We start from the raw sequence: 54,955 nt of genomic DNA, 5'->3' as shown, positions 1-54,955 counted from the left end.
GAGGGAATACTCCCCGCGCCTACATGCGAGGTTCGACTCCTCGCCCGGCCCCCTGGCGATCGGCACCCACATTCTCACTGGACCGATCTGTGTGGTGGTCTGCCTGGTCGCTTTCTTCTTATCGGCTGCTGGATGTCCGGTTGGGAACGCGGTGCCGAGCGGCCATGACGGCACCGTCCGCGGGACTCGTGGCCCTACCCGGCGCAGCCGGCGCCGGGTGACGATGGGAGTGGAAAGGTGGTCGGTGATGTACGGACGGATCTCGGTCGGCGTCATCGGCGCGGCACCAGCGGAGGCCGCGCTGCGATTGGGCTTCACCGAGGCGGAGCGGCGCGGCGCGACGTTGACCGTGATCGCGGCCGGACCCGCGCAGGCTTCCGGTGACGCGCCGGTGCGTGATCTGCTGCGGCAAGGGGCGCGGCGGCATCCGGGCGTCGAGGTGACGTTCTCCGTACGGCGGGCCGTGGACGCGGTCGTGACGCTTGCCGCGGTGAGCCGGTCCTGCGACCTGATGATCGTGCCGCAAGGCGGCGATGCCGCGTCCGTCGCAGCGGCGTCGGTGCTGACCCGGCGGGCGCACAGTCCGCTGGTCGTGATCAGCGGGTCAGCGGGGCAAGGCGAGGCCGGAACGGGCACGGATGAGCTCCGACTCCGTCGGGAACGGCATCGTGATCGGCGTTCCCGGCGGCGAGGCGTCGTCCGTTCGGCTGCGAGTCCGAGACAAGACAGAGGGCCTACCGTCCGTAGCCGTCTGCACCCCGTGGCGTAAGACCGCGGAGCTGCCGGGCGACCGACGCAAGGGTATTTTGGGCATCGATGTGGACCGCTCGGCCCGAGGCGGATGCCATTGGCCATCGCTAGGCTGAGCCAATCTGCGGGCCCGAGGAGGCATCATGCCACCGGAGACGCACGAAGGACTGCCGCCGCCTACGATCGTCAGTGCACCGGCTCTGACTGAGTTGTTCGACGCGCTGCACGCGCGCGGCTACACGATCGTCGGGCCAACGGCCCGCGACGGGGCGATCATGCTCGCCGAGCTGTCCTCCGCCGCCGAGCTGCCGTACGGCTGGGGTGTCGAAACCGAAGCCGGCCGCTACCGGCTGCGCGCTCGCGGCGATCCGGCGGCGTTCGGTCATTCGGCCGGACCGCAATCCTGGAAGGACGTGCTGCACCCGCCGCGCGCCAAGCTCTGGGAGGCGGACCGCACGCCCGACGGCGGCGTGGTGGTGACCGAAGCGGTGGAGCGGCACCGGTACGCGTTGCTCGGCGTCCGGCCGTGCGACATAGCCGCGATCCGGATCCTGGACCGGGTGCTGACCGGCGGCCGGCACGTGGACTCGCGGTACGCCGGGCGCCGGGACGGCAACTTCGTGATCGCCGTCGAGTGCACCGAACCGGGCGCGACCTGCTTCTGCACCTCGATGGGGACCGGCCCGCACGCGGACGCCGGCTTCGACCTCGCCATGACCGAGCTGGTCGACGGCGGCGACCACCGGTTCCTCGTACGTGCCGGAACCCTCGCGGGGGCCGAGGTGCTGTCCGCGTTGCCCGGGCGGCCGGCCGACGACGCGACGGTGTCGTACGCCGCCGGTGCGGTGGCGCAGGCCGCGACGATGATGGGCCGGTCGATGCCGGGCGAGGGCCTGCCGGATCTGCTGGCCGCCAGCCGCGAGTCGCCGCATTGGGACGATGTGGCTTCGCGTTGTCTCACCTGTGGCAACTGCACCATGGTCTGCCCCACCTGCTTCTGCAGCACCACCGAGGACGTCACCGATCTCACCGGCGACCACTCGGAACGGTGGCGCCGCTCGGACTCCTGCTTCGACCTGGATTTCTCGTACCTGCACGGGGGCAGCGTGCGCACCAGCGGCCAGTCGCGGTACCGGCAGTGGATCACCCACAAGCTCGGCACCTGGCACGAGCAGTTCGGCTCGTCGGGCTGCGTCGGCTGCGGCCGGTGCATCGCCTGGTGCCCGACCGGGATCGACATCACCCAGGAGGTGGCCGCGTTGTCCGCCCTGCAGGTGGCGGCGTCCCCGCCGGAGGAGGCGCCATGAGCACGGACCTCACCGATCGGGTGGCGGCCCTGCCGTTCTTCGCCGGGCTACCGCCGCGACTGCTGCATGGACTCTGCGCCGATGGCAGCGCCGTTTCGTACCCGGCGGGAGAGCGGATCTTCGCCGAGGGCGGCGACGCGGACCGGTTCTGGCTGATCGAGGACGGCAGTGTGGCCCTGGACCTGCGTGTGCCGGGGCGCGGTGATCAGGTGATCGAGACGCTGGCGGCGGGGACCGTGCTGGGCTGGTCCTGGCTGTATCCGCCGTACCGCTGGAACTTCGGCGCGGTCGCCCGGTCACCGGTGCAGGCAGTGGTCTTCGACGCTGTCGCGGTGCGCCGCCGTTGTGACGCGGATTCGAGGTTCGGTTACGCGATGCTGCGCCGGTTCACGCCGGTCATCACCGAGCGCCTGCACGCCACCCGGTTGCGGTTGCTCGACCTGTACGCCACCGCGGCACAGGTGAGGCAGCCGTGAGCGCACCGGCCCTGGTCGCCGAGGTCGGCGCGGCGGTTCCCCGGCCGTACCGGGTGATCTCCCGGCGCGTCGACACCGCTGACACGGTCACGCTCACCCTCGAGCACGACGGCAGCCCGCTGGCGGAGTTCGTGCCGGGACAGTTCGCGATGCTCACGGCGTACGGGATCGGTGAGGTCCCGATCTCGGTGAGCGGGATCGGCGGGCCCGGGGAGGGCCGGGCCCGGCGGCTGGTGCACACGCTGCGCGCGGTCGGCGCGGTGACCAGAGCCTTGCACGCCACCCGGCCCGGCGGCGTGATCGGCGTGCGCGGACCGTTCGGTACCACCTGGGACGAGGCTTCGGCGGCCGGCCAAGACGTGCTGATCGTCGCCGGCGGGATCGGGCTGGCCCCGTTGCGCCCGGTCGTGGAGGCGGTGCTAGCGGCCCGGTCCCGATACGGGCGGGTGGCGCTGCTGATCGGCGGCCGCACGCCGGCCGATCTGCTCTACCGCGACGAGCTGGCGAAGTGGATTGCCGGCGGTGTGGAGGTGGCAGTGACCGTCGACCGGCCGGCCGAGGGCTGGACAGGTCATGTCGGCGTGGTCACCACCCTGATCCCCACAGTTCGCTTCGATCCAGCCCTGACCGTGGCGTTTCTCTGCGGACCGGAGGTCATGATGCGGTTCGCCGCTCAGGCGCTGATCGCCCAGGGTGTCCCGGCCGGGCAGGTGCGGGTGTCGCTGGAGCGCAACATGCGCTGTGGGGTGGGCTGGTGCGGGCACTGTCAGCTGGGCCCGTTGCTGGTCTGCCGGGACGGTCCGGTGGTCGACTACGCGCGGGCCGAGCCGCTGATCTCAGTGCGGGAGTTGTGATGGCCGCCGACCGGCCGACCCTGGCCGTGTGGAAGTTCGCGTCCTGCGACGGCTGCCAGCTGACCCTGCTCGACTGCGAGGACGAACTGCTGGCCGTCGCCGACCGGGTGCACATCGCCCACTTCCTGGAGGCGACCCGCACCGTCGAACCCGGCCCCTACGACGTGTCCCTGGTGGAGGGCTCGATCACGACGCAAGCCGACGTGGAACGCATCCACCGGGTCCGCGAGATGTCCGGCACCGTGGTGACGATCGGCGCCTGCGCCACCGCCGGCGGCGTCCAGGCGCTGCGCAACTTCGCCGACGTCGACGAGTTCACGGCGCTGGTCTACGCCCGGCCTGACTACATCTCCACCCTGGCCACCTCCACCCCGATCGCCGCGCACATCGACGTCGACTACGAACTGCACGGCTGTCCGATCGACCGCCGACAGCTCCTGGAGGTCATCACCGCGCTGCTGGCCGGCCGCAAGCCGAACATCCCCGCACACAGCGTCTGCTTCGAATGCAAGCAGCGGCACAACGTCTGCGTCGTCGTCGCCCACGGCACCCCCTGCCTCGGGCCGGTGACGCACGCCGGCTGCGGCGCATTGTGCCCGGCACACCACCGCGGCTGCTACGGCTGCTTCGGCCCGATGGAAAGCCCCAACGCCGCCGCGCAAGCGGGCCTGCTGCGCGCCACCGGCATGTCCGAGGACGACGTGGTACGCGCCTACCGCACGTTCAACACCTCAGCGTTCATCGAATTGTCCCGGGTGACCGTCGGGCCGCCACCCGCGACCGGCCCGCGTGATGTCCCGCGGGAGCCGACATGACCCATCGGTCCGATCGCACGCTCGACGTCCGCGCCCTGGCCCGGGTGGAGGGCGAAGGCGCGATGCACATCCGGGTCCGCGACGGTGCGGTCGACGACGTGCGCCTGGAGATCTACGAGCCGCCCCGGTTCTTCGAGGCGTTCCTGCGGGGCCGCCGGTACACCGAACCTCCCGACATCACCGCCCGCATCTGCGGTATCTGCCCGGTGGCGTACCAGATGAGCGCCTGCGCGGCGATCGAGGATGCCTGCGGCGTGCAGGTAGGCGGGTCGATCGCGGCGCTGCGCCGGCTGCTCTACTGCGGCGAATGGATCGAGAGTCACACCCTGCACATCTATCTGCTGCACGCACCCGACTTCCTCGGCTACCCGAGCGCGCTGGACATGGCCAAGGACCGGCGTGACCTGGTCGAACGCGGCCTGGCGCTGAAGAAGGCCGGCAACGACATCCTGGAACTGCTGGGTGGGCGGGCCATCCACCCGGTCAACGTGCGGGTCGGCGGCTTCTACCGCGTGCCGCTGCCGCGCGAGCTCATACCGTTGCGCGACACCCTGCGCGCAGCCCTGCGCCAGGCCCTGGACACAGTGCAATGGGTGGCCGGATTCGACTTCCCGGACTTCCACCACGATCACGAGCTCCTCGCCCTGACCACCCCGGGCCGATACGCCATCGAGTCCGGCACCGTCGCCACCACGGGCGGGCGCGGCTTCCCCCCGCAGCAGTTCGAGGACCACGTGATCGAGGAGCACGTGCCGCACTCCACCGCGCTGCACGCCCACCTGGCCGGTCGCGGCGCCTACCTGACCGGGCCGGCCGCCCGCTACACCCTGAACCGACGATGGCTGTCCCCGCTGGCCACCCAGGCGGCCACCGCCGCCGGGATGGGCGCCGACTGCCGCAACCCGTACCGCAGCGTCGTAGTGCGGGCGGTCGAGACGGTGTACGCCGTGGAGGAGGCGCTGCGGCTCATCGACGAGTACGAGCCGCCGGTCCGCCCGTACCTGGACGTGCCGGGGCGTGCCGCCGTCGGCTACGGCGCCACCGAGGCACCGCGCGGCATCCTCTTCCACCGGTACGGCCTGGACGCCGACGGCCTGGTCACCTCGGCACGCATCGTCCCGCCCACGTCCCAGAACCAGGCCGCCATCGAGGACGATCTGCGCCGGTTCGTCGCAGCCCGGCTGGACCTCGACGACGAGCGACTCACCCGCGAGTGCGAACAGGCGATCCGCAACTACGACCCGTGCATCTCATGCGCCACCCACTTCCTCGACCTCACCGTGGACCGGGAATGACCACCGCATCCTCGGGCCGCCGGGTGGTGATCGGGGTCGGCAACGAGTACCGGCGTGACGACGGGTTCGGCCCCCTCGTCGTCGCAGCGCTCGCCGACCGGCGCACCCGCGAACCCGGACTGGCCGCCGTCGAACTGCGCACCAGCGACGGCGAACCGGCCCGGCTGCTGGATCTGTGGGCCGGCGCCGACCTGGCGGTGGTGGTCGACGCCGTCCGCGACGGCGGTGACGCCCCGGGCCGCAGATACGAGCTGGTCCTCGACGAGTTGGACGGCCTGGGCGGGGACGCCTCGGCCAGCTCCCACGGAATCGGGCTGGGCAGCACCGTGGCGCTGGCCCGGGTACTCGACCGGCTACCCCGGCGGCTGGTGGTACTCGCCGTGTCCGGCCACGAATTCGGCTTCGGCGTCGAGCTCACCCCACAGGTGGCCGCCATGGTGCAGCCGGTGGCCCGGCGAGCCGCCGAACTGTTGGACCTCCGAGATCCCTGAAACGCCGATCTCTTCTCGGGGGACTGCCGACAGCCGGATGTGGAGGTGCCACCCTTGCGGGTCTGCCGGTCCGGTCGCCCGGCGAGGACGCGGCGCATCAGCCGCTGGGTCCGCGTGGCGGTGCCGTCGTGTCGAGCACGTGCCGACGCCGCGTGTACTCCTCTTCATCGATATCTCCGCGGGCGAACCGTTCGGCGAGCATCTGTTGCGGTGTCGGGCCATAGGTCACGGGCCCGGCACGCCGCGCGTCGCGGCCTGTGTAGCGAACCATCGCGACGATGCCGGCAATCACCAATGCCCAGAACAGCAGGCTGCTCACGGTCATGAGCACCATGGCCCAACCGCCTATTCCGTTGCCGTAGTACATCATGGTGATCTCCTTTCGGTACGCACCGGCAGTTGCCGCCCGGCGACGGGCTCGCGGGTATCTGCCCCCACCCTGCTACCTGCCACTCGGGCCGGGTACCGGCCAACGACACGCCGTCGGGGCCGAACGTCCCATCCCGGCGGGTAGGGGAACCAGGTTGGGAGGAGCCCGGAGCTGCTCCACGGTGAGTGGAAAGGGCAGGTAGCCGGACGGAGGTTCCGCAGGGCATGTTGACTCTCCTTTGATGGTGGGGCGGCGAACCGCCCCACCACTGGGATCACCGGGTCGACCAGCGGGTGAAGGCGGCCAGGTGCCGCTCCGAGGCCGACAGCAGGCGCGCGTAGACCTGTTTGACGTCGGCGGCGGTCAGCCCGTTGGCGGCGGCCTTCAGGTCGGCGATGTCGGCACGTTCGACCTGCTGCCCGGCGCTCAGGGCCGCGGACAGGCTCTTCTCACCCTGCGCGAGCAGCTTGTCGTACGTGGCCTGGACTGCGGGGTCCGTGAACTTGCCGGCCGCCTGGTTCAAGGTCGGGTCGCTCAGGTCGTAACGCTCCAGCAGCGTGCGTACGGCGGTCAGGTGATGGGTCTCGGCCGCAGCGATGTGGTCGAAGACGGCCGCGTCGTAGCGGGCGGCGAACGCCGCGTACAGGTCGCGGGCGAGCTTCTCCTCCTCTGCCATCGACGCCAGCGTCGCCTTCTGGGCCTCGGTGAGCGTGCCCTGCTCGGCCGTGACAGACAGCCCCATGCAGGTTCCGTCCCCGTAGCCGGAACCGTGCCCGGCTCCCATGCCGTTACCGTATCCGGGTCCCATGCCGTGGCCGTAGCCGTCGCGGTCCGCGGTGGCCGCGCTGGTCGGGGCCGGCCCTGCGAACGGGCCGTGACCGGCCAGCGCCGGAGCCGCCACCGCCAGCCCACCCAGGCCGAGCACGCCGGCCGCCACGAAAGTTGCCGCGCGGCGAGTGGTGGTCTTCATGACTTCTCCCTTCCTTCACCCCTACCGTGGCTCGCCGTCGTGGCAGCGGCGTGGAGTCGGTATGCAGGCGGTGTGGAGAACTTGCCGGGGATGACTTACCGGGCACTGGCCAGTTCGCCGACGACCTTGTCGATGTCGCAGCTCGAACCGCGGTTGAACGGCAGGCGTGACAGCAGCGCGCCCATGACACAGCTGTTGGTCAGGGCCGCCAGAACCAGTCCGGCACCGATGGCGGCCGCGAACCATTGAGCTCCGGGAAGTACCAGGCCGGCGGCCACGCCGAGCAGCACCAGTGCGCCGGCGACCAGCCGGACCTGCCGCTCGATGTCCCAGCGGCGGCGGCCACGCTTGACCGGCCCGCCCGCCGCTTCCCAGGCGAGCACGCCGCCGTCGAGCACGTGCACGTTGGTCATGCCGATCTCGGTCAGCAGCTTTTCGGCCTGTCCGGCCCGTATCCCGGACCGGCAGACCAGCACGACCTCGTCGAGGTGGGCTCGCAGTTCGCCGCGGTGCTCGCGCAGCAGGTGCAGCGGCACGTTGTACGCGCCGGGAATGTGCATGGCCTCGAACTCGGCGGGCTCCCGCACATCCAGCAGCCGCGGTCCGTCACCGGCGGCGAGCCACTCGCGCAGGATCGCGCTGTCGATCCGCACCGGGTGCGCCGGTTTGTCGAAGGTACTCACAACTCAGTCACTCCTCGTTTGAGCGATCAGGCAGGAACGGCGGAGGTTGCGCGGCATCCGGGCGCGCTAAGACTTATTCGGACGAACCGGAGCCTGCATACCCCTGGGGGTATGCTCGACTTTAGCCGGGGCGCTGGTCGACGCCAAGTCATGGCGATGGCGTGAGCTAACGGACGGGACGGCCCGCCGCCCACCGGCGTCGTACCATCTCGTCGCGGTCCTCCTCGTCCAAACGCTGGGCGATCTCCTGGAGGGCCTGCTCGCAGGTGGGGATCCAGCGTTCGGTGAGGGCGTGCAGCCGGCGGCGAGTCCGGGAGATCTCCGTTTCGACAGTTCGCCGGGCCGCTGCGGAGCACGCCACACGTACCGCTGCCCGCAGGCTCTCGCCCGCGGCGGCGGCAGCGGCGGCGGTGACCGGTCCACAGGGGTCCGGCCGGACCACGTCGATCGTCGCCGAGCTGGGAAACCGGGTGCCCATGATCTCGAGCCAACTGAGCGTGACCGTGGCCGCGCCGGGTGGTGCCGCGAGCCGCAGGCCGCGCCGGCCGCCGAGGATCGCCGCGCGTGTCACGGCCCGGTCGAGTGCGCTGGTGGCGGCCTGCCAGGCGCGGATGTCCTCGTCGGCCTCCCGCCGGATGCGCGCCTGCTCTGCGCGCAGGATGCGCAGCTTGCGATCCAGCAGGTCGACGGCCCGCTGCGCACTGCTGAGGCGGCGCAGCAGCAGCAACCGTCCGGCGCGCCCGGTCACGCGTCGGTCAGCCATCGCGATCTCCCAGGTGGGCGGCAACCTGTGCGGCCGGCAGCATGGTCAATTCCCGCCGAGGGAGCTCCGCTAACGACCGCCAGGCCCGGTCCAGCGTGTCGTCCATGCTGCGGGTCTCGTCGCGGCGCTGATTCAAGAACACATCGGTGAAGGTGTGTTCGAACCTCAGGTAGCTGCGGTCGGTGTCGGAGAGCGCGTCGGCGCCCACGAGTTCGGCGAGTTCCCGGGCCTGCCGGGCCCGGTCAAGTGCGGCGAGGACCTGCGCGGCCAGGTCGAGGTGGTCGGCGCGGGTGTGGCCGGGACCGGCGCCGCGGCGCATGAGCCGCGACAGCGACGCCAGTGGGTCTACGGGTGGGTAGACCTCGCGGGCGGCGACGTCGGGGGAGAGCAGCACCTGGCCTTCGGTGATGTACCCGGTGAGGTCCGGCACCGGATGGGTGATGTCACCGGCGGGCATCGTGAGGATCGGTAGCAGGGTCACCGAGCCCGGTCGTCCGCGGATCCGGCCGCACCGTTCGTAGAGTGAGGCCAGGTCGCTGTAGAGATAGCCGGGGTAGGCGCGCCGGGCGGGTATCTCGCCGCGAGCGGCGGACACTTCGCGCAGGGCCTCGCAGTAGCTGGTCATGTCGGCCATCACGACGAGCAGGTGCCTGCCCAGATCGTGTGCGAGGTGCTCGGCGATGGTCAGTGCCAGCCGTGGCGTGAGCAGCCGTTCGACGACCGGGTCGTCGGCCAGGTTGAGCAGCAGCGTCAGCTCGCCGGCCGCGGAGCGTCGTTCGAGGGCGTCCCGTGCGGCGTCGGCGTCGGCCGCCGTGAGCCCCATCGCCGCGAAGACCACGCTGAACGGCTCGTCCTGGACGTTCGCCTGCGCCGCGATTTGGGTCGCGAGCTCCAGGTGTGGCATGCCGGCGACCGAGAACACCGGTAGCTTCTGACCGCGTACCAGGGTAGTCAGTCCGTCGATGACCGAGACTCCGGTGAGAACGGCCTGCTCAGGTGGGTCGCGCCAGGTGGGATTGAGCGGGTTGCCGGCGACTGCCGCCCGCTCGGCGGCGAGGATCGGCGGACCACCGTCGAGCGGCTCGCCGCGGCCGTTGCAGATGCGCCCGAGCCAGCCGGGGCCGACCGGGATGTGCAGCGGCTCGCCGTCGAAGCCGATCCGGGTGGACTCCAGATCGAGGCTCTCACTGCCCTCCAACAGCTGGACGACGGCCAGGTCCCGGTCGACCTCGAGGACGAGCCCGTGCCGGGTTCCGGTCCCGGTGCGGATTCGCGCGTACTCGTCCCAGCCGACGCCCTGCACGCCGCGGACGACCAGCAGGGGGCCGCGTAGTTCCTCGACCGTCTCGTACTCGACCGGTGGCACGGTCATGTCAGCTCACCTCTCTCAACCGGGCAAGCAGGACGTGCGCGCGTTGCCGTACGCCTTCGGCGTCGGCCGGACCGGTTTCCTCCCGCGCCCGCAGAAGGACGGATAAGTCGCTGTTCTCCAATACGGCGGCCGGTACGCCGGAGGCCACCGCCTGATCGGCCGCCTCGGCGACGGCCAGCACGGCGTCGATGAGGGCGGCGGTCTTGGCCGGCGTGCTGTAGCCGTCGTTGCCCGATGACGCGTTCTGTTGCAGAACCGCCTCCCGGATCAGCCGGCCGGCCAGCATCGTCATGCGCTCGTGCCCGGGAAGCGCACCGGTGCCGACCAGCTGGGCGAGATCGGCCAGCCGGTCCGCCTCGGCGAGCAGCGACACGGTCCGGGCCCGGCGTGGCGCCCAGCCGGCGTCGCCGTTGCGGGCCTGCCAGGCACCGACGATCTCGACGTCACGACAGTAGGAGCCACGCCAGGCGACGGCCGGGTAGTGCCGCGCGTAGGCCAGCTCCCGGTCGAGCATCCACACCGACCGGACGAACCGCTGGGTGTGCGCGGTGACCGGTTCGGTCATGTCACCACCAGGCGGCGACACCGCTCCGATGATGCTCACCGAGCCAGTGCCGCCGCCCAGCGGCGTAACCAGGGACGCGCGTTCGTAGAACGCCGCCAGGGCGGAGGCGAGCCCGGCCGGATAGCCCTCCTCGGCGGGCAGTGCTCCGCTGCGCGAGGCGAACTCCCGCAGGGCCTCCGCCCACCGTGACGTGGAGTCGGCGATGACGACCGCGTCGTAACCCATGTCCCGGTAGTACTCGGCAACGGTCACACCCGTGTGGATGCTCGCCTCACGCGCCATGATCGGCATGTTCGAGGTGTTGGCGATGATCACCGTACGGTCGGCGAGCGCGCCCCCGCTGCGTGGATCGATCAGGGCCGCCAGATCGGTGAGCACGTCGGCCAGCTCGTTGCCCCGTTCGCCGCAGCCGACGTAGACGAGCACGTCGGCGGTGCACCACTTGGCGATCTGCTGCAGCAGCACCGTTTTTCCGGTGCCGAACCCACCGGGGACGGCGGCCGTGCCCCCCTTGCACAGGGGGAAGACGGCGTCGACGATCCGCTGTCCGGTCAGCAGCGGTGGGGCGTCGCTGTGGCGCTGCTGGTACGGGCGCGGCAGGCGGACCGGCCACCAATCCGCGAGGGGTACGGCGGTTTCGCCCACCCGGGCTACCGGTTCGTCGTCGCGGTAGCGGCCGTCCTCGGCCAGAGCGGTCAGCGCGCCATGGACACCGGGCGGCACCAGCACACGATGCGGCACCGGACCGGCATCGTCGACGGTGCCCAGCAGTTTTCCGGGGCCGAGAACGTCACCGATCTTCGCTTCGGCCGGGGTGAAGCGCCACCGCCGGATCTGGTTACCAGGCACGGTGCCGGGAGCCAGCCAGATGGGAGCGGGCTTCAGCGGCCGCAGCAGGCCGTCGTAGACGCCGCCGAGCAGCCCGGGGCCGAGGCGGGCGGCGAGTGGCCGCCCGAGCGGGTGTACGGGCTGGCCGGGCCGCAGGCCACCGGTGTACTCATAAGCCTGGACCACGGCGGTGGCCCGGCCGTTCCCGGCTGATCGCAACGAGACGACCTCCGCCAGCAGGCGTTGCGGGCCGAGTTCGACGAGTTCGGCCATGGCCACGGCGGTGAGCTCGTCGACCTCGATGAGCGGCCCGTTGACGCGTCGTATCCGTCCGGGGTTCATGGTTGGTTCCACCTTGCGGCGCTTTGCTCCGCCGCGCGTTCCGCGAAGCCGGCGAGAGAGAGGTCAAGCCGGCGTCCGCCGGCGCGAGCGATGATTCCGCCGTCCGGGGCGTCGCGGATCTCAAGCGACGGGCCGAGTTCCGCGCGCGCCATCTGCTCCAGCCGTTGTCGCACCTGCGGGTCGCCGACGAAGCCGGTGACGGCTTCCCGGGCGCAGGCGCGCATCCGGTCGTACGCCTGCTTGCCGGCGGCCAGGACGACCGCACGGGCGGCGCGACGTTGCCGGGCCCGTTCGGCGGCGAGCGCGGTGGTGGCGTCCGCAGCGCCGCGACTCTGCGCCTCGGCCACGATCTGTGCGGCCTGCCGGCGGGCGTCGGCCAGGATCCGCGCAGCGTGTGCGTCGGCCCGTGCCAACTCGGCTGTGGCGTCCTGCTCGGCGGCCGCCAGCAGGGCGGAACGGACCGGCGTCAGGGCCTCAGTCAGCGGTTGCACGGCAGGATCACTGTCAGCGGCAGGCTCGGTGGTGCGGCGACGGCGTTCACGGCAGCGGCAGCCGTGGGAGTCAGGATCACCACTGCCACGTCGGCGGGCAGGGATCGCCAGGCGGCACGTACCTGGTCCGGCTGCTCGGCCACGATGACGAGCGCGCCGGCGAGTGCGTAGCCGCGTACCTGCGTCTCCTCGCCCAGGGCGGCGATGCGACTCATGGTCAAGCCCTGCCGATCAGGATGATCGCGACGATCAGGCCGTAGATGGCGATGCCCTCGGCCAGGCCGACGATCACCATGGCGCGGCCGAACAGCTCGGGACGCTCGCTCATCGCGGCCAGGGCCGCGGCTCCCGTGTACGCGACGGCGATCGCGGCCCCGATCGAGGAGCCGACGACCGCGATCGCCGCGGCCAGCAGAGCCATGCCTCCGCCGCCGCTCTCCGCGGCCGCTGCGACCAGCATCGGTGACGCGATCAGCCAGGCGTTCATCTCTCACTCCTCGGTGGCGGTGGGTACGAGGTGCTCCGTGGCCGGCAGATGCCAGGGCCGGAAGGGGCGCCCCTCGAGTTGGAAGATCTTGGAGAACAGCTCGTAGTACTCCAGGCGAAGGGCCTGCACACCGGCCACCAGCGCCTCCAGCCCGAAGGCGAGCGCGTTGCCGATGACGAAGACCAGCACGGCACCGGCCACGGCGAGAGCACCTCGGCCAGTCAGCGCCGCCGTTGCCGTCCAGACGATCCACCCCAACGCGGCATGGGTGATGCCGAACGCGGCGAGGCGGGCGAACGACAGCAGGTTCGCGCCGAGCCGGATCACCATGTCGAACAGCTCGACAGCGGCCTGGGTGGCGCCGGCGGCTTTGCCTCCTGCACTGACCAGCAGGCCGATGTACGCGAGTATCAGAGCCACCGTGGCCAGTGCGGCCGCCGTGGCGCCGACCCAGGGCCAATGCTGCCACCAGCTCAACCCGGCCAGCGCGGTTGCGAGGAACAGCAGGCAGCCGGCGAGCCCGGAGGGTGCGTACAGGGCGAGGGCCCAGCCGCCCTCGCGGACGCGGTTGACCGTGCCGAGCGCGTACGCGCCGGCAAGCAGCACCGCGCCCAGCGCCATCCCGGCGGTGAGCAGTACGACCGGCTGCTCCATGGGGGCCAGCCACAGAGTGGGAACCAGCCCGGTGGGGCCGAACGCCTCCCCGTAAAGCAGGCCGAAGACCGTGGCGGCGGCTCCGGCACTGGCGACGAACAGCCAATGCGGCCGCAGCCCGGCCAGGCGGCGTGGCCGGCCACGCCGGATCAGCAGTGCGATGGCCACGAGCAGCAATCCGTGCCCGACGTCGCCGAACATCGCACCGAACAACACGACGTACGCCAGGCCGGCCAGCAGCGTGGGGTCGATGTCGGCGTACGGGACTGTGGTGTACGTGTCGATCAACGGCGCGAAAGCGGTGTGCCGGGGTGTAGCTGGAAGCATGGTCGGCGGGTCGATGCCGCGTGGCCTCGGTAGTGCGACCGCCGTCGCGCCCAACGGCCGCAGCAGGTCCTGCAGCACCGGCAGCTGCGCCTGTGGGGTCCACCCGGCGATCGCGGCGATCTCTCCCTCGATGCTGGCGACGGCGGTGTGCCGGGCCAGTTGGACCTCACCGGCGAGCAGGCCGGCGCGACCGTCGCGTTCCCATGCCGCCAGGTCAGGGGTACCGGTGAACAGCAGCGCGGCCGGCTTTCCCGCCGTGCTCAGACGCCGCAGGCGGTGACCCGCCTCGCCGTTGCCGTTGCCGTCGGGTGTGTCGAACTCGACGCAGCCGGCATCGGCCAGACGGATCAGGGCAGCGCGCAGTGCGCCGCGCGGGGCGACCACGGCGATGCGGGTCATTGGCACCGGTTTCAGTAGCTCACGCCAGGACATCGAACACCTCCGAGACCGAGCCGCGTGCCGCCGTCTCCAGCGCCGCTCGCAGCTGCCAGGCATCGACGGCGAGCAGCGAGGCCGCACCGATCGGCCGCTGTTCGTCGAAGGTGGTGGCGGCCAGCAACCTGTCACCGTCGCTGCGCACCCTCCGCCACCAGCTGATCTGCGCCTGCCACGGATCTAGGGCACTCGCGTCGGTCACAGCCCATCGCGCGTCCGGGCGCAGGCTGGCCCGGAATTGGGACAACGACTCGGCGTGCAGACAACGGGTACCGAGGACCCGGCCTGCGGCGGTCAGCGCGGCCGGGGGCAGTGTGCGGCGGTCGGTAAAAAGCTCATCAGCCACCAGCAAGGCGACGCCGCCGGCCACCCACGGGTGCGTTTGCGGCGCGTGGGCCGCGAGCCGTTCGCCCCAGGACAGCCGCATCCCGCGGACGATGTCTGCCGGATCGCTGCTGCCCGGATCACCCCATGGCGAGGCCGCGAGCACGGCACGGATCTGCTCGCCGGTGTGCGCCTCGGAAAGCCGGGCTCCTGCTGTGGCCAGCGAGCCCGGGCGGAAGACGGCGCCGCCGTCGCCGTGCAGGCGCTCCTCGACATTGGCGATCTCGAACCAGCCGGCGAGCAGACGCAGGGTCTGTGCGCCGCGTGGAGGCAGCCAGCCGGCCAGCACGCGTAGATGCCACAGCAGCGTCTCGGCCAGGCCGCGCTCGGCTTCGGCCAGGCTCTGACCTGGGTGGGTGTGCCGCCTGTACGGGCCGCCGGCGAGCATGCTGAGCGCATGCGGCAGGTCAGTGCAGGCGGCCACGGCTGTCACGGTGTCGCGGCCGAGACGACGCCGCGCGAGGGCGGTGGCGCGGGCTCCCGCGGCTACCCACCCGGCGCTCATCGCAGGTCCGTTCGTAGCTGAGCGGTGACGATCTCGCGCCAGGCGGGCAGCCGAGCCTCGGCCCGGTCACGCAGGGCCGCCGCGGATCTTTCCGCCTCGCTGTGCAGCTCGGCGAGCTCCTGTTGCGCGGCCTGCCACACCTCAGTGGCTGCTCGGGCGCGTGCTGTTTCGCTGGCGGCATGTGCCTGATCGACGATGTACCGCGTCTGGCTCCGGGCCGCCTCGACGCGGGCGGCGGCACGTTCGTGCGCATGCTGGCGAATCGCGGCGGCATCACCCTGCGTGCCGGTCAGCGCCGCGAATACGGATGTCAGCTCGGCCCGGGCAGCTGCACGACGGTCTGCAGGTACCCCAGCGGGGCTGGGCCTTCCCGGCGCTCCGGCGGGCCGGAAGCGGGTGAGGATGTCGCGAATCCCAGGCATGCCGGCCTCGGATCATCCATGCGCGGGGCGGTAGCTACCTGCGTAGTCAGCCAGGTTGGCGTTCGCCCGTTCGGTCGGGTCCTCACGAATGGAAGCCCAGGTTCGCATGATGGCCGTCCTCGAGTGGCGCCCGCCCGGCGCGGACACGCCGAGCGATCCTCTTCCACCATCTGCCGGCAGGGTTGTAGAAGGCAGTGCCGGAGGTCCGGCGTGCCCGGGGCCGAAGGACCTTGTCGGCTGGCTTGGATGTGGCGCCATGGTGCGCTGCCGATGACGCCCGGATCTGCGGGTCCCGCTACTAGAGTCCTTGGACTCTCATCGTCGCTGACCGATGTCTCTAGGCTCGGCAGAGAGTGTCGCCCGGGAAGGGGTCGTCGTGAAGATCTGGTGTGTCGGAGATGTGATGATCACTGATGTGGTGTCGGCAAGGAGGTCGACCACCTACCGTGAACTCGTCGACATGGTCATCGAGCGGCGTGTCGGCGCTTTGCCGGTTATCGATGACGATCAGCGCGTGGTGGGTGTGGTCTCGGAAACCGACCTTCTGCGTAAGATCGAGTACGCGGGCGCGGCGGAGCCACGTCTGTTCGAGAGCCGGCGACACCACGGTGAGCGAGTCAAGGCTTCCGCCCGAGCCGCCGGTGACCTGATGACCGCGCCGGCGGTTGCGGTGTCACCGAGGATGTCGATCGCGGCCGCTGCGCGTCTGATGGATCGGGAGAACATCAAGCACCTGCCTGTCACCGACGACTTGGGACGGCTCATCGGAATCGTCTCGCGCGGAGATCTGCTGCGCGTGCACCTGCGCGCCGACGACGAGATTCGCTCGGAGGTCGAGTCCGGCGTGCTGGCGGCGCTCGGCATCGCCGGTACGGTGACTACCGAGGTGAAGGACGGGACGGTTACGCTAACCGGCCGTACCGAACGGCGGCGCACCGCTGAAATAGCCGGTCGCATGGCTTGGCAGGTCGCGGGAGTAGTCGACGTGGTGTCCCGGATCGGCTATGACTACGACGATGGCGGCCTCACAGATGTCGTGACGCCGGGAGGGCTCCTCTGATCCTCTGGCGCGTCGAACTCGCTGGCGATGCGGACGCCCGACTGCGCCGCGCAAGTGATCCGTTAGCAGCGGTGGCGGTGGGAAAGCGCCACCATGCACGCTGACGCGGCTCGACTTCAGTAACTGCGCTGGGGCGGGGCGACCCGCACCTGTTCGCCGGCGCTGACCGGGTCGAGGTAACGCCCTCCCGGCTCCGCGATCGCCTTTCCCCGCCGGTCGAGCCGGTAGCGCATCGGCACAGCGGTGGGGATGTCCAGCCTTTCCACCTCGGCGGGGCTCAGCCCTTCGAGGTACATCACGAAGGCGCGCAAGCTGTTGCCGTGCCCGACCACTAGCGGTGTCTCGCCGGACCGCAGTTGCGGAAACAGCACGTCCGACCAGTACGGCAGCGTCCGTTGCCACACGTCAGCGAGGTTCTCAGTCCCTGGCCGCGCCTCGGGAGCGAGATTCGCATACCGAGCGTCGGCATACATCAGGGCAGCGTCGTCCTCGTTCATCACTGGCGGCGCCACGGCGAACGACCGCCGCCAGGCGTGGAACACCGAAGCGTCGACCTCGGCGGCGACTTCACGTTTGTCTCTGCCGGTGAGGGCGCCGTAATGGCGTTCGTTGAGCCGCCAGGACCGGTGCACCGGTATCCATCCGCGGCTCAACGCATGTGTCACGATCTCCGCGGTGGCGATCGAGCGCCGCAGCAGTGACGTGTGCACGCTGGTCGGTCGTACGCTGAGGTTCCGCAACGCTGCCGCGGCCCCGCGTGCCTGTGTCACGCCGAGCTCGCTCAACGGAGCGTCGTTCCAGCCGGTGAAGACGTCGGCCGCGTTGCTCACGCTCTGCCCGTGCCGCAGGAGCAGCAGAGCTCCGCCATCGCCCATCCGCGCCCTCCAGTGCGCACGCCGACCTGCATCGTAGAGCGCCGGTATCGATCCTTAGCCTGGCAAGTGGGTGAAGGCCACCCGGACTGCCGTCAGCTTGGTGACCGCACCGTTGTACGCGGACAGCTCCGATGCGAGGAGCCAGCCGATGTCGGTACTCGGTGCGGCGAAGGCGATCTCGCCGGTGAAGGGCCGCATCACATCGCCGCCTCCGGTGACGTGGCCCGCCCCGAGTTGTCGCACGACGCCGTTACGGATTTGCACCACGCGAATGTTGATGTTGCCCTCGAAGGCGAGCGCCTTGCCGCTGATGGTCAGCGGCGAGGTGACGACCGCGAGGTCACTGGGCGTGATGGCGTCGGCCGGCTGGTCGACGACGATGGTGCCGGTGGTGACGCCGAGCACGTTGAACGACGCACCCGACTCACCCAGGACCACCCGGCTGAGCGGACCGACCATGGACCGGTGCTCGCCGATCCGGGGTCGGACGTCCACCGTGGCGATGAAGTCGCTGCGCCACTGCGAACTCTGGACGGTGATGTTTTGCATGCCGGTCACGTCGGTCAGCCAAGCGCGGGCGACCTGCCGAGCCTTGGCCAGGGTCGGCGCCGTGTTCTCCGGCGGCGACAACTGGAGCCACTCGTAGAACGCCGCGACGTCACCGTTGAGGGAGTACAACGTTCGATGCACGGTGCCGAACTGCTTGAAGGTGGTGTCGAGCTCGGTGAGGAACGCCGCGGTTCCGGCGCTGGATCCGGCGGTCGGCATGACCGGCCGCAAGTCACGGAAGTCGGCGTAGCCGACCGAGTCGGCGACCCGGACACTGCGCAGTTTTCCGGCGGTGGCGGCGGTGAAGACCGACCAGTAGCCCGCGTCGCGCTCCGCGCGGGTGGGCCCGGCCAGCAGCTGGGTCAGCGCCGCGGTGGCCACTTTCGGGCTGCGCGGCACACTGCGCGGTACCGCGACGACCTTGGTTGGATCGTCGGCCGGGCCGCGATGGAAGTAGACCTTGACCGTCATCGTGGCCGGCACGGTGTCAGCAGCTGTACCCGGCGTTGCGCCGGGGGACGAGCTTGGAGCGGGGCTGGCGGGCGGGACGGCGAGCGGCGGCGTTGTGCTGCCGCCGGTGTTGTCGCGGGCGGCCAGCCAGATGCCGCTCAATACCAGCGTGACGGCGATGAAGACGCCGATCGCGGCTGCCATCCATCGAGATCTCGTCGAGAGATACATGGTCGCCTCCTGTGATTTCGGAGAGGCGCAAGGGTTGCGGAGGACTGCCGCAGACTCCCGATGCCGAGCCGGCGACATCAGACGCCGCTCCTACAATCCAACGCTACGACCAGCGCGGTACCGTGATCAGAGGCTGATGGCCCGCCTCGGCGGGACCCATTGATTGTTCGGACGCGAACCGGTGCCCCCTTGTCAGACCGGTAATGAGGTAGGCCTTGCGACGGGCTGTTTCGCGATTTCCTCCGGGTCGATGCCGAGGGTTCTCAGCAAGGACGCGTTGCGTGCGACGTCGACCAGCGGGGGCAGTTGCCGATCAACCCACGCGGCACGTTCGAAGAGTCCTCGGGTACGCAGTGTCGCGACGATCGCTGCTCTGTCGATCTGCATGGTGTTCCTCCGGTTGTGTTCGGCTGGCCGTTGTCACCAGTGGCGATCGGGTTGATGCACCGGCCTCCAGCCTGTCGCCGGGAGGGCTCTGTCGCCAGGGCCATCGGACCCGGGTGCGTCCTGGCGGGTTTCGTTCTGCACCAGCCGGTACACCTTCGAATCGCGGAGCTGGAACCCCAGCCGCTCGTACAGGCGGTTGGCGGCCTGGCGTGACGGCCGCGAGGTGAGGTCGACGGTCCGCGCCCCGGCACTGCGGGCAAGCCGGACGGCTTCCAGGGTCAGGGCCGCCCCGACACCATGGCCGCGGGCCGATTCGTCGACCACGACGTCCTCGATCCAGGCCCGCATGCCGGTGGGAATGGGAAACACCACGAGGGTGAGCGTGCCGACGATTTCGCCTTGCACGTACGCGACCAGCAGGCGGTTGCTCTGCCACCCGAGGACGGTCCGCAGGGCGTCGGCATCGACGGCCCGGGCGGTCGCCGACAGCTGAGGCAACAGCCGGCCGAAGGCTTTCACCATTTCGTCGTTGACGTCGTGGACAACCTCGATGCGCACAGCGTCGGAGGTCGGCGCTCGGCTCGGAGGCGCCGGAAGAGTTCGCTGATTCATCGGTCCGCTCCTGAGTGAGTGACGTAGTCGTGAACGACCGTCGGCCGTCCCTTCCTGAGCGTGAGCCTTCGCCGAGCGCGGTGAGCAGAGGCCGGAGGCCGAGGACTGCGGGCCGAACGCCCCTGCCGGGCCAGGTGGCCAGGAGCGAGGCTGGAACTGGTGGAGTGGCGCTGACCAGAGCCGCTCGGGCTACCGCCCGGCCTCGCAGTCGCTCCTCCGCCACGGGAAGGATCGGATATGCCTCCGCATTGTGACTCCCTCGACGGCCCAGTCGTCACCGCTGCCCGCGAAGCCTTGACCACTGCCGATGTCGAGTTGGTGCTGCCGTACGTTCCTGCGGGCAGCGAGGACGAGATCAGGAACGCGTTCGACCGGGTGTCGCCTCTGCAGCAAGCTGGCGGTGAGCCGGCCGCACTGGCGCGACAGTGGTTCTTCGAGACTGTGGTGCGGCTGCACCGAGCCGGTGAGAACGCACCGTACACCGGGCTCAAACCCGCCGGTCTCGATGTCGGGCCGGTGATTCCACTGGCGGAGCGAGCCGTCGCTACCGGAGACGTCGAGGAGGTCTATCGGCGGCTCACGGTTGACCTGCACGCCGAACTGACGCGCCGGCTGCGCCGGGTACGGGATCTCGCCGCCGCCCGCCGCACCTCGGTAGCGGCCGCCCGGGAGTACGTCGATGCGATGCTCGCCTTCGAGGTCTTCAGTCACCGTGTCTACCGGATGCTGCACGCCGGTCCGCGAGTGCACGCCGGGTGAGCCGCCATTGACACCCCTCAGGTCTCCGTGGTGATCCGGGCGCCGATCGCGGCCAGCCACGTGCTCACGGCGGGGTCGTCAGCACGCTCGGCCTGCGCCCCCACGTGTCCGTCGGGGCGCACCACCGTGACGCCGCGGCCGCGCGCGCTGCTGAGCCGGTGGACGTGCACGATCTCGCTACCCGCGACGATCGCGGACGCGTCCCGGTCCAGAAGCAGATGTACGCCTGGACGGGCGGTCAGCTCGTGCAGCCGTACGCTCCGGCGGTCGACCTCGACCACCTGGTCCGGCAGGCGGTCGCCCGGCCGGCATGCGCTGGAACGGCGCGGTGCGGCGAGGGACAGCGGGCTGCCCCGGTAACTGAGGCTGAGCTGTCCCAACAGCCGCGCGGCGCCGGCGACGAGCCGCCGCCGGCGTAACGCGACCGGCAGGAGCGGGGCGGCGACGGGCAGCAGGACGCCGCGGGTGAAGGCGGCGACGGGATCTGTCCCGGACTCGGCGTAGAAAATCAGGTTTGTCAGTCGCAGCGCCCGGAGCGCGGCGCGGCGGCGTTCGGCGGCATACGAGTCGAGCAGCCAGTCTGGCCGCGTGCTGCGGCGAGCCTGCGCCAGCTTCCAACCGAGGTTCACCGCGTCCTGCACGCCGACGTTCATGCCGAGGCCACCGGCCGGGGAATGTACATGCGCCGCGTCGCCGGCCAGGAACAATGGCCCCCGGCGATACGCCCGCGCGACGCCGTGCCGCAGACGTAGCCGGGTGGACCAGGCGACGGCCGTGATCCGTACCGGCACTTCGGAACGGTCCAGCAGAGCCTGCAACTCCGCACCGCCCGGTGCCGGGCCGGGGCGTCCGGCACCGCCGGCCGGGCCGCTGACCGGCCGGGTGATCAGCAGTCGCCACGGAGCCTGCTCGCCCAGCGGAAAGAGGAAGCACAGGCCGTACCGCCCGGCATGGATGTGCACCGGTTCGGAGGGCGAGACGCCGTTGAGGTCCACATCCCCGAGCAGAATCTCATGTCGGTAGGCAGTTTCGCGCCGATCGAGATCGGCCAGAGCGCGTACGGTACTGTCCGCGCCGTCGCAGCCGGCGACCCAGCGGCAGTGCAGGCGGACGGTGTCACCGGCAGAGCGGAGCACCGCATCCGCCGGTGATCCGTCCCGGCCGGCCGAGAAGTCAACCAGTTCCGTGCCGCGATTCACCGGAACGCCGCGTTCGGCTAGCGCGGCGGACAGCACGGTTTCGATGTCGGTCTGCCGTACCAAAGTGAGGTGTGGATAGGGGGTGTCCCGCAGCCCGAGGTTTTCCAGGGACGCTGGCACCACGGTGTTCGCGACGTGCAGACTCGCCCGAGGAGCCGGGTCGGCGTGGTGCAGCACCGTGTCGACGACATCGAGTGGGCGCAGGACCTCCAGCGTGCGGGGATGCACGATCAGCGCGCGCGACGGCCGGAAGGGTTGCGGTCGGCGTTCCACCACTCGCACGCTCGCGCCGAGCGCGCTCGCCTGCAACGCCAGGGTCAGGCCCACGGGCCCGGCGCCGACCACGAGGACGTCCACCGGGGCGTTCATGCCGTCTCGACAAGACACCACCAGGCATGGTCGGCCCCGGTTGTCGCGGCGGACCACGCGGTGGAGCGGTCGAGGGCGTCGGCGCGAGTGAGATGGGGAAGGACCTGGTAGTTGATGGAGGCACGGTGGCTGACCAGTGCCAGGACCCACCACAGCGCGCGGGCGTATCCGGCGGCGAGTGCGGGGCCGTCCCATTCGTACACCCCGCGGTAGACACCGTGATAGTCATGGGCCAACCACAGCTTGGACACGAAGCCGGGGAAGCCGGCGAACAGCGGCGTGTTGAGGATGCTCTCCGCCCGGAAGAGATCGTGCCCGCGGCCATGCACACCTCGCAGCTGGAACTTCACCACGAGCACGCACGGATCATCCGGCGCTGGCCGGTCGAGAACAGTGTCCCGGTAGATCGGTGCCGTAGTGCCGTCGCCGAAGGACAACCGCCGGCCCACGTGGGTACGCGGCAAGTGCAGTCTCCGGCGGGCCAGCAGACCGGCGGTCACGGCCGTGCAGCGAGTGACTGCCCGTGCCGCGGCGGGCAAGGGCAGTGGTGATTCCTGCATGGCGGCCTCCTTCGACGGACGGTCCGGGACGGTGGATACACCGTCATGCTCTCGCCACCTTGCGACCACCGTCAGGGTCTAAGGACCGCGGCTGCCGGACCGATGTGCGGGCCGTTCGCCTCTGGCGTACGCGGGCGTGGTGTCTGGAACGGCTCGGCTATCGGAGGAGACGCGGCCGGTGATCAGGGCTGCGCCCCGGCGGCTGAACCGGCGGACCGGTCAGCGGCGTGATCGGGGAGATAGGCCGGGTCACCGGGACGGCGGTGGTGAGGATCAGCGGCTCGCCGTGGTGCCATAGCTCCACCTTGGCGTCGGCCTCGGCCGCGCGCAGGGAGTAGACGGCCTCTTGCGGACGTACGGTCACGTGCAGGCGCAGCCCGCGCCAGAGCAGGGAGAAAGCCAGCCGTTCGATACGGCGGGGCAGACGAGGCGCGAAGCACAGCCGCCCGCCATGATCGCGCATGCCGCCGAGCCCGGCGACCAGGGACAGCCAGGCCCCGGCCAGGGAGGCGATGTGCACCCCGTCGCGGGTGTTGTGGTGCAGGTCGTAGAGATCCATGAGCACGGCCTCACCGATGTAGTCGTGAGCCAGCTCTAAGTGCCCCACCTCCGCGGCGAGGACGGCCTGGGTGCACGCGGACAGCGAGGAGTCGCGGACGGTGCGGCGCTCGTAGTAGTCGAAGTTGCGGGCCTTGTCCTGCGGGCTGAAACGCATCGCCGCACCAGTGCAGGGCGAGCACGAGATCGGTCTGCTTGACGACCTGGCTGCGGTACAGATCCAGGTACGGGAAATGCAGCATCAACGGGTAGTCCGCCGGCTGGGTGGCCGCGAAGTCCCATTCCTTCATCAGCGTGAATCCGCGGACCTGGGGATGTACGCCCAGTTCTGCGTCGTACGGCACGCTCATGGCCGTTGCGGCGGCCCGCCAGGCCGCGATCTCCTCGTCGCCGACGCCGAGCCCGTGCGCCCGGGCAGGATGGCGTGCTGCGGCGTCGGCCGCCGCGGTCAGGTTCCGCCGGGCCATCAGATTGGTGTAGACGTTGTCGTCGGCGACGGCGGTGTATTCGTCCGGCCCGGTGACGCCGTGCAGATGGAAATCGCCGTGCCGGTCGTAGTGGCCGAACGAGACCCACAGCCGCGCCGTCTCCACCAGCAACTCGACGCCGGCATCCCGGTCGAACGCCTCGTCGCCGGTCGCGTTGACGTACCGGATCACCGCGTCGGCGATATCGGCGGCAATGTGCACGGCTGCCGTGCCGGCCGGCCAGTAGCCGGAGCATTCGTGCCCGCGGATCGTGCGCCAGGGAAAGGCACCGCCGGCCCAGCCGAGCGTGGCCGCTCGCTCCCGGGCCAGGTCGAGCGTCGCGTGACGCCAGCTCAGGGCATCGGCGGCCGCGCCAGGTTGCAGATAGGTGAGAACCGGGAGCACGTAACGTTCGGTGTCCCAGAACACGTGGCCGTCGTACCCGGGGCCGGTCAGGCCCTTGGCCGCGATCGGCCGTTTCTCGGCCCGTGCGCCGGCTTGCAGGACGTGAAACATGGCCAGGCGGGCGGCCTGCTGCACCTCGGCGTCGCCGTCGAGCTCGATGTCGGCGCCGTCCCAGAAGGCGTCCAGGTAGGCGCGCTGCGCTGTGCGCAGCCCGGCCCAACCCTCGAACCGGGCGCCTTCGATAGCGGCGACGACCTGGTCACGGATCGCGGGCAGCGAACGCCGGCTCGACCAGCCGTACGCCACCAGTTTGACCAGGCGCAACCGTTGCCCGGGCGCCAGCCGGCAGACCACCGTCGTGCGGGCCAGGTCGGGCTCGACCTCGCTGCTGCACCGAACGCCGGGCGGGCCGTCGACGAGATGGTCCATCGCGGCGGCCACCCGCAGCCCGCTCTCGCGGGTGACGTGTACCAGCAGCGCCCCGCTCCCGCCGGCGTGGCGATCCTCAGCCACGAGCGGCGCCTCCAGCACGGCCGACACCCGCGGATCCCTGAGCGGCCCGGGCAGCACTTCGTTCGCCACCAGCTCGGACTGGACGATCACCCGGACCGGTGTGTCGAGCGGCGCCACCTCGTACTCGATTGCCGCGATCGATCGCTGGGTGAACGAGACGAGACGTGTCGAGCGGATTCGTACCGTCCGGCCGGCCCCGGACTCCCACTCGACCTCACGTCGCAGGACCCCGTCGCGCAGATCCAGCACCCGCTCGTGCCGGTGGAGCCGCCCGTCTCGTACGTCGAACGGCTCGTCGTCCACCAGGAGGCGGATCAGCTTGTCGTTGGTGACGTTGACGATTGTCTGGCCGGACTCGGGATAGCCGTAGCCACCCTCGGCGTACGGCAGGGGCCGCAGTTCGTAGAAGGAGTTGAGATAGGTCCCCGGCAGGGCGTGCGGGTCGCCTTCGTCGAGATTGCCCCGCAGCCCGAGGTGGCCGTTGGAGAGCGCGAAGATCGATTCGGATCGGGCCAGGAGGGCGGGGTCGAGGTAGGTCTCGCGTAGCTGCCACGGCTCCACGGGGTACGCCGGATGCCGGATCATAGGGACTCCGTTCAGTCGTGCGACCACGACGACTCCATCCTCCACGGCAGCGGGGTCAGCCGGTGGGCGGGCTGCTCGGCGCCTGCGTGCCGGCCGGTGAGGTGCTGGGTGCGAAGGGACTCACCGGCGGCTCCTCGGACGGCGAGACCTCGGACGGGGACGGCGAAGGCTCGGACGGCGGAGGCGAGGGGGCTTCGCTCGGTGCCGGGGTGACCGGCGCCGTGGTGGTGGGCCGGGTTGCCGGTTCGGGGTTGAGGTTGGGCCGTACCGGGGCGGCGTTGGGCGCGGTCAGCAGGGTGACCAGGGCCACGACCGCGACCGCGGCGCCGGCAAGGGTGGCGCCCGCGGTCGTGCCGGCGAGCACGGCGCGCCGGTCGCGCTGCCATTCCGAGCGCCGGCGAGCGGCCAGCTCCGGCGGCAGCATGGCGCGCTGGGCAGCCAGACTGTTGTACGGGGCGGCTGCCATGCCCAGCGTGGGCAGGACGAGCAACGCGGCCAGCAGCGGCCCGCTCGGCGTGTCGAACCGGGTCAGTGCTGCGGCGATGCCAGCGACACCGAGGACGGCCAGCAGGGTTTCCGCCCGGTTGGCACGCAGCGCCTGCCAGAAGGTCTCGTGCTCGCCGGTCTTCGGCGTCCGGAGGAACTCGGCACGCCGAGCGAACAGACCCTGCACCGATGCCCTCGCCACCACCAGGGCGGTGGACTGCCAGACGAGGAACGCGCCGAGGGCGTCCCGCCACGTCGCCCCGGTCTCGTGGCGCAACAGCGCGATCGCGCGCAGCAGGCCGACCACGATCAGAACGGGCACGGCGGCGACCAGGAAGGGGGAGAGCCGACGGAACAGCTGTTCGCCGCCGAGGGCGAGGTTCACCGCCCCGGTCAGCAGGAACACGAAGAAGATCAGGCCGAGCAGGTCGCCGTACCACTGCAGCACGCCGGACAGATACGCCCACCGCTGCCCCAGCGACAGCCGGTTGTGCTCGGTCCGCGGTCCGGGCAGCAGCGACCGGAAGTGCATTCGCATGATCTGGATGCCGCCGAAGCACCACCGGTAGCGCTGGCTCTTGAGTGCCTCGAAGGTCAGCGGCATCACGCCGCGTCCCATCGAGGCGTCGACGTGCAGGCCGGTCCACCCGCCCCGCAGCAGGCGCAGCGACAGTTCGGCGTCCTCGGTGATGCACCACTCGTCCCAGCCTCCGACGTCGCGTAGCGCCTCCCGGCGGATCAGGCCCATCGTCCCGGCGAAGATCGCCCCGTCGCGTTCGTTGCGGGACGGCTGGGACACGGCGAAGAAGTAGCGGTACGAGTAGTAGAGGCGGCGCAGGTACGGCACGGAATGCCAGTCCCGGTAGTCCTGCGGCGCCTGGATGAACCCGACCTGCGGGTCGTCGAACAGAGGCACGCACCGGCGCAGGAAGCCGCTGTCGATGCGGTAGTCGGAGTCCACCACGCCGATGATCTCGGCGGCGGGGTCGATCAGCTCCCCGAACGCATAGTTGAGCGCGCCGGACTTGTATCCCGGCCACTCGGTCAGATGCATGAACTTCACCCGGTGGCGGGCGCACCAGGCCTGCACCGGCCGCCACATCGCCTCATCGCCGGTGTTGTCGTCGATCGCGATGATCTCGTACCGGGGGTAGTCAATGCGCAGCATGCGCCGCAGCGTGTCGATGACCATGTCGGGCGGCTCGTTGTGCGCCGGCACGTGCAGGCTGACGAAGGGCAATGTACTTGCGGGCCGGGTGACGCTGCGGCGAGCGAGTTCCACGGAACGGTCCACCGTGATCCGCCGGTGCCATTGCTCGCGGCCGAGAACGTCGCACAGCTCCCACAGGTAGGCCGCGGCCATGAGCGCCGCCATCAGTTCGAACAGGCACAGCAGCAGCCCGCCCACGATGCCCCAGAAGCCCAGCCCGCTGGAGAGCGTCCACTGCGTGATGAAGATCAGGTAGGCGGCGAACAGGAAGATGCTCGAGGCCCACGCCACATGCGCACGCGCGTTCCATTGCCGCGTGAACGGCATCCACGCGATGCTGGCGACGACGAAGACGGTCACCGTGTTCAGCACCAGCGAGCGATCGTCCGTAAGGCGCCACAGGATCACCGAGACGACGGCGGCGAACAATGCGGTGACCGCCAGCGACAGCAGGATCCGCCGGGCGGCCGGCCATGGCCCGGAGACCTCGCGTGGGCGTCTGAGTGGCAGGAACAACATCAGCGAACTCAGCGGCGCGGTGACGAGTCCGGCGAGTAGCAGCGTGGTCAACATCGGCACACCCTCATTCAGGGTGACCCCGTGCTCCCGCGGCGTAACAGGGACGTAGGTCCTCCGACAGCCCCGCTGTCTTCCAGATAGCGCCAGGCCGTGGGCGATCCGGACATGCCTTTCGGCCCTGTTCCCCACGGCCGTCCGGCAGCAGTGTGGAAGGAAAGGACGGGAGGAACACCATGACCTATTCCATCGCCATCAACGGTTTCGGCCGGATCGGCCGTAATTACCTGCGTCGCCTGCTGAGCAGCGACCTGGCCGGCTCGGACCTGCGAGTCGTTGCCGTCAACGACCTGTACGACCCTGCGATGCTCGTGCACTTGCTGGAGTACGACTCCACCTTCGGCAGGCTGGGCATAGACGTCGGTTACGACGGTGACGTGCTGACCGTCGATGAGCACCGGATCCGCACCTTCTCGTCGCGTACGCCCGATGTCCTGCCGTGGGCGGATCTGAACGTCGACCTGGTGATCGAGTCCACCGGCAAGCTGCGGACCCGCGACGACGCGGCGCTGCACCTCAAAGCGGGCGCCAAGCGAGTCCTGATCTCCGCACCCGGCAAGGGCGTGGACGCCACCTTGGTGCCGGGCGTCAATATGGAGACCTTCGACCCCGTGCGCCACCAGGTGCTCTCCGCCGCCTCGTGCACCACGAACTGCGTCGCACCGCTGCTCAAGGTGCTACACGAGGTGTTCGGCATCGAGAGTGGCTACCTGACGACGGTGCATGCGTACACCAATGACCAGAACGTCCTCGACGCGCCGCACAAGGATCCGCGCCGGGCCCGGGCGGCGGCGGTGAACATCATTCCGACCAGCACCGGAGCGGCCAAGGCAGTCGGTGTCGTCATTCCGGAGCTCGCCGGCCGGCTGGACGGGGTGGCCCTGCGGGTCCCCGTCGTGGACGGTTCGATCAGCGACCTTTCGCTCGTGCTGGAGCGTGCGGCGAGTGCCGCGGAGATCAACAAGGCGGTGGCGGCTGCCGCCGCGGAGCCGGGTCTGCGGGGGATAATCAGCTACACCGAAGCGCCGATCGTGTCGACCGACATCGTCGGCGATCCGGCGTCCTGCGTCTTCGACGCCGGGCTGACCCAGGTGCACGGCCGGCTGGCCAAGGTCTTCGGCTGGTACGACAACGAGTGGGGCTACACCAACCGGCTGGTCGACGTGACCCGGCATTTGGCCGGCGCCGGCCGCTGATCACCAGAGAAGGGCGCGCTGACAGCGCAGCTGTCTGTGGCGCGATCAGTCGTCGCCAGGACCAGCACGCACTTGCCCGGCTGGCCGCCCGCGACGACGTGGAGCATCCGCCGCCGGTGCCGGAGAGAGGTGATTCCGGCATAGCGGCGTGACTCGGTCGGTGAGTGATGCGGCCAGGAGGGCCGCGATCTCGCCGACCGGGCACACATGATCGATGATCTCGTCTCGGCTGATCGTCGCGTTCGGCATCGCGAACACCGCCGAGCTGGGCTCGTCGCTGGCGACAACCATGCCGCCCAGGTGATGGACGGCAGTTGCGCCGGTCGCGCCGTCGTTGCCGTAACCGGAGAGAACCACCGCGATCGCTTGACTACCGGCGGCGACCGCCATGCTGGTCAGCAGCAAGTCCGCGGACGGCCGATACGGCGGGCGATCACCAGAGGGCACCAGCGCGATGGTGCGGTCGCAGGTCACCACAGTGTGGTACCCCGCCGGCGCGACGAGCACCTGCCCGGCGATCAGCTGGTCGCCGTCCCGGGCGGGCCACACCGGAAGCCGGCTGGAGCGTCGCAAAATGGCGGCGAGCCGGTCGCGGGCGTACGGGTTGTGATGGCGGAGCACGATCACCGCGGCCGGGAAGCCCGGCGTCAGTTCCGAAAGGATGTGCTCGATCGCCGGTAGGCCGCCTGCCGAGCAGACCAGCGCCACTATCGGTGGACGGTGGCCCATCGTCGCCATTAACTGCCTCCCGTCGCCTGCCGGCCCCGGTGATCGCAGCTCGGTGGAAGCCGATCTGCCCCGGGTGGAGAAAGCTCGGCCGTTGCGTCACCTGGCTGGCTGGCTGTTGATCGGTTCGCTTGTCCGGAGCAGCCCGACGATGTTGCCGGCCGGGTCCTGGAAGAGTGCGAAGGACGCGTTGTCGTTGATCGCGGTTGGCGGCATCAGCATCGTGCCTCCGAGGCCGGCGATCGTCTTGAGCTCCTCCTCCAGGTTATCCACCTGGACGTAGATGGTCACGTAGGGTGGCATCTGGTCGTGAGTCTGCATCAGGCCGCCACCGAGTCCACCGTCGGCCGGGTGGACAAGGCAGTAGTTCTCATCTGCCTCGTCGATCTTCCAGCCGAACGCCTTGGCGTAGAAGTCGCTCAACGCCGGCAGGCTGTGGCCACCGATCTCCCAGTGCACCACTGGATGCGTCATGGTGACAACCTCCTCCTCATTTTCTCGTCCCTCCCTCAGTCCTCACACCACGCGGGAAGGAGGGCCAGAGCCGATGGTCCCGAATGGCGCAGGCGTGCCGGCGTGCTCTCGCAGTCCGTTGGGGCACCTTCAGGAAAGGGCGGTGCGGCGGCGCCAGGCCACCAGGGCACCGGCCGCCGTCCATGCGGCCAGCACCGCCAGGTTTCCGGCGGTGAACCCGGCGCCGGTGGATGCCGGGTCGGTCGCGGTGAGCACCGCGCCGAGCAGATGGCGCAGCGGGAAGACGCCGGCGACGCTGGTCAGCCAGCCGGGTAGTGGTTGATCGCCGACGACGAAGATCTCCGAGACGAAACAGAGCGGCAGCAGCGTGCCGAGCGTGACGGCCACGATGGAGCGTGCCGACGGCAGCAGCGCCGCGACGGCCAGGCCCAGCGCGGCGAAGCACAGCGAGCCGGCGGCGATCGCGATCAGCAGTGCCGGCATGCGCACCGCGGCGAGGTCGACGTCCAGGAAGCCGGCGCCCACGATGGTCAGCACGGCGGTGGCGAGCAGCGAGACGAGCAGCGCGGCGCAGACCCGGCCGATGAAGTACGAGCGGAACGGCAGGGGAGTGCCGCGCAGCCGTTTGAGGACCCCGGCGGCGCGGGCACCGACCACCGCTTCCGGCATGTCGACGTACGCGACCACCGCCGCCGTGTAGGCGATCATTCCGGCGTACAGGTACTGGGCCATCGACATGCCGTGCACCCGGCCGTTGCCGAAGACGGTGGGGAACAGGGCCAGGAGCAGGGCGGGGAACACCACGGCGAAGAACACCGACAGGGCGTCGCGGCGCAGCCCGAGCAGGGCATAGCCGATCTGTCCCCGCAGCAGGGTAAGCGGTGTCCGCTCACCCCTCGCGGACGGCGCCGACAGGCGGGCGGGCCGTGGCGTCGCTGCTTGCGATGCCGGCCCGGCCGGCGGCGAGGAGGCCGGGCGTGGCTGCCAGGAGAACCTCGCGCGGGCGACGAGCACCCCGGCGACCGTCCAGATCAGCAGAACGGCCAAGTGGGCCGGTTCGAAGCCGTACCCGGGGCCGGGGTGGAAGGTCGCGGCCATGGCCTGAGCGAAGTGTTTCAGCGGCAGCACCGACCCGGTGACGTCCAGCCAGCGCGGCAGTTCGGCGCCGACGATGAAGACGTCCGAGATGAAGGCCAGGGTGATCAGCAGGCCTTGCGCCAGGGTCTGCGCGGCCAGCACGGTACGCGTCAGGCAGGCCAGCGCCAGTCCGAGGGCGGCGCAGCATGCGATGCCGAGCAGCAGCGTCACCAGCAGCGCCGGCACCTTGCGCCAGATGATCTGCACGTCGTACGCGAGGACACCTACCGCGGTCAGCAGGGCCACCGCCGCGCCGGAGGCGACCACCGACGCGCCGATCCGCGATGCCAGCACGGTCCACGCGGGAACGGGGGCCGCGCGCAGGCGCAGCAGCACGCCGTTGTCGCGCAGCACCGCGGTGTCGACGGCGACCAGGACGAAGGACGCCTGCGCCACGCCGAAGACGGCGAACGGCGACACCAGGAACTGGGCGATCGGAACGCCGCCGGCGTCCTGGTCCCCGATGATGGTGGCGACGATGACCAGGAAGGTGAGCGGGAAGGCGAGAGTGAAGAACGCGGCGATCGGGTTGCGCGCGAAGGCGCGTACGGCGTGCCCGGTCAGCGACCGCAGCGCCACGGCAGGCCGCCGCCGCACCGGCGGGCGCGCCGGGATCGTCTGCTGGACGGTCATCGGGGGTTCTCCTCGGTCAGTGCGAGGTAGACGTCCTCCAAGGTCGGCGGGACGACGGCGAAGTCCGGCAGGTCGAGGCCACGGTCGGTCGCCCAGCCGGTGAGGCGCCCGGCGTCCGCCACGGGCACGTGAGTAGCCATGCGTACCTGTCCCGCAGTCACCGACGGCGGTGCGCTGAGCGCCGGCAACTCGCTCACCGAGACGTTCGGCGGCAGGCCGAACCTGATCTCGGTGGACAGGTGGCTCTCGTCGCGCAGCCGCTCGGGAGTGTTGACCCCGATCAGCCGGCCGGCGAGCATGACCGCCACCCGGTCCGCGAGGCGCTGCGCCTCGTCCAGGTAGTGGGTGGTCAGCAGGATCGTCGTGCCGAGCTCGCGTAGGTTCGCGATCAGGTCCCAGGCGTGGTGGCGGGCGGCCGGGTCGAATCCGGTCGTGGGCTCGTCGAGGAAGAGCAGGTCGGGTGCCCCGGCCAGGCCGAGCGCCAGGTCCAGCCGGCGCCGCTGACCGCCGGAGAGCCCCTTCACCCGGGTCGTCCGCTTGTCGGCGAGCCCGACCAGGTCGATCAGCTCGTCGGGGTCGTGGGCGCGCGGGTAGAGCCCGGTCTGCAGCCGGACCAGCTCGCGTACGGTGAACTCCTCCTCGAACCCGGCCGACTGCAGCACCACCCCGATCCGCGAGCGGTACGCCATGCCGCCGGTCGCGGGATCGAAGCCCAGCACGCGTACGGTGCCGGCGTCGCGCGTACGGTAGCCCTCCAAGATCTCCACGGTGGTGGTCTTGCCGGCGCCGTTGGGCCCGAGCAGGGCGAAGATCTCGCCGTCACCGACGGTGAAGCTGATGCCGTCGACGGCGCGTACCGGCCCGTACGCGCGCGTCAGATCACGTACCTCGATGGCCTCCATGGCTTCAGCCTCCCCTTCGGATGCGGTGTCCGGCAGTGCCTGAGGTCCCGCCACCACAGGAATACGGTCCTTCGGCCCTTACCGAAGCCTCCGGCGGCCGCGCATCGTCGGCCGTAGCGCAAATCCCTTCAACAGAGAAGGAGAAAGTCATGAGAGGACTCGTGTACGGCGGAGCGGGTGAGCGGCACTGGACCGAGATCCCGGATGCGAAGGTGCGCGACCCGCGGGACGCGGTGATCCAGGTCGACGCGGTCACCATCTGCGGGACGGACCTGCACATCCTGGGCGGGGATGTGCCAGAGGTGACGCCGGGCCGGGTGCTCGGGCACGAAGCGGTCGGCACGATCGTCGAGCTCGGCTCCGCGGTATCCGGCCTGGCGGTCGGGGACCGGGTGCTGGCCTCCTGCATCTCGGCGTGCGGAACCTGCCGGTTCTGCCGCGAGGGTGTCTACGGCCAGTGCCTGGCGGGCGGCGGCTGGATCCTGGGCCACACGATCGACGGGGTGCAGTCGGAGTACGCCCGTATCCCGTTCGCTGACCTGTCCACGTATAAGCTGCCCCAGCAGGTGAGCAACGAGGCCGCGGTCATGCTGGCCGACATCCTGCCCACCTCGTACGAGGTCGGCGTGCTCAATGGCAAAGTGCGTCCCGGTGACACCGTGGTGGTGGTCGGTGCCGGGCCGATCGGGCTCGCCGCGATCATCACCGCCAAGTTGTACTCGCCCGCGCACATCGTGGCGATCGACAAGGCCGAGAGCCGGTTGCAGGCCGCGAAGAACCTCGGCGCGGACGTGACGCTCACCCCGGAGCGGGTGCCGCTGGAGGCGATTCGCGGGCTCACCGACGGACTCGGGGCCGACGTCGTCATGGAGGCCGTGGGCACCCCGCAGACCTTCGAGCTGTGCACGACGCTGGTGCGCCCCGGCGGGACGGTCGCCAACATCGGCGTGCACGGCAAGCCCGCCACGCTGCACCTGGAAGACCTGTGGATCCGCAACGTCACGATCACGACGGGGCTGGTGGACACGTACTCGACACCGAAGCTGCTGCACATGCTGACCGAGGGGCAACTCGACGTCTCGCAGCTGGTCACCCACCGCTTCCCCCTGGAGGCCATCGAGCAGGCGTACGACGTGTTCGCCAAGCCGGCACAGACCGGCGCGCTCAAGGTGCTGCTCACCCGGTGAACCTCACGGTGGCCTGCGCGAGCGGGCCACCGGCAGAGCCGACCGGCGGATGATCGGGACGTCCGGCCCGCGCCGCCGGTCGCGATGCGCGCGAGGCTGAGAGCATGGCTGCGGGGATGGCGCGGCACGGCCGCATCGAGATCGCGTACGAGGTGGAGGGCCCGGACAACGGGATCCCACTGCTCCTGGTCATGGGCTTGGGACTGTCGCTGCTCTTCTGGCCGGAGGGACTACGCCGCCAGCTCATCGAGCGCGGCTTCCGAGTGGCCTGCTACGACAACCGCGACGTCGGCCTGTCGACTCACCTGACCGAGCTGGGACTGCCGTCGCCACTGGTCCTGCTCGGCCGGCGCTGGACCGGATACACCCTGGCCGACATGGCCGACGACGCGGTGGCCGTGCTGGACGACCTGGGCTGGCAGAGCGCCCACGTCGCCGGAGTGTCGCTGGGTGGGATGATCGCGCAGACGCTGGCGATTCGGCATCCGGATCGCGTGCGGAGTCTGACCTCGATCTCCTCCACGCCGTCGGCACGGATCGGACGGCCCCATCCGGGCGCCCTGGCCGCGCTGGCGACGCTGCCGGTGCGCGACCGTGAGGCGGCGGCCCGGCAGATGGCGCACGTGTTCCGGATCATCGGTTCACCCGGTTATCCGCGCGATGAGGAGTGGATCCGCGACGCCGCACGGCGCAGCTTCGACCGGGCGCATGATCTCAACGGCATGCGCCGGCAACTCGCCGCCATCATCTCCGCCGACGACCGGCGTCCGGCGCTGCAGGAGTTGCGGATGCCGGTGCTGGTGGTGCACGGCGCCGAAGACCGGCTGGTCCGGCCCTCCGGCGGGCGCGCCACCGCCCGGGCCGTGCCGGGCGCGAAGCTGGTGATCTTCCCGGGGATGGGGCACGACCTGCCGGCGCTGCTGCAACCGGCCGTCGCCGAGGAGATCGCCGCCCTCGCTCGCCAGGTGTCACCGTCGGGCTGATGCCTTCGGCACCCGGCGAGCCGAGCAGCGGAAGGAGGCCGCTATGACGAACCACGAGACGAGAGGAAACCGGACAGCAGGAAAGTTGCGGGACGTGCTGCAACCAGCCCTGCTGCTCTGCGGCATCGGGTACGGAGTGTTCTACGTGATCGCCAACGATCTGATCGCGACGGCGATGTGGGACGACTACAGCCGCATCGACCAGGCGATCAGCGAACTGTCGGGCACCGGAGCGCCGTCCCAGGACTTCCTGACCGCCGTGCTGCCGCTGTTCATGCTGCTGATGATCGGCTTCGGCGTCGGCGTTTGGAAGGCCGCGGGGAGCCGCCGCGCGCTGCGCCTGACGGGAGGCGTCCTGGTCGCGCAAGGTTTGATGTTCCCGGTGTGGTTGTGGTTCCCGATGACCTCACGCGAGACCCTGGCGCAAGGTGCCGGTGGTGCCAACGACGTCGGCCACCTGGTTCTCAGCATGCTGGCCGTTCTCTTTATTCTGGCCGAGACGGGGTTCAGCGCGGCCGCACTCGGCGGACGTTTCCGCGTCTTCGCGATCGTGATGGCCGTGACCGTGGTGCTGGCCGGGGCCTTCGTCGCAGTGGCGGCGCCGGATGTGGCAGCCGGTGGTCCGACGCACTGGATGGGGTTCGTAGAGCGAATCTCCTACGGGGCTTGGCTGCTGTGGATGGCGGTCCTGGCGCTCGTACTGGTGCGGCGGACCGACGCCTACCGGGTAGAACGTCCTGTCCCTGGCCGTCGTTGGCAGGTGCAGCATTGAGGGCCATCGACTCTGACCGGGGTTAGCAAGACAGGGCTAACGTGCTAATTGAGACGAGGAAGGGAGGTTGCGATGACCACGACGACTACCCGGCCCGCCAAATCGGCTGAGCCGGTCAAGGCCCCGAAGCCTGCCGAGACGGTCAAGGCGGCGAAGCCGGTCGAGACCCGGAGTGCGCGCAGTCGCCGCATCGGCCGCGAGATCGGCGGCCTGGCGGTAAACGTTTACGAGCGCGGAGTGGCCGATCTCGTCGCGTTCGAGAAGGACGCCGCGAAGATCGCGCCGTACCCGTGGGCGAAGGAGGCGCTCACCGTGAGCGCCGGCCTCATCGAGGACGTCGGCGCAGCCTACGTCCGCACGGCCCGCCAGATTCTGAGGTGAGCCATTCACCGGCCCGGGGTCATGCCTCGGGCCGCCGGCTGTTAGCCGTACGCCGTCCGCGCCGGGCGATCGTCATGCCAGTCATGGCCGTGTAGGACTCGCCGAGTGCCTGGCGTTGGCGGGCGGTCAGATTCGGGTCGGCAGCGATGGCGGTCAGCACCTCCGGCGGTCCCTCGCCAGGCGGCTCAGCCTGCTCGACGAGGGCGTCAGCCGTGGTCCGCAACGATGCGGCGATCGCGTGCAGTACCCGCTCGGACGGGGCACGCAGCCCGTGCTCGATTTGCGACAGGTACGGATCCGAGATCCCGACCATCGCCGCCAGCTGCCGCAACGACAACTCGGCCAGCTCCCGCTGCCGGCGGATGATGCCGCCGAGCGTCGACGAATCGTGCTGGCCCGCCATCGTCGTCCCTCAGCCGAGAGCCGCGGGAATTGTCGCCTGGGCGGTGCGCAGCACCTCGTGGCGCCGACGACCGTCCATCAGGTTGGCGCCGATGGCGGCGAGGTCGTCCGGACCCGGCGTCACCACCGTGACCTTGGCTCCGCTCCGGGCGACCTTGTCCGCCTCGCGGTCCAGCCGCGTGGCCAGGACCTGCCGCAGGACCCGCTCAGCGCGCACAGCCGGGTTACGGGGACGGTCAGTGTGGTGACTTGCCATGGGAGCAAGCACGTAGACCTCGTCGTGTTCCTCGCGATGCAGCACGTCCACCGAGGCGACCGAGCGCATCCCTCCGTCGACGTAGCGCCGTTCGCCGATGACCGCCGGGCGGTGCCAGCCGGGGATGGAGCAGGATGCCACGACCGCGTCGGGCAGCGGCGCCGCAGGACTTCCCGGCCGGCCGAAGACGACCCGTCGCCCGGACTCATAGTCCACACCGACGATCCAGGTGTCCTGCAGCGGCCAGCCGCCGGGATCGCTGTGGACCAGGGCCTGCACATATCGGCGCAAGGTGTGGTGTTGTGAACGGCCTTGTGGCAGCAAAGCGGAGGCCAGTACCTGCGGGTGAACGCTGTGCGGGGCGAGCGCTGCGGTCGCCAGCATGCGTGGTGAGCCCAGCCGCAGCCGTGGTCGCGGCGGCAGGATGCCGGAGTCGTTCTCGAACTCGTCGGGGTGCGGCACCAGCGGGTGGCTTTCGCCGAGCTGGTGTGCGACCAGGTCGTCCGGGGTGAAGCCGTGCCGCAGCGCGGCGGCCAGGACGCTGCCGGCGCTGGTGCCCACGATCGTGTCGACCTGGCTCAGCGGCCGTCCGAGGCGTTCCTGCAGCGCGGCCAGCCCGCCGATCATCCAGGCCGCACCCAGGGTCCCGCCGGCACCGAGCACCAGGGCCACTCGCTTGGTTTTCGCCATTCGCACCACCCGTTCCCATGGTGACACGACCGGCCGGCAGATCGGGACGTCTGGCCCTGCCGGATGACCGATGGCATTCGCCACGGTGGGAAGAGGTGTCACGCTGCGTGATCGAGAGGTGCGCCATGGAATATCTGAGCCCGCTGGACGCGTCCTTCCTGGATGCTGAGGACGAGGACACGCACGCCTCGCTGGCGATCGCGTCGGTTGCGGTGCTGGAGGGGCCGGCGCCGACTCAGGAGGAGTTCGCCGCAGCGATCCGCGGCCGGCTGCCGCTGGTGCCCCGTTACCGGCAGAAGGTGCGCCGCGTGCCGTTCAATCTCGGCCGGCCGGTGTGGGTCGATGACGCCGACTTCGATCTCGACTTCCATCTGCGGCGTACCGCGTTGCCGGCGCCCGGCGGCGACGCCGAACTGGCCGCGCTCGTCGGCCGGGTGATGAGCCAGCGGATGGACCGGGAGCGGCCGCTGTGGGAGGACTGGCTCATCGAAGGTCTGCCGGAGGGCCGCTGGGCGCTGCTGTCCAAGGTGCATCACTGTCTGGCGGACGGCGTTTCCGGCAACGAGTTGTACCGGATCATCTGTGACACCAGCCCGGAGCCGGGGCCTTTAGCCGAGGACGACTGGGCTCCGCACCCGGACGCGAGCGCGCTGTCCCTGACTCTCGGTGCCCTCGGCGGCCTCGCCCAGTACCCGATCGAGCTGACCCGCTCGCTGCTGGGCATGCTCGGGGACAGCAAAGCGATCGAGCGCCTCGGCCACGCGGCGGGCGGCCTCGCCATCCTGGCCGAAGGTTTCCTTCCGGCCACGCCGACCTCCCTGCTCGGGCCGCTGGGCCGTGCCCGCCGATACGCCGTGTCCCGCACCCCGCTGGCCACGTTGACCGCCGCCGCCCAGGCCCACGACGTCACCGTCAACGACGTCTATCTGGCCGCGGTCGCCGGCGCGCTGCGCCGGCTGCTGCAGTCCCGCGGCGAACAGCCCGACCCCCGTGCGGTACGCACCCTGGTGCCGGTCAACATGCGGCGCGTCGACCAGCAGGGCCGCCTCGACAACCGGCTCGCCTCGCTGCTCGTGTTGCTGCCGGTGGAGATCGACGACCCGGTGGCCCGGCTCAAGGCGGTACACCAGCACATCGCCGAGCTGCGGGCCGCCCACGAGATCGAGGCGGTGGCCGGACTGGTCGAACTGGCCGAACACGAGCCGTTCGCCGCGGTCTCGCTGGTGATCCGGACCGCACTGAGCCTGCCGCAGTCGGCCGTCACCACGGTCACCACCAACGTGCCCGGACCGCGCGAACAGCTCTACATCCTCGGCCGCCCGATCCGCGAGATCCTGCCCTACGTGCCGATCGGCGAACGGATGCGCGCCGGCGTCGCCGCCTTCACCTACGCCGGGCAGGCCGTCTTCGGCGTCACCACGGACTTCGCCTCGATACCCGAGGCCGAACACATCGCCGGCTGGATCGTCGAAGAGATCGAGTCACTGCCCGTGTCCGCGCGGCGTGCCCGCGTTCGGAAGCCCCGTAGCCGGGCGGCGCGGACGACCTGAACCAGCCTCATCGTCAAAGGAGCCGAAGATGCTGAATCTGGCAGTCATCCTGCGCGAGTCGGCGACCGCCCATCCGGACGCGCCGGCCATCATGCACGACGGCACCACAATCACGTACGCCGAACTGGACGCCCGCTCGGATGCGGTGGCCGCCGCCCTTGCCGCCCGGGGAATCCGCCCCGGCGACCGCGTCGGGCTGCAGCTACCGAACGTCCCGCAGTTCCCGATCGCCTACTACGGCATCCTCAAGGCCGGCGCGGTGGTGGTGCCGCTCAACGTGCTGTTGCGCGCCCCCGAGATCGCCTACCAGCTCACCGACTCGGGCGCCCGCCTACTGATCACCTGGGCGTCGTTGCTGGAGGACGCGGCCAAGGGCGCCGCCGAGGCTGGCCTCGGCGACTGTTACGTCGCGGGACCGGCGCCCCACGGGGTGGCCCGCCCGTTCACCGAGCTCACCACCCCGGTCTCCGGACCGCTGCCGCTGGCCGACCGGGAGGCCGACGACGTCGCCGCCATCGTTTACACCTCCGGCACCACCGGGCTGCCCAAGGGAGCCGAACTGACCAACCTGCAGCTCTACATGAACGCCGACATCCCCGGCCGCCTCTTCGACCTGCGCAGTGAGGACGTGGTCCTCACCGTCCTGCCGCTGTTCCACGTCTTCGGTATGAACAGCGCGATGAACGTCGGCATCCGCTTCGGCGCGGCCCTCTCGCTGGTGCCCCGCTTCACTCCCGACGCGGTCCTCGACGCGATCACCCGGGACCGTGCCACCATCTTCGACGGCGTGCCCACCATGTTCGGTGCACTGCTCGCCCACCCACCCGACGACCGGTACGACACCTCGTCACTGCGGGTGTGCGTCTCCGGCGGCGACGCCATCCCCGCACACGTCCTGGACGCCTTCGAGCAGCGGTTCGGGGTGCCGATCCTCGAGGGATACGGGATGACCGAGACCGCCGCGACCATCACCTTCAACCCCAGCCCCGACGACCGGCGGGTGTACAGCGTCGGCCGCCCGGTCTGGGGCGTCGAGGTGCAGATCTGGGACGACGACGGGCACCGCCTGCCGCCGGGCCGCGACCGGATCGGTGAGATCGTCACCCGCGGCTACCACACCATGCACGGATACCACGGCAACCCCCAGGCCACCGTGGAGGCGTTCCAGGGCGGCTGGTTCCACACCGGCGACCTCGGCTTCATCGACCCCGACGGCTACCTGTTCATCGTCGACCGCGAGAAAGAGCTCATCATCCGCGGCGGCTACAACGTGTACCCGCGCGAGGTGGAGGAGGCCCTGCACCAGCACCCGGACGTGATCCTGGCCGCTGTAGTAGGAGTCCCCGATGAGCGGCTGGGTCAGGAGGTCAAGGCGTTCGTCGTACCCCGTACGGCAAGCGCCGTCACCTCGGCCGGCATCATCGCCCACTGCCGCGAACGCCTCGCCGCCTACAAGTACCCGCGCATCGTCGAGTTCCGCGACAGCCTGCCGCTCAGCGGTGCCGGCAAGGTCCTCAAGAAGTCGCTGACCTGAACAGGCCCTACGAGAGGTCGATCGGCCCTGCTCGAGCAGGGCCGATCGGTGCAGCGTGGAAGGTGACACCGGGTGATCCGCCCGGAGCCTCGCTGTGTCGAGGAATCGAGGAGAGATGCAAACTTGGATCATCGCCGGGGCTGTGGCGCTCGGCGTGCTGGTCGTGCTCGCGCTCAGCGTACGGCTGGTGCAGCAGTACCAGCGTGGAGTGGTGTTCCGGTTCGGGCGGGTGCATAGCCGCGTCCGTGAGCCGGGACTGCGGTTCATCATTCCGCTGGTGGACCGGATGGTGAAGGTAACCATGCAAACCGTGGTGATGCCGGTCCCGGCCCAGGGAGCGATCACCCGCGACAACGTGACCCTGACCGTCGACGCGGTCGTCTACTACCGGGTCGTCGACCCGATCCGCGCCCTGGTGAACGTGCGTGCCTACGGCAACGCCGTGCTCCAGGTGGCCCAGACATCGTTGCGATCGGTGATCGGCCGGGCCGATCTCGATGTGCTGCTCAGCGACCGTGAGCGGATCAATGCGGAGTTGAAGGCGGCCATCGACGCCCCGACCGAGAAGCCGTGGGGTGTGCTGATCGAACGTGTCGAGGTCAAGGACGTCGCGCTGCCGGACAGCATGAAGCGGTCGATGTCGCGCCAGGCCGAGGCTGAACGCGAGCGCCGGGCGCGAATCATCGCAGCCGACGGCGAGTTCCAGGCGTCACAGCGGCTCGCCGACGCCGCCCGCGCGATGAGCGCAACCCCAGGCGCCTACCAGCTGCGGTTGCTCCAGACCGTCGTCGACGTGGCGGCCGAGCAGAACAGCACCCTCGTGATGCCGATCCCGGTCGAGCTGCTGCGCTTCTTCAACCAGATCAGCGACAAAGCCGGTGACGTCGGCGCCAACGGTGCCTACCACCTGGCCGACGCGTCGCGTTGAGAAGGAGGCCGGCATGTCCGTGGTACGGCTGGAGCATTTGACGAAGATCTTCTCCGGCAAGACGCCGGCGGTCGACGATTTCAGCCTCAGCATCGGTGACGGCGAGTTCCTCGTCCTCGTCGGCCCGTCCGGCTGCGGCAAGTCCACGATCCTGCGGATGATCGCGGGGCTGGAAGAGGCGACTTCCGGTGAGGTGATCATCGATGACGAGAGGGTGACGGACTGGGCGCCCAAAGCGCGGGACATCGCCATGGTGTTCCAGAACTACGCGCTCTATCCGCACATGACGGTGCAGGACAACATGGGGTTCGCCCTGAAACTGCGTCATGTGCCGAAGACGCACATCCAAGAGCAGGTGGAGTCCACCGCGCAGCTGCTCGGCCTGCAGGAGTACCTGGAGCGCAAGCCCAAGGCTCTCTCCGGCGGCCAGCGGCAGCGCGTCGCCATGGGACGTGCACTCGTCCGCCAACCGCGCGTGTTCCTCCTCGACGAGCCGTTGTCCAACCTGGATGCGAAGTTGCGGGTGTCGATGCGGGCCGAGCTCGCCCGGCTGCACCAGCGCTACCGGGTAACCACCGTGTACGTCACGCACGACCAGGTCGAGGCCATGACGCTGGGCGATCGCATCGCCGTGCTGAACAACGGACGGCTGCAGCAGGTCGGCACCCCGGAGGAGCTCTACCTGGCGCCGGCGAACCGTTTCGTCGCCGGATTCATGGGCTCGCCCAGTATGAATTTCGCAACGGTGAGCCTGCGGGCCGATGATCCGGTCACGGTGTCGCTGGATGGCGTCGAGTTCGCGATTCCCGACGCCCTGCGCCGCTACCCGGGCCTGGCGCAGTACCTCGGATCGCAGGTGGTCCTGGGGCTACGCCCGGCGGCGTTCTCGCTGGCGGGGCCTGGTGCCACGGCGGTCATCGAGGTGGTTCCGCTCGGGGTGGAGGCGCTCGGCGACGAGAAGCACGTGCTGTTCGAGGCACCCCGCTACCGCACCGGCCGAGCCCCGGCGGGTGCGGACGACGTGCCGGTCGCTGTGGACGACACTTCGGCAGACCGGCTGTGGACCGCCAAGGTCCAGCAGCACGCCGATCTGGCGATCGGCCGCCCGGTCCGGCTGGCGATCGACCCGTGCGAGGCGTACTTCTTCGACGGCAATGACGGGCATGCCATTTTGAGAGCGGAGCAGCCCGCTGTCGCCAGCCGCGAAGCCCAGGCGGCATGACACGGCAGAGACGACGCTGGCGGTCCGGGGACCGCCAGCGTCGTGTTACGGCGTCGGATGCTTGGCGAGGACCTCGCGGAGCCGGTCGATGAAGCGCAGCGATTCGTCGTGGTCGCGCTGCCACACGTTACGGCCGAAGATCAGACCGGTGGCGCCCGCCGCCATGGACTCCTGCGCCTTGTCGAGCATCGCCTCGTCGTCGGCTCGGCCGCCGCCGGAGATCAGCACGAGGGTACGGTTGGCGGCACGAACCACCGCGTCGATCGCGTCCTGGCTGCTGTACTCGCCCGCGTATGGTGCGGGCACGCCGGCGCGCTTCTCCGGGTGCGGGAAGTTCACCTTCACCACGTCGGCGCCGAGCTCGCTGGCGACGCGAGCCGCGTAGTGCACCGCGTAGAACGAGTCCTTCCCGCCTTTGGCGTCGACGGCCTCACCGCGCGGGTACGCCCACACGATCAGCGGCATCCCGAACCGCCGGGCATCTTGGCGCACACGATGGAACTGGGTGAAGTCGGCCTCGTGGGCGGGGGTGCCAACGTAGAGGGTGTAGCCCACCGCATCAGCGCCGAGACGTACCGCGTCCTCGACGGTGGCGTGCAGCGGAGACAGAGCGTGGTGGTCGGAGGGGATGTCGGTCTTGCCGTTGAGCTTGAGCACGAGCGGTACCTCGCCGGCGAAGTCCCAGTAGAACTTCTCAGCGAGGCCGATCTGGACCGCGATCCCGTTGAAGCCGCCCTCGACGGCGAGGCGGACGATGTAACGGGGGTCGGCGGAGTCCGGGTTGTCGAAGAAGTCTCGCGGACCATGCTCGAGGCCCTGGTCATAGGGCAGGAACAGCGCGGTGCCGTTACGCAGCCCGTGCTGGTACAGAATTCGTTGCAGCCTGGCTCGCTTGCCGGTGCTCAGGCCACAGTCGGACAACCGCAGCCGGGTCATCATGGTGGCTCTCCTTCCTCGGTCCTGCAGGTGCGGACCGGTGGATATCCCACCGTCCAGCCTTTCGCGCCGGGTCGTCCCGCCACAGGGCCGGAGGTCCCCACCGCAGACACGGTGTTTCGCGCCTGGTGCCTGCGGGCCGGGACCTCCGGCTGGTGAACGGGTCCTCCAGCACTGTGCGGATCGTGCCGCGCGCGGTGACATGGAGGTACGGGCGCCGGCAGCGTCGCCGGCGCCCGCACACTGTGCGTTGTGTGTGGTCCGGGGGCATGAACCGATGCGCCCGTGTCGCTGCTGGCCGATGCCGCGCCGACCCGAGCTGATCGCCGACGGCTGAACCGGACCGGCTGCCGCGGACAGGGAGGAGGACGCCATGACAATTCCGTCGATCACCGGTCCAGAGCCACCGGTCGGCCCGTCGCCATCGGCCGCGCCGGATCGGCAACTGCGCCGCAGCCACACCGACCGGGTTCTCGGTGGTGTGTGCGGCGGCCTCGGCCGCTACTTCGGCGTCGACCCGGTGCTGCTGCGCATCGCCGCGGTGGCGCTGGCGCTGGCGACCGGGGTGGCGGCGCTCGCCTACATCATCGCCTGGATCGCCATCCCGGAGGACAGTGGCGAGTTGTCGTCCGGTGTGTCACCTTCCTCCTCCGGGACCCTGTCCTGGTACGTCGGCCTGGTGCTGATCACGCTCGGCGGGGTGCTACTGCTGCGCCTTGCGATGCCGTGGTTCGACGTGAGCCTGGCCTGGCCGCTGCTGATCATCGTGACCGGAATCATCGTTCTCATCTCCGCTACCCGCCGGAGGTCCTGATGACCGAGGTTCAAGCCTCCGTGGAGGCACCCCAGAGGGCCGGTCCGCATTGGGGCCGCCTGGTCGTCGGTCTGTTCATCGCCGTCGCCGGCGTCGCGTGGCTGTTGGACGGGCTCGGAGTGCCGGTGCCCTGGCGGGCCTTGCCGGCCGCCGGGCTGATCGTGGTGGGCCTGGTCATGGTGGGTCTGCGGCGTGTCCCGGGCGCACTGGCCGGCCTGGGTGCGGTGCTGCTGGTTGCCGCGACGTTGGCGACGCTGCCGGTGCAGCGTTACGTGGGCCCGATCGGGGAGCGCACCGTCGCCCCGGCTGTGACCGATTGGCCGGTCGACACCGCGATCAGCGTCGGCAACCTCCACGTGGACCTCACCGGCCGGGCGTTGCCGGCCGGCGGTCGGATGGACGTGTCCGTCGGGGTCGGCGAACTCGCCATCACAGTGCCGTCCGGCGCTGCGGTGGGCATCGTCGCCACGGTCGGCGCTGGTGAGATCAAGGTCGACGGCCGGTCGGTGGGCAATGGCCCTGACTCGCGATGGAGCGAGGCGGCCGGTTGGCCGGGGGCGGTCCGGTTGGACGCCCGTGTGGGTACCGGAGTGATCGAGGTGTGGCATGAGTGACCGGACGGAGCGTCCCGTCGTGGCCGTCGCGCTCGGACTCGCCTGTGTCGCGGTCGGGTCAGCCTTGCTGGCTGCAGCCCTGGACGTGTGGCGGCTGTCACTTGTCTGGGCCGTGCCCGTAACGCTGATAGCTGCCGGCGTGGCGATGTTGCTCACCGGCAGACACGGTCCGGGCAGCGGGAAGCAGACGACGACATGACGGCCGTGGTCAGCGATCGGCTCTGGGTCACCTGGGTGGCGACCGTGTCCGCCGCCGAGGTCGCCGGCTTCCTCGCGCCCGCGGTCGTCGGCGCGCTCACCGCCCGCTCGACCGCCACGGTGACGGTGCCCGCCCTCCTCGCTGCCGGTGCGGTCGAGGGGACGCTACTCGGCTGGGGGCAGGCCACAGTACTGCGGCGGGAGCTGAGCGATTTCCCTCGGCGACGCTGGATTGTGCGCACCGCGGCTGCGGCAGTTCTCGCGTACGCCATCGGTGTCCTGCCTTCGGCGTTCGCCGATACCTGGCAGAACTGGCCGATCGCCGCGCAGGTGGCGGCGGCCTTGCTGCTCGGCCTGGTCTTGCTGAACTCGATCGGGGTGGCGCAGTGGACGGTACTGCGCCACCTGCTCCCGCACCCCGGACGGTGGGTCTGGTTCAGCGCGGCCGCCTGGCTGGCCGGGCTGACGGTCTTCCTGATCTTCACGATGCCGCTGTGGCAACCCGGTCAGGCGCTTGCCGTGACGGTCGCGGTCGGTGTGGCGGGTGCGCTGCTGATGGCGGTCACCATGGCCTCGGTCACCGGCGTGGCCGTCGTGCGCTTGCTGCGGTTGCTGCCGCCGGAGCCGGGCCGGGGCCGGGTCAACGGGCCAGAACCTCTTCGAAGCCCTCGTGCAGGCAGCTGATCAGCTTGTCCGGGTCGGCGACGGCAGTGCCGTCGATGGTCACTGCGACGCAGCAGACACCCGCGTGCGCGACCATCGCTGCCGTCACAGCGCTGCCTGGCAGCGGCCCGAATAGGTAGATGCGCTCCACCAGCGCGCCGGCCAGCCGGGTACGGTGCGGCGAACCGGGCAGGTAGGAGGCGTACAGGTCGGCGGTGGCCAGGATCCGGCCGGTCGCGGCGACCACTGCGGACGGCAGGCGGTTGAGGACCGGAAGGACGGAGGGCAGCACCTCCAGCGCCGGTTCGACGCCCAGCGACAACGTGATGCCGTGGACGGCTGCGATCCGCTCCTGCGGGTCTGCTTTCGCGAGCGGTGCCGCAAACGTAGCGACGGTCCGGTGGCCGCCGACCGGCATGCTCGTCGGTATCGCGTCCAGGTCGACGCCGTGGATTTCGTGGTAGCGGCGCATACCGCCCAGCAGCGCGGCGACGTAGGCGTCCCCGACGCAGCCGCCGACTGCCCGGGCTGCCGTCTCGAGGTCGGTGAGCCGGCATTCCAGTACGCGGTAGCGCCATGACGAGCCGGTGCGGCCGCCGAACAACGGCGAGCCGGATGCGGTCAGCGGCGCCGCGGCGCGGCGCATGGACGCAACCAGGTGCAGCGCGTTGACGGCGGCGGCCTGGGGGTGGGCCAGCGCCGTGGTTCCGGCGGTGAGCAGTTGTGCGGCGGACCGGCGATTCGGTCGCGGCTGCGGCGGTGGTCCCGGCGACAGCAGCCGCAGGACGACTGCCGCATCGGCCAGCGACCGATGCACCTTGAGCAGGTACGCCGCCTTGCCGTCCGGCAGGCCTTCGACGAGGGTTGCCTCCCACAGCGGGCGGTTGCGGTCGAACGGCGCCATCGCGGCCTGCTGGGCGAACTTGAGCAGCTCAGGCATCCGGCCCGGGGCGGGCAACCGCACCCGGCGCAGGTGGTAGGCGAGGTCGAAATGCGGGTCGGTCGCCCACTGCGGTGGTCCGACCGGCACAGCAGGCTCCCGTACGCGGGCCCGCGTGTGGGGCAGCAGCCTGGTCGCTCGCTCGTGTACGGCGTACCACCGAGCCTGGTCCGGGACCCTGTCCAGGATCAGCAGCAGGGTCTGCGTCGCTGAGCGCTGTGGGTGCCGTTCGCTGCGCCACAGGAGGGCTTCGCCCTCGGTCATCGTGGTCATGGTGCCTCCTCATGGATCACGTGGCCGGCATCGGCTGATCCCGGCCAGTTCTGCAGGGTGTCGACGAACTTGTGCCGCATCTCGGCGATCCGCCCGTCGAGGCCGGCGGCGGTCCAGCCGTCGGTGGTGACGGGTTCAAGCACGGCGACCTCGACCGTGCCGGGGTTGACCACCATCGAGCGGCGCCACGCCAGTTCGCCGGTGTTGCGCAGCACGATGGGCACGATTGGCACCCCGGCCTGCATGGCGATGTGAAACGCTCCTTTCTTGAAGCGTCCCAGGGTGGGTGTGGGCATCCGGGTGCCCTCGGGCAGGATGAGGATCGAGGTGCCGTCGCGGAGCCGGCGGACGACTCCGTCGAGGGTCTTGCGGGCGGCGGCCGGGTTGGCCCGGTCGATCCAGACCGGGTCGAGCAGCGTACCGATGATCATCATTCGTGGGTCGAAGCGGGCTTCTTTCTTGGCCACCGCGGTGAAGTCCCGTCGAAGCAGTGCGCCGAGCACCAGCACATCGAGAGTGCTCTGATGATTGGCGATGAACACCGCAGGGCGGGTCTTGCCGAGGATGTCGGCGCCGACCACGTCAAGCTTCACGCCGGCCAATGCCAGCCCGGCCTCGGCGGACAGGGCGATGCCGGTGTTCATCCCGCGGCGGCGGTCGCCGGTGAGCAGGCCGTAGGCGACACCAGCGGTCAGACCGGCGTTGACGCCCAGCAGCGCGGCGAGGGTGCCGAGGTAGGCGCGCGGCCCGGGAGTGCGAGCCTCACGCAGCGTCAGCACGGGCCAGCCGTACTCGTCGGCGGCGCGGCGCAGCACCGGGTGCGGGTTGAGCGCGCAGGGCCGGCCGACCGAGCCGAGGAATGCGATGTCTTCCCACCCGTTGGCGTAGCCGAAGCTCTGCCTCAGATCGACGCCGTGGTTGCGGGCGAAAGCCCGCACTGCCGCGGCTTTCGGCTCGCCCCAGAGCATGCCGGTGGTGCTGCGCCCGGTGAGGACACCGTCCTGCTCCTCGAGTTCGGTGCAGATCAGGTGCGGGATGCCCAGGTCGCGGGCCACCGGCTCGACCTGCATGCGCGTCGCGGAGGAGGCCACCGCTACGGTGTGACCGCGCCGTAGGTGAGCCTGGACGATGTCGCGGGCCTGCGGCCGTATCCACCTGGCGGTCTCCTTGGCGAACAGCCGATCGGCCGCGGTAGTCACGGCGCCGGCCCGGCGGCCGCGCAGCGCCCTGAAGCCGATCTTGCCGAGGTTGCCCGGGCTGCCGCCGAGCAGGCCGTTGTCGATCGCTGCGACGACGATGCGAGCCAGATCCGCCGGGCCGATGTGGCCACCGAGAACTTCGTTCTGGCAGGCGGCGCCGGCGGTGAAGCCGTGCAGCAGCGTCCCGTCCAGGTCGAAGAACGCGCCGATGTGTGCCCCGGCGGGCGTGTCGTCGATTGCCTCGACGACCCGGCCCGGGGTGACGTTCACGGCCGGTCCCGGGATGCCAGCGCCGCGATCGCGTTGATCCGGCGTACCGTCGCGTCGATCTCCGCGTGGAAGTCCGCGCGCCGCTTGCCCAGTTCGGGTAGGCCGGGGGTGACGAGGTCGCGGTGCCGGGCCAGGAGTAGCGCCGGCTTGAACAGTTCCAGCGAGACGGATTCCTCGCTGGCCAGGCGCTTCTGCATGGCCCACTGCCGGCCCACGCGCAGGCATTCGTCGAGGAAACGCTGCTCGTCGAACGGCTCATCGTCCGGCCACACGGTCAGCCGGTCGGCTACGACGTGGTAGGCGTCCAGGAAGGGCCGCAGCACCAGATGCGCCACCAGCAGCGGACTGCGCTCGAGCCAGCGCTCGGCGTCGGCCGCGGTGAAGTCGTGCACCCCACCGGCCTGGCTCGGGTCGGCGATCGCGAGCTCGGCGGTCATCTCCTCGGCGAACTCCCGGCGGGACGGGAAGAAGAAGTCGAATTTGAGTAACTCGCGTAGCCGCAGAGTCTCCCGGTGCGCAGTGTGCAGTCCGCTGTCGCCGCCCTCGGCCGCGGCCAGCAGCCCGAGTTCGCCGATCGCCCGATCGACGAGCATGTGGACGGCGGTGTTGCGATAGAACGCCGCGACCAGGTGCTGACCTGGAGTGATCCGCCAGACCGTCTCGGTGCCGCCGTCGTAGCCGGTGAGCACGCCCGAACGGACGAGATCGTCGAGGGTGCGGCGGATGGTGGCCCGGTCGGTGAGGCTGGCCGCGCCGGCCACCGGCCGCCCGCGGTGGCCGATGTAGGCGGCGAGTGGGGCGATGGTGGCCAGCACCTCGTTCAGGGTTTCCGCTCGGTCGGCGGCGAGCAGGGCCAGGCACACCACGGCAGTGGTCGTCACCGGTGTGGCCTGGTTGATCCGGTGGCAGGTCTCCAGGGCGATCCGCTCCACCACGTGTGGCTCCGCCGGATCGTCGTTGCGCAGCTCGGCGAGGCGATCACGCAACGGGATCGGCTCGCCGAACTCCAGGTAGGCCCGGCCGAACCGCTGCCGCTGTGCCCAGCCGAAGTGCCACAGCCAGCGCAGGTCCTCCGGCTGTTTGCGGGCGCCCCGGGCCTCGTCGGTCATCCGTGCGACCTCGTGCAGCTGCTCGTACACGATGGAGACCGGCACGATCAGAGCCTGAGCGTGGGTGTCGGTGTCGAGCGCGTCGATGACGTAGCGCAGGATGCCGTACGTCGGTGGCCGCAGCTTGCCGGTACGGGTGCGCCCGCCCTCGATCGACCAGCACAGGTTGCGCCGGTTACGGATCATCCGGGCCAGGTAACTGCGCAGCGCGAACCGGTAGACCGGAAGGTCGGCTGTCGAGCGGCGCACGTAGACGAACCCGGACCGGCGCAGCAGGTGATTGAACGGGAACACGTCGAGGTTCGCGCCGGCCAGCACGAACGACGGCGAGACGCCGTGGGACAGCGCCGCCGGCACGGTCACCCCGTCCAGGTAGGAGCGGTGCGAGAACGGGAACAGCAGGGTCTGCTTGCGGTCCAGCGCCTGCAGGCGGCGGATCTGCTCGGGGTCGAGCACGAGGTCGTGCGCCCGGGCCAGCCAATGACTGAACCGTTCCCAGTCCCGCACGGCACGCCGGGTGTGGGTGGCGCCCATCTCGCGTAGATATCCGGCTGCCTCGACGCGTACCTCCAGCGGCTCGCGGTCGAGCGAGCCGGCCAGTTCGTTCACCTGCCCGGCGAAAGCGGCGTCCGCCAACAGCTCGGCCACCTCAGGGGTGTCGGTGGGCAGCCGGCCCGTCGGCTCGTCACGAACGCCGAGGCGCTGCAGTACGCGGCGGGTACCGACCCGGTCCAGCAGACTGCGGAGCGCACGGTCGGGGAATGCGGCATTCATGGCCACCTCGCAGGTGGAAGTCATGCAGGTGTTGCCGGTCCTTGTTCTCATCGTTCGGCCGCGTCCGAGCCGCGGTCAACGGCCGAAAGACCCGGGATCGGTGGAGATTGGTCCGTCCGTCCACGGTGCGGGGCCCGCCGGTTGCGGTAGACAGAGACATGGACCTGGTGCATCCGGTGCCACCGCCCCGGCGACCGGCAGAACAACTGGAGCCGGTCATCGGCGCGGCCCGCTACGCCCGCCTCCGTTCGGCCGCGAACGAGTTCAAAGCCGCTTTCGGCGACCGCACCGTCTGGAACGTCAACTCGACCGCTGCCGGCGGTGGTGTCGCGGAGATGTTGCAGGTGCTGGTGGGCTACGTCGAGGATCTCGGCATCGCGATCCGGTGGCTGGTGATCCACGGTGACGCGGACTTCTTCGCCGTGACGAAACGACTGCACAACGGCATCCATGGGTACGGCGACGCGGCGGCGATCGATCCCGCGGAGGCCGACCACTACCGCAGTGTGCTGCTGGCCAATGCGGCGGAACTGCGGCAGCTCGTCCGGCCCGGCGACATCGTGCTGCTGCACGATCCGCAGACCGCCGGTCTGGCCGGGCCGCTGGCCGATGCCGGTGCCCTGGTCGTCTGGCGGTCCCACATCGGCGCGGACACGGCCAGCGAAGCCTCCGAAGCGGCCTGGGAGTTCCTGCGCCCGCACGTGAGCGCGGCACACGCGTGGGTGTTCTCCCGCCGCTCGTACGTGCCGGCCTGGCTCGACAGCTCACGGGTGTGGATCATCCCGCCGTCGATCGACCCGTTCTCGGCGAAGAATCAGGAGATGGACTCGGGCACCGCGCACGCCATCCTGGCGACGATCGGTCTGATCGACGGCAAAGCCGGTTCGGCGGGCCGGTTCGTGCGCCGCGACGGAATCCTCGGCGAGGTGACCCGCCCGGCCTCGGTGATCGCCGACGACCTTCCCGGCCCCGGTGACGATGTGCTGGTGCAGGTGTCGCGCTGGGACCGGCTCAAGGACATGGCCGGGGTGATGCACGGCTTCGCCCGGTACGTCGCCAGCCGGCGCGACTGCCATCTGAGCCTGGTGGGTCCCGCGGTGACCGACGTTGCCGACGACCCGGAGGGAGCCGTGGTCTACCGCGAATGCCTGGCGCAGTGGCGGACTCTACCGGCACCGGCACGGTCGCGGATCATGCTGGTGACACTGCCTCTGGACGACGTCGAGGAGAACGCTGCCATGGTCAACGCGGTGCAGCGGCACGCGAGCATCGTGACGCAGAAGAGCCTCGCCGAGGGCTTCGGGCTGACGGTCGCCGAGGCCATGTGGAAGGGCCGCCCGGTGATCGGATCCGCGGTCGGCGGCATCAACGACCAGATCGCTCCCGGCACGGGGGTTCTGCTACCCGAGCCGGCGGATCTGCGCGGATTCGGTCTCGCGGTCCGCGAACTGCTCGACGACCCGCCGCGGCGCAACCGTCTGGGTGAGTCCGCGCACGCATACGTGCGGCAGAACTTCGTCGGCGACTTCCATTTGCTGCGCTACGCTGCGCTGTTCTCCGCGCTGCGTGCGGGGGATGGCCAGCGCTGACAGGCCACAGGTCCGACTTGGGGCGTCTCCTCGACGCTGGGTGGACTTCCGGCCCTGTCCGCGACGCGGCGTCGGCGTAACAGTAAGGGTAGATGCGTCTGCGGTCGTGTCGTGGCCGCGACGTGTGACTCGCTCGGAAGGGAGCTGCGATGACGACAACATCGGGCGTCCCGGCCGTTGACCCGTCTGGCGAGCTGCGCCAGGCGGCGGTCGAGAAGCTGCGCAAACGGCGTGAGCTGCAGGTCCACCTGCTGGCCTACGCCCTGGTGAACTTCTTCCTCATCGTCATCTGGTGGCTGACCAGCCCTGGTGGCTTCTTCTGGCCGATGTTCCCGCTGTTCGGGTGGGGGATCGGCATCGTGTTCCACGCCTGGGACGTGCTGATCGGCTCGGAGCCGTCCGAGGAAGCCATCCGCGCCGAGATGCAGCGGCTCGGGCGCCCCTGAATCGGGCCGACATCGGGAGCTGTGAACGAGGGGGAGTCGTGGCGAGTCGGCAGGGACTGCTCAGCGCCGAGGACGCACTCAACCTCACCGTCGAGGCGCCCGGTACGCCGATCAACGTGGCGGCGGTGGCGATCCTCGACGGTGAGGCGCTGCTCGACGGCGCCGGGCGGCTGCGTGCAGCCGAGATCCGTGCCGATGTCGCCGCCCGCCTTCCTGCCGTGCCGCGGCTGCGTCAGATGCCGCGGTTTCCTGGACTGTTCGGCGGGCGGCCCAGGTGGATCGCCGCGCCGGGATTCCGGATCGAGGAACACGTCCGGGTGGCCGAGCTCGCGGAGCCCGGCGACGAGGACGCGCTGCTGCGCCTGACCGCACGGCTGATCACGCGGCCGCTCGACCGTTCCCGGCCGCTGTGGCGGATGTGGCTGGTGCCCGGCCTGTCCGGAGGGCGGGTCGGCCTGGTCTTCGTGCTGCACCACGTCGTCGCCGACGGCATCGCGGCGATCCAGCTGATCACCTCCCTGCTCGGCACTCCGCTGCCGGGCGCTGCGCCACCGTCACCGCCGCGATCACCGGCGCTCGGCCACAGCCGTCGTGGGGCGCCGGCCGGGCTGCGGATGCTCGTCCGTTCCTGGCGAGCGCCGCGCACGTCGCTGAACACACCGGTGGGTCCGCACCGGCGCCTGGCCGTCCTGCACTTCGACCTCGCCGCGATGAAGGAGACCGCCCACCGCTACGGCGGCACAGTGAACGACGTCGTTCTCGCCCTCGCCGCCGGCGGGGTCCGTGCGCTGCTCCACAGCCGTGGAGTCCCGCTGGAAGCGCTGTGCGTCACCGCCTCGGTCGCGGTCTCCCTGCGTACGCGCGGCACGCCTGCGCAGGCCGGTAACCGGACCGGTGGTTTCCTGGTCCGGCTGCCGGTCGCCGAGCCTGATCCGGCCGCGCGGCTGCACCACCTTGCCGTGATGACCGCCGACGCGAAGCGCGAACAGTCGGCCACCGCGGGGAACGCGATCCTGGTCGCTCTGGCCCGGCTGAGAGTGGCTCGGTGGTTGAGCCGCCACCAGCACCTGACCCAGGTCATGGAGAGCAACATGGCCGGGCCGCCGGTACCCGTGACGATGCTGGGCGCGCCGGTGCTGGACGTCGCGGCGGTCGGCAACCTCGCCGGTAACGTGGCGCTCTCGGTCGTGGCGTTCTCCTACGCCGGGCGGCTCAACGTCACTGTTCACGTCGATGCCGGCGCCTTTCCCGACCTGCCGGTCCTGCTCGTCGGGATCAGGCACGACTGGGAGATTCTCGCCGCGGCCGGCGCGTAACCGTCGGACTGCTCGCGACCGCTTGGCCGCCTCCAGACGGTCGCCTTTACTGCACGGTGCACGACGGTCTCACCGCGCTCGCCCGGGCCGACATCGAGCTGCGGTGACTGGCAGGCCGAGGTGACCTGCGCAGTTCCACGGTTGCGACGGCGGCGGCGGTCGCGGCGACGTTGGCCGGGTCGTCGGTCAGGCCGCAGACCCGGACGTTAGGGCCGAACGCACCTACCTGAGTGGGCCGCAACAGGACGAGGCTGAAGCCGCAGCGATGTCCGGGAAGGAGCCTGATGATGAGAGTTCTGACGGCGATAGCCGCGGGAGGCTTGGCGGCGGCAGGCCTGGCGCTGTCACCACCGGCACGCCGCCGGTATCTGAATTGGGGCGCCACGCCACAGGAGGTGGCCGGCCAGATGCCCGGCGACGACCTGTTGCCCGAGGCCGCTCTGCTGTCGACCCGCGCGATCATGATTAATGCTCAACCGTCGGCGGTGTGGCCCTGGCTGGTGCAGATGGGCAGCGGCCGAGGCGGGGCCTACACGTACGACTGGATCGAGAACCTTTTCGGACTGGACATGCACAGCGCCGACGAGATCCTGCCCCAGTTCCAGCACCTTGCCGTCGGTGACGTCCTGCCGTTGGGCTCGACTGGTCCGAACATGCGGGTGGAGATCTGCCGACCGCAGCACACCCTCGCGATCCGATCGACCGACGGCGCCTGGGTGTGGATCTTCGAGCTGCGTCCGGATCAACACGGAACACGGCTGATCAGCCGCAACCGGATCAGCCCACCCGGCGCCGGCCGAGTCACCCGGATGCTCTACGACGTGCTGATGTCACCCGGCAGCCTGGTCATGGAACGCCGGATGCTGCGCGGCATCAAACAGCGCGGCGAACGGCTCCAGCGCTCCGCGGATGCTGTACCCGCCTGAGGAACCCGGGACCAAAGGCCTACCGATGCCCAACGGCTGCTGTGCCGGTTGGGCGACGTGCCCCTATGGTCGGCCCCAACGGCTGCGACAACGACCCGGCTACCACGACGAGCTCGCCCGCTGGACCGGAGATCGCGTACGCAACGATGGTGTTCGGCTGCGGGCGGCCGAGCCTTGGGATGCGCTGGAAACCGTGCCGATGCGCGACTTCACCGAGGCGTCAGCCCAGCTGCGGGCCGGCGAGGCGTTCGAGCCGTACCCGACGATCCTGGTCCTTGCCACCGAGGGCCGGGGCCTGGATTGGGTGCGCGCGGGGCAGGCCCCTGCAGCGGGTACTTCTCACCGGCACGTGGCAGGACTTGGCGACCACACCGATTAGTACTGCTACGGCGGATCACTACTTCGAGTAGTTCTGGATCGTTTCCCGGACGTGGTCACGGTTGAGCAGGTGCAGGGTTGGGACGAGGCGTTCGGGGAG

The 54,955-nt window shown here is 70.3% G+C and carries 54 protein-coding genes and 1 pseudogene; 25 read left to right on the top strand and 30 right to left on the bottom strand.

Annotated elements, in window-relative coordinates:
* Nucleotides 1-247 precede the first annotated feature (247 nt).
* From AB0F81_RS13085 to AB0F81_RS13055, 7 genes are all read left to right on the top strand, one after another.
* Nucleotides 248-769, top strand: a complete 522-nt coding sequence (locus AB0F81_RS13085; protein ID WP_360195621.1) for a universal stress protein — start codon at nt 248-250, stop codon at nt 767-769.
* Between the two features lie 124 nt (nt 770-893).
* Complete coding sequence (locus AB0F81_RS13080) at nt 894-2,057, top strand: 4Fe-4S dicluster domain-containing protein (RefSeq protein ID WP_360195618.1); 1,164 nt, start codon at nt 894-896, stop codon at nt 2,055-2,057.
* The gene (locus AB0F81_RS13075) at nt 2,054-2,533 is read left to right on the top strand and encodes a cyclic nucleotide-binding domain-containing protein (RefSeq protein ID WP_360195615.1); all 480 of its coding nucleotides are present in this window, start codon (nt 2,054-2,056) and stop codon (nt 2,531-2,533) included. Before AB0F81_RS13080 ends, AB0F81_RS13075 begins: the two co-directional genes overlap by 4 nt.
* Nucleotides 2,530-3,387 (top strand): FAD/NAD(P)-binding protein, encoded by an 858-nt coding sequence (locus AB0F81_RS13070; protein WP_360195612.1) that lies wholly within the window; start codon nt 2,530-2,532, stop codon nt 3,385-3,387. Before AB0F81_RS13075 ends, AB0F81_RS13070 begins: the two co-directional genes overlap by 4 nt.
* Nucleotides 3,387-4,202: an oxidoreductase gene (locus AB0F81_RS13065; protein WP_360195609.1), complete on the top strand. Its 816-nt coding sequence runs from the start codon at nt 3,387-3,389 to the stop codon at nt 4,200-4,202. Before AB0F81_RS13070 ends, AB0F81_RS13065 begins: the two co-directional genes overlap by 1 nt.
* Entirely contained in the window at nt 4,199-5,497 is a 1,299-nt protein-coding gene (locus AB0F81_RS13060) for a Ni/Fe hydrogenase subunit alpha (RefSeq protein WP_360195606.1), read from the top strand. The genes AB0F81_RS13065 and AB0F81_RS13060 overlap by 4 nt, the downstream gene beginning before the upstream one ends.
* A complete protein-coding gene (locus AB0F81_RS13055; RefSeq protein WP_360195604.1) occupies nt 5,494-5,988 on the top strand; it encodes a hydrogenase maturation protease in 495 nt (164 codons plus the stop codon). Before AB0F81_RS13060 ends, AB0F81_RS13055 begins: the two co-directional genes overlap by 4 nt.
* Before the next feature lie 97 nt (nt 5,989-6,085).
* Here AB0F81_RS13055 and AB0F81_RS13050 read toward each other — a convergent pair whose 3' ends face one another.
* The 12 genes from AB0F81_RS13050 to AB0F81_RS12995 form a co-directional block, all read right to left on the bottom strand.
* Nucleotides 6,086-6,358: an SHOCT domain-containing protein gene (locus AB0F81_RS13050; RefSeq protein WP_360195601.1), complete on the bottom strand. Its 273-nt coding sequence runs from the start codon at nt 6,356-6,358 to the stop codon at nt 6,086-6,088.
* Nucleotides 6,359-6,632: 274 nt separating this feature from the next.
* On the bottom strand, nt 6,633-7,328 hold the full coding sequence (locus tag AB0F81_RS13045; protein ID WP_360195599.1) for a DUF2202 domain-containing protein: 696 nt from the start codon (nt 7,326-7,328) through the stop codon (nt 6,633-6,635).
* A gap of 95 nt (nt 7,329-7,423) precedes the next feature.
* Nucleotides 7,424-8,011, bottom strand: a complete 588-nt coding sequence (locus AB0F81_RS13040) for a rhodanese-like domain-containing protein (RefSeq protein WP_360195597.1) — start codon at nt 8,009-8,011, stop codon at nt 7,424-7,426.
* Nucleotides 8,012-8,177: 166 nt separating this feature from the next.
* Entirely contained in the window at nt 8,178-8,774 is a 597-nt protein-coding gene (locus tag AB0F81_RS13035) for a V-type ATP synthase subunit D (protein ID WP_360195595.1), read from the bottom strand.
* Nucleotides 8,767-10,146, bottom strand: a complete 1,380-nt coding sequence (locus tag AB0F81_RS13030) for a V-type ATP synthase subunit B (protein ID WP_360195592.1) — start codon at nt 10,144-10,146, stop codon at nt 8,767-8,769. Before AB0F81_RS13030 ends, AB0F81_RS13035 begins: the two co-directional genes overlap by 8 nt.
* Nucleotide 10,147: 1 nt before the next feature.
* Nucleotides 10,148-11,881, bottom strand: a complete 1,734-nt coding sequence (locus tag AB0F81_RS13025) for a V-type ATP synthase subunit A (RefSeq protein WP_360195589.1) — start codon at nt 11,879-11,881, stop codon at nt 10,148-10,150.
* Entirely contained in the window at nt 11,878-12,372 is a 495-nt protein-coding gene (locus AB0F81_RS13020; protein ID WP_360195587.1) for a hypothetical protein, read from the bottom strand. The genes AB0F81_RS13025 and AB0F81_RS13020 overlap by 4 nt, the downstream gene beginning before the upstream one ends.
* Nucleotides 12,360-12,587 carry a hypothetical protein gene (locus AB0F81_RS13015; RefSeq protein WP_360195584.1) on the bottom strand — a complete coding sequence of 76 codons (228 nt, stop codon included), beginning with the start codon at nt 12,585-12,587 and terminating at the stop codon, nt 12,360-12,362. The genes AB0F81_RS13020 and AB0F81_RS13015 overlap by 13 nt, the downstream gene beginning before the upstream one ends.
* 2 nt (nt 12,588-12,589) lie before the next feature.
* The gene (locus tag AB0F81_RS13010; RefSeq protein ID WP_360195581.1) at nt 12,590-12,859 is read right to left on the bottom strand and encodes an ATP synthase subunit C; all 270 of its coding nucleotides are present in this window, start codon (nt 12,857-12,859) and stop codon (nt 12,590-12,592) included.
* A 3-nt stretch (nt 12,860-12,862) separates the two neighbouring features.
* Nucleotides 12,863-14,239 carry a V-type ATPase 116kDa subunit family protein gene (locus AB0F81_RS13005; RefSeq protein ID WP_360195579.1) on the bottom strand — a complete coding sequence of 459 codons (1,377 nt, stop codon included), beginning with the start codon at nt 14,237-14,239 and terminating at the stop codon, nt 12,863-12,865.
* Between the two features lie 19 nt (nt 14,240-14,258).
* A complete protein-coding gene (locus tag AB0F81_RS13000) occupies nt 14,259-15,164 on the bottom strand; it encodes a hypothetical protein (RefSeq protein ID WP_360195576.1) in 906 nt (301 codons plus the stop codon).
* Nucleotides 15,161-15,586: a hypothetical protein gene (locus AB0F81_RS12995; RefSeq protein WP_360195573.1), complete on the bottom strand. Its 426-nt coding sequence runs from the start codon at nt 15,584-15,586 to the stop codon at nt 15,161-15,163. The genes AB0F81_RS13000 and AB0F81_RS12995 overlap by 4 nt, the downstream gene beginning before the upstream one ends.
* A 403-nt stretch (nt 15,587-15,989) precedes the next feature.
* On the opposite strand from AB0F81_RS12995, the gene AB0F81_RS12990 reads away from it, so the two are divergent.
* Entirely contained in the window at nt 15,990-16,646 is a 657-nt protein-coding gene (locus AB0F81_RS12990; RefSeq protein WP_360195570.1) for a CBS domain-containing protein, read from the top strand.
* A gap of 116 nt (nt 16,647-16,762) precedes the next feature.
* Here AB0F81_RS12990 and AB0F81_RS12985 read toward each other — a convergent pair whose 3' ends face one another.
* From AB0F81_RS12985 to AB0F81_RS12970, 4 genes are all read right to left on the bottom strand, one after another.
* Nucleotides 16,763-17,521, bottom strand: coding sequence for a 2,3-diphosphoglycerate-dependent phosphoglycerate mutase (locus AB0F81_RS12985; RefSeq protein WP_360195567.1), 759 nt, complete (start codon nt 17,519-17,521; stop codon nt 16,763-16,765).
* 54 nt (nt 17,522-17,575) lie between these two features.
* Nucleotides 17,576-18,751, bottom strand: coding sequence for a Gmad2 immunoglobulin-like domain-containing protein (locus AB0F81_RS12980; protein WP_360195564.1), 1,176 nt, complete (start codon nt 18,749-18,751; stop codon nt 17,576-17,578).
* A 192-nt stretch (nt 18,752-18,943) separates the two neighbouring features.
* Nucleotides 18,944-19,138 (bottom strand): hypothetical protein, encoded by a 195-nt coding sequence (locus AB0F81_RS12975; protein ID WP_360195561.1) that lies wholly within the window; start codon nt 19,136-19,138, stop codon nt 18,944-18,946.
* A gap of 33 nt (nt 19,139-19,171) precedes the next feature.
* Nucleotides 19,172-19,696 (bottom strand): GNAT family N-acetyltransferase, encoded by a 525-nt coding sequence (locus AB0F81_RS12970; RefSeq protein WP_360195558.1) that lies wholly within the window; start codon nt 19,694-19,696, stop codon nt 19,172-19,174.
* A 291-nt stretch (nt 19,697-19,987) separates the two neighbouring features.
* Between AB0F81_RS12970 and AB0F81_RS12965 the strand changes: the two genes are divergently transcribed.
* Complete coding sequence (locus AB0F81_RS12965; RefSeq protein ID WP_360195555.1) at nt 19,988-20,509, top strand: DUF6448 family protein; 522 nt, start codon at nt 19,988-19,990, stop codon at nt 20,507-20,509.
* Nucleotides 20,510-20,526: 17 nt separating this feature from the next.
* Here the strand turns inward: AB0F81_RS12965 and AB0F81_RS12960 are convergent, their stop codons facing one another.
* The 4 genes and pseudogenes from AB0F81_RS12960 to AB0F81_RS12945 all read right to left on the bottom strand — a co-directional run bounded on the left by AB0F81_RS12960 (nt 20,527) and on the right by AB0F81_RS12945 (nt 27,434).
* On the bottom strand, nt 20,527-22,077 hold the full coding sequence (locus AB0F81_RS12960; RefSeq protein WP_360195553.1) for an FAD-dependent monooxygenase: 1,551 nt from the start codon (nt 22,075-22,077) through the stop codon (nt 20,527-20,529).
* Nucleotides 22,074-22,436 carry a hypothetical protein gene (locus tag AB0F81_RS12955; protein ID WP_360195550.1) on the bottom strand — a complete coding sequence of 121 codons (363 nt, stop codon included), beginning with the start codon at nt 22,434-22,436 and terminating at the stop codon, nt 22,074-22,076. The genes AB0F81_RS12960 and AB0F81_RS12955 overlap by 4 nt, the downstream gene beginning before the upstream one ends.
* 358 nt (nt 22,437-22,794) lie before the next feature.
* Nucleotides 22,795-25,165, bottom strand: a pseudogene (locus AB0F81_RS12950) (glycosyl hydrolase family 65 protein).
* A 55-nt stretch (nt 25,166-25,220) separates the two neighbouring features.
* Nucleotides 25,221-27,434 carry a glycosyltransferase gene (locus tag AB0F81_RS12945; protein ID WP_360195546.1) on the bottom strand — a complete coding sequence of 738 codons (2,214 nt, stop codon included), beginning with the start codon at nt 27,432-27,434 and terminating at the stop codon, nt 25,221-25,223.
* A 179-nt stretch (nt 27,435-27,613) separates the two neighbouring features.
* Between AB0F81_RS12945 and gap the strand changes: the two genes are divergently transcribed.
* Nucleotides 27,614-28,633: a type I glyceraldehyde-3-phosphate dehydrogenase gene (gene gap / locus AB0F81_RS12940; RefSeq protein ID WP_360195543.1), complete on the top strand. Its 1,020-nt coding sequence runs from the start codon at nt 27,614-27,616 to the stop codon at nt 28,631-28,633.
* A 45-nt stretch (nt 28,634-28,678) separates the two neighbouring features.
* On the opposite strand, the gene AB0F81_RS12935 is transcribed toward gap, so the two are convergent.
* From AB0F81_RS12935 to AB0F81_RS12920, 4 genes are all read right to left on the bottom strand, one after another.
* Nucleotides 28,679-29,371 (bottom strand): chemotaxis protein CheB, encoded by a 693-nt coding sequence (locus AB0F81_RS12935; RefSeq protein ID WP_360195540.1) that lies wholly within the window; start codon nt 29,369-29,371, stop codon nt 28,679-28,681.
* Nucleotides 29,372-29,458: 87 nt separating this feature from the next.
* The gene (locus tag AB0F81_RS12930; protein ID WP_360195537.1) at nt 29,459-29,833 is read right to left on the bottom strand and encodes a VOC family protein; all 375 of its coding nucleotides are present in this window, start codon (nt 29,831-29,833) and stop codon (nt 29,459-29,461) included.
* 129 nt (nt 29,834-29,962) lie between these two features.
* Complete coding sequence (locus tag AB0F81_RS12925; protein ID WP_360195534.1) at nt 29,963-31,603, bottom strand: ABC transporter permease; 1,641 nt, start codon at nt 31,601-31,603, stop codon at nt 29,963-29,965.
* Nucleotides 31,600-32,505, bottom strand: coding sequence for an ABC transporter ATP-binding protein (locus tag AB0F81_RS12920; protein ID WP_360195532.1), 906 nt, complete (start codon nt 32,503-32,505; stop codon nt 31,600-31,602). The genes AB0F81_RS12925 and AB0F81_RS12920 overlap by 4 nt, the downstream gene beginning before the upstream one ends.
* A gap of 149 nt (nt 32,506-32,654) precedes the next feature.
* On the opposite strand from AB0F81_RS12920, the gene AB0F81_RS12915 reads away from it, so the two are divergent.
* The 4 genes from AB0F81_RS12915 (at nt 32,655) to AB0F81_RS12900 (ending at nt 35,828) form a co-directional block, all read left to right on the top strand.
* On the top strand, nt 32,655-33,692 hold the full coding sequence (locus AB0F81_RS12915; protein WP_360195529.1) for a zinc-dependent alcohol dehydrogenase family protein: 1,038 nt from the start codon (nt 32,655-32,657) through the stop codon (nt 33,690-33,692).
* 104 nt (nt 33,693-33,796) lie between these two features.
* The gene (locus AB0F81_RS12910; protein WP_360195526.1) at nt 33,797-34,675 is read left to right on the top strand and encodes an alpha/beta hydrolase; all 879 of its coding nucleotides are present in this window, start codon (nt 33,797-33,799) and stop codon (nt 34,673-34,675) included.
* Between the two features lie 43 nt (nt 34,676-34,718).
* Nucleotides 34,719-35,447, top strand: coding sequence for a DUF998 domain-containing protein (locus AB0F81_RS12905; RefSeq protein WP_360195523.1), 729 nt, complete (start codon nt 34,719-34,721; stop codon nt 35,445-35,447).
* Between the two features lie 72 nt (nt 35,448-35,519).
* Nucleotides 35,520-35,828 (top strand): hypothetical protein, encoded by a 309-nt coding sequence (locus AB0F81_RS12900; protein WP_360195520.1) that lies wholly within the window; start codon nt 35,520-35,522, stop codon nt 35,826-35,828.
* Nucleotides 35,829-35,847: 19 nt separating this feature from the next.
* On the opposite strand, the gene AB0F81_RS12895 is transcribed toward AB0F81_RS12900, so the two are convergent.
* Together AB0F81_RS12895 and AB0F81_RS12890 are read right to left on the bottom strand one after the other, a co-directional pair.
* Nucleotides 35,848-36,231, bottom strand: coding sequence for a helix-turn-helix domain-containing protein (locus AB0F81_RS12895; protein WP_360195517.1), 384 nt, complete (start codon nt 36,229-36,231; stop codon nt 35,848-35,850).
* Nucleotides 36,232-36,240: 9 nt separating this feature from the next.
* Nucleotides 36,241-37,176: a patatin-like phospholipase family protein gene (locus AB0F81_RS12890; protein ID WP_360195514.1), complete on the bottom strand. Its 936-nt coding sequence runs from the start codon at nt 37,174-37,176 to the stop codon at nt 36,241-36,243.
* A 125-nt stretch (nt 37,177-37,301) separates the two neighbouring features.
* On the opposite strand from AB0F81_RS12890, the gene AB0F81_RS12885 reads away from it, so the two are divergent.
* The 4 genes from AB0F81_RS12885 (at nt 37,302) to ugpC (ending at nt 42,410) form a co-directional block, all read left to right on the top strand.
* Entirely contained in the window at nt 37,302-38,726 is a 1,425-nt protein-coding gene (locus AB0F81_RS12885) for a wax ester/triacylglycerol synthase family O-acyltransferase (protein WP_360195511.1), read from the top strand.
* Between the two features lie 28 nt (nt 38,727-38,754).
* A complete protein-coding gene (locus AB0F81_RS12880) occupies nt 38,755-40,260 on the top strand; it encodes a long-chain fatty acid--CoA ligase (RefSeq protein ID WP_360195508.1) in 1,506 nt (501 codons plus the stop codon).
* Between the two features lie 115 nt (nt 40,261-40,375).
* The gene (locus AB0F81_RS12875; RefSeq protein WP_360195505.1) at nt 40,376-41,188 is read left to right on the top strand and encodes an SPFH domain-containing protein; all 813 of its coding nucleotides are present in this window, start codon (nt 40,376-40,378) and stop codon (nt 41,186-41,188) included.
* 13 nt (nt 41,189-41,201) lie between these two features.
* On the top strand, nt 41,202-42,410 hold the full coding sequence (ugpC, locus tag AB0F81_RS12870; protein ID WP_360195503.1) for a sn-glycerol-3-phosphate ABC transporter ATP-binding protein UgpC: 1,209 nt from the start codon (nt 41,202-41,204) through the stop codon (nt 42,408-42,410).
* A 45-nt stretch (nt 42,411-42,455) separates the two neighbouring features.
* On the opposite strand, the gene AB0F81_RS12865 is transcribed toward ugpC, so the two are convergent.
* Entirely contained in the window at nt 42,456-43,349 is an 894-nt protein-coding gene (locus AB0F81_RS12865) for a fructose-bisphosphate aldolase (RefSeq protein WP_360195500.1), read from the bottom strand.
* A gap of 370 nt (nt 43,350-43,719) precedes the next feature.
* On the opposite strand from AB0F81_RS12865, the gene AB0F81_RS12860 reads away from it, so the two are divergent.
* The 3 genes from AB0F81_RS12860 (at nt 43,720) to AB0F81_RS12850 (ending at nt 45,656) form a co-directional block, all read left to right on the top strand.
* Nucleotides 43,720-44,160, top strand: coding sequence for a PspC domain-containing protein (locus AB0F81_RS12860; protein WP_360195497.1), 441 nt, complete (start codon nt 43,720-43,722; stop codon nt 44,158-44,160).
* Nucleotides 44,160-44,774, top strand: coding sequence for a hypothetical protein (locus tag AB0F81_RS12855; RefSeq protein ID WP_360195494.1), 615 nt, complete (start codon nt 44,160-44,162; stop codon nt 44,772-44,774). The genes AB0F81_RS12860 and AB0F81_RS12855 overlap by 1 nt, the downstream gene beginning before the upstream one ends.
* Nucleotides 44,775-45,017: 243 nt before the next feature.
* Nucleotides 45,018-45,656 (top strand): hypothetical protein, encoded by a 639-nt coding sequence (locus AB0F81_RS12850; protein WP_360195491.1) that lies wholly within the window; start codon nt 45,018-45,020, stop codon nt 45,654-45,656.
* On the opposite strand, the gene AB0F81_RS12845 is transcribed toward AB0F81_RS12850, so the two are convergent.
* From AB0F81_RS12845 to AB0F81_RS12835, 3 genes are read right to left on the bottom strand one after another with little or no spacing between them, the layout of a single operon-like run.
* Nucleotides 45,613-46,848, bottom strand: a complete 1,236-nt coding sequence (locus AB0F81_RS12845) for a wax ester/triacylglycerol synthase domain-containing protein (RefSeq protein ID WP_360195488.1) — start codon at nt 46,846-46,848, stop codon at nt 45,613-45,615. The two genes, AB0F81_RS12850 and AB0F81_RS12845, sit on opposite strands and share 44 nt — an antisense overlap.
* Complete coding sequence (locus AB0F81_RS12840) at nt 46,845-48,317, bottom strand: HAD-IB family hydrolase (RefSeq protein WP_360195485.1); 1,473 nt, start codon at nt 48,315-48,317, stop codon at nt 46,845-46,847. The genes AB0F81_RS12845 and AB0F81_RS12840 overlap by 4 nt, the downstream gene beginning before the upstream one ends.
* Complete coding sequence (locus tag AB0F81_RS12835; RefSeq protein ID WP_360195482.1) at nt 48,314-50,200, bottom strand: lysophospholipid acyltransferase; 1,887 nt, start codon at nt 50,198-50,200, stop codon at nt 48,314-48,316. The genes AB0F81_RS12840 and AB0F81_RS12835 overlap by 4 nt, the downstream gene beginning before the upstream one ends.
* Nucleotides 50,201-50,358: 158 nt before the next feature.
* Between AB0F81_RS12835 and AB0F81_RS12830 the strand changes: the two genes are divergently transcribed.
* The 4 genes from AB0F81_RS12830 (at nt 50,359) to AB0F81_RS12815 (ending at nt 54,477) form a co-directional block, all read left to right on the top strand.
* Nucleotides 50,359-51,789: a glycosyltransferase gene (locus AB0F81_RS12830; protein WP_360195480.1), complete on the top strand. Its 1,431-nt coding sequence runs from the start codon at nt 50,359-50,361 to the stop codon at nt 51,787-51,789.
* A 149-nt stretch (nt 51,790-51,938) separates the two neighbouring features.
* The gene (locus tag AB0F81_RS12825) at nt 51,939-52,235 is read left to right on the top strand and encodes a 2TM domain-containing protein (protein WP_360195477.1); all 297 of its coding nucleotides are present in this window, start codon (nt 51,939-51,941) and stop codon (nt 52,233-52,235) included.
* Between the two features lie 38 nt (nt 52,236-52,273).
* A complete protein-coding gene (locus tag AB0F81_RS12820) occupies nt 52,274-53,551 on the top strand; it encodes a wax ester/triacylglycerol synthase domain-containing protein (RefSeq protein WP_360195474.1) in 1,278 nt (425 codons plus the stop codon).
* Nucleotides 53,552-53,838: 287 nt separating this feature from the next.
* Entirely contained in the window at nt 53,839-54,477 is a 639-nt protein-coding gene (locus AB0F81_RS12815; RefSeq protein ID WP_360195471.1) for an SRPBCC family protein, read from the top strand.
* Nucleotides 54,478-54,955 lie beyond the last annotated feature (478 nt).

Origin of the sequence: Actinoplanes sp. NPDC024001 (assembly GCF_040638955.1) — a bacterium.
GTDB lineage: Bacteria > Actinomycetota > Actinomycetes > Mycobacteriales > Micromonosporaceae > Actinoplanes.
This window is presented reverse-complemented; position numbering and strand designations above follow the sequence as displayed.

Excerpts from the sequence above, each read along its gene's own strand:
- AB0F81_RS12875 (WP_360195505.1), top strand. The coding sequence starts at position 40,376 with ATGCAAACTTGGATCATCGCCGGGGCTGTGGCGCTCGGCGTGCTGGTC.
- AB0F81_RS13055 (WP_360195604.1), top strand. The coding sequence starts at position 5,494 with ATGACCACCGCATCCTCGGGCCGCCGGGTGGTGATCGGGGTCGGCAAC.
- AB0F81_RS12855 (WP_360195494.1), top strand. The coding sequence starts at position 44,160 with ATGACCGAGGTTCAAGCCTCCGTGGAGGCACCCCAGAGGGCCGGTCCG.
- AB0F81_RS12935 (WP_360195540.1), bottom strand. The coding sequence starts at position 29,371 with ATGGCGACGATGGGCCACCGTCCACCGATAGTGGCGCTGGTCTGCTCG.
- AB0F81_RS13075 (WP_360195615.1), top strand. The coding sequence starts at position 2,054 with ATGAGCACGGACCTCACCGATCGGGTGGCGGCCCTGCCGTTCTTCGCC.
- AB0F81_RS12885 (WP_360195511.1), top strand. The coding sequence starts at position 37,302 with ATGGAATATCTGAGCCCGCTGGACGCGTCCTTCCTGGATGCTGAGGAC.
- AB0F81_RS12995 (WP_360195573.1), bottom strand. The coding sequence starts at position 15,586 with ATGCCTGGGATTCGCGACATCCTCACCCGCTTCCGGCCCGCCGGAGCG.
- AB0F81_RS13005 (WP_360195579.1), bottom strand. The coding sequence starts at position 14,239 with ATGACCCGCATCGCCGTGGTCGCCCCGCGCGGCGCACTGCGCGCTGCC.
- AB0F81_RS12845 (WP_360195488.1), bottom strand. The coding sequence starts at position 46,848 with ATGACCACGATGACCGAGGGCGAAGCCCTCCTGTGGCGCAGCGAACGG.
- AB0F81_RS12830 (WP_360195480.1), top strand. The coding sequence starts at position 50,359 with ATGGACCTGGTGCATCCGGTGCCACCGCCCCGGCGACCGGCAGAACAA.
- AB0F81_RS12825 (WP_360195477.1), top strand. The coding sequence starts at position 51,939 with ATGACGACAACATCGGGCGTCCCGGCCGTTGACCCGTCTGGCGAGCTG.
- AB0F81_RS13010 (WP_360195581.1), bottom strand. The coding sequence starts at position 12,859 with ATGAACGCCTGGCTGATCGCGTCACCGATGCTGGTCGCAGCGGCCGCG.
- AB0F81_RS12920 (WP_360195532.1), bottom strand. The coding sequence starts at position 32,505 with ATGGAGGCCATCGAGGTACGTGATCTGACGCGCGCGTACGGGCCGGTA.
- AB0F81_RS12890 (WP_360195514.1), bottom strand. The coding sequence starts at position 37,176 with ATGGCGAAAACCAAGCGAGTGGCCCTGGTGCTCGGTGCCGGCGGGACC.
- AB0F81_RS13085 (WP_360195621.1), top strand. The coding sequence starts at position 248 with ATGTACGGACGGATCTCGGTCGGCGTCATCGGCGCGGCACCAGCGGAG.
- AB0F81_RS12865 (WP_360195500.1), bottom strand. The coding sequence starts at position 43,349 with ATGATGACCCGGCTGCGGTTGTCCGACTGTGGCCTGAGCACCGGCAAG.
- AB0F81_RS12985 (WP_360195567.1), bottom strand. The coding sequence starts at position 17,521 with ATGGGCGATGGCGGAGCTCTGCTGCTCCTGCGGCACGGGCAGAGCGTG.
- AB0F81_RS12900 (WP_360195520.1), top strand. The coding sequence starts at position 35,520 with ATGACCACGACGACTACCCGGCCCGCCAAATCGGCTGAGCCGGTCAAG.
- AB0F81_RS13045 (WP_360195599.1), bottom strand. The coding sequence starts at position 7,328 with ATGAAGACCACCACTCGCCGCGCGGCAACTTTCGTGGCGGCCGGCGTG.
- AB0F81_RS12975 (WP_360195561.1), bottom strand. The coding sequence starts at position 19,138 with ATGCAGATCGACAGAGCAGCGATCGTCGCGACACTGCGTACCCGAGGA.
- AB0F81_RS13050 (WP_360195601.1), bottom strand. The coding sequence starts at position 6,358 with ATGATGTACTACGGCAACGGAATAGGCGGTTGGGCCATGGTGCTCATG.
- AB0F81_RS12965 (WP_360195555.1), top strand. The coding sequence starts at position 19,988 with ATGCCTCCGCATTGTGACTCCCTCGACGGCCCAGTCGTCACCGCTGCC.
- AB0F81_RS12880 (WP_360195508.1), top strand. The coding sequence starts at position 38,755 with ATGCTGAATCTGGCAGTCATCCTGCGCGAGTCGGCGACCGCCCATCCG.
- AB0F81_RS12945 (WP_360195546.1), bottom strand. The coding sequence starts at position 27,434 with ATGTTGACCACGCTGCTACTCGCCGGACTCGTCACCGCGCCGCTGAGT.
- gap (WP_360195543.1), top strand. The coding sequence starts at position 27,614 with ATGACCTATTCCATCGCCATCAACGGTTTCGGCCGGATCGGCCGTAAT.
- AB0F81_RS12980 (WP_360195564.1), bottom strand. The coding sequence starts at position 18,751 with ATGTATCTCTCGACGAGATCTCGATGGATGGCAGCCGCGATCGGCGTC.
- AB0F81_RS12815 (WP_360195471.1), top strand. The coding sequence starts at position 53,839 with ATGAGAGTTCTGACGGCGATAGCCGCGGGAGGCTTGGCGGCGGCAGGC.
- ugpC (WP_360195503.1), top strand. The coding sequence starts at position 41,202 with ATGTCCGTGGTACGGCTGGAGCATTTGACGAAGATCTTCTCCGGCAAG.
- AB0F81_RS12960 (WP_360195553.1), bottom strand. The coding sequence starts at position 22,077 with ATGAACGCCCCGGTGGACGTCCTCGTGGTCGGCGCCGGGCCCGTGGGC.
- AB0F81_RS12905 (WP_360195523.1), top strand. The coding sequence starts at position 34,719 with ATGACGAACCACGAGACGAGAGGAAACCGGACAGCAGGAAAGTTGCGG.
- AB0F81_RS12910 (WP_360195526.1), top strand. The coding sequence starts at position 33,797 with ATGGCTGCGGGGATGGCGCGGCACGGCCGCATCGAGATCGCGTACGAG.
- AB0F81_RS13065 (WP_360195609.1), top strand. The coding sequence starts at position 3,387 with ATGGCCGCCGACCGGCCGACCCTGGCCGTGTGGAAGTTCGCGTCCTGC.
- AB0F81_RS12860 (WP_360195497.1), top strand. The coding sequence starts at position 43,720 with ATGACAATTCCGTCGATCACCGGTCCAGAGCCACCGGTCGGCCCGTCG.
- AB0F81_RS12895 (WP_360195517.1), bottom strand. The coding sequence starts at position 36,231 with ATGGCGGGCCAGCACGATTCGTCGACGCTCGGCGGCATCATCCGCCGG.
- AB0F81_RS12915 (WP_360195529.1), top strand. The coding sequence starts at position 32,655 with ATGAGAGGACTCGTGTACGGCGGAGCGGGTGAGCGGCACTGGACCGAG.
- AB0F81_RS12930 (WP_360195537.1), bottom strand. The coding sequence starts at position 29,833 with ATGACGCATCCAGTGGTGCACTGGGAGATCGGTGGCCACAGCCTGCCG.
- AB0F81_RS13000 (WP_360195576.1), bottom strand. The coding sequence starts at position 15,164 with ATGAGCGCCGGGTGGGTAGCCGCGGGAGCCCGCGCCACCGCCCTCGCG.
- AB0F81_RS13080 (WP_360195618.1), top strand. The coding sequence starts at position 894 with ATGCCACCGGAGACGCACGAAGGACTGCCGCCGCCTACGATCGTCAGT.
- AB0F81_RS13030 (WP_360195592.1), bottom strand. The coding sequence starts at position 10,146 with ATGACCGTGCCACCGGTCGAGTACGAGACGGTCGAGGAACTACGCGGC.
- AB0F81_RS13015 (WP_360195584.1), bottom strand. The coding sequence starts at position 12,587 with ATGAGTCGCATCGCCGCCCTGGGCGAGGAGACGCAGGTACGCGGCTAC.
- AB0F81_RS13035 (WP_360195595.1), bottom strand. The coding sequence starts at position 8,774 with ATGGCTGACCGACGCGTGACCGGGCGCGCCGGACGGTTGCTGCTGCTG.
- AB0F81_RS12990 (WP_360195570.1), top strand. The coding sequence starts at position 15,990 with ATGATCACTGATGTGGTGTCGGCAAGGAGGTCGACCACCTACCGTGAA.
- AB0F81_RS12835 (WP_360195482.1), bottom strand. The coding sequence starts at position 50,200 with ATGAATGCCGCATTCCCCGACCGTGCGCTCCGCAGTCTGCTGGACCGG.
- AB0F81_RS12925 (WP_360195534.1), bottom strand. The coding sequence starts at position 31,603 with ATGACCGTCCAGCAGACGATCCCGGCGCGCCCGCCGGTGCGGCGGCGG.
- AB0F81_RS13025 (WP_360195589.1), bottom strand. The coding sequence starts at position 11,881 with ATGAACCCCGGACGGATACGACGCGTCAACGGGCCGCTCATCGAGGTC.
- AB0F81_RS13060 (WP_360195606.1), top strand. The coding sequence starts at position 4,199 with ATGACCCATCGGTCCGATCGCACGCTCGACGTCCGCGCCCTGGCCCGG.